General features: G+C 69.9%; 55 protein-coding genes and 1 pseudogene (1 of these 56 only partly in view). 19 read left to right on the forward strand and 37 right to left on the reverse strand.

Annotated elements, in window-relative coordinates:
* The 7 genes and pseudogenes from ABIC63_RS27500 to ABIC63_RS27530 form a co-directional block, all read left to right on the forward strand.
* Positions 1-513 (forward strand): annotated as a pseudogene (locus ABIC63_RS27500) (T6SS effector BTH_I2691 family protein); the annotation flags it as partial.
* A 6-nt stretch (positions 514-519) separates the two neighbouring features.
* Positions 520-1,638: an MFS transporter gene (locus tag ABIC63_RS27505; RefSeq protein ID WP_354322091.1), complete on the forward strand. Its 1,119-nt coding sequence runs from the start codon at positions 520-522 to the stop codon at positions 1,636-1,638.
* Complete coding sequence (locus tag ABIC63_RS27510; protein WP_354322092.1) at positions 1,635-2,408, forward strand: hypothetical protein; 774 nt, start codon at positions 1,635-1,637, stop codon at positions 2,406-2,408. The genes ABIC63_RS27505 and ABIC63_RS27510 overlap by 4 nt, the downstream gene beginning before the upstream one ends.
* 367 nt (positions 2,409-2,775) lie before the next feature.
* A complete protein-coding gene (locus tag ABIC63_RS27515; RefSeq protein ID WP_354322093.1) occupies positions 2,776-3,909 on the forward strand; it encodes an MFS transporter in 1,134 nt (377 codons plus the stop codon).
* A gap of 136 nt (positions 3,910-4,045) precedes the next feature.
* Positions 4,046-4,561 carry a DUF2345 domain-containing protein gene (locus ABIC63_RS27520; RefSeq protein WP_354322094.1) on the forward strand — a complete coding sequence of 172 codons (516 nt, stop codon included), beginning with the start codon at positions 4,046-4,048 and terminating at the stop codon, positions 4,559-4,561.
* Positions 4,534-5,229 (forward strand): hypothetical protein, encoded by a 696-nt coding sequence (locus ABIC63_RS27525; RefSeq protein ID WP_354322095.1) that lies wholly within the window; start codon positions 4,534-4,536, stop codon positions 5,227-5,229. Before ABIC63_RS27520 ends, ABIC63_RS27525 begins: the two co-directional genes overlap by 28 nt.
* Entirely contained in the window at positions 5,216-6,139 is a 924-nt protein-coding gene (locus ABIC63_RS27530) for a hypothetical protein (protein ID WP_294370744.1), read from the forward strand. Before ABIC63_RS27525 ends, ABIC63_RS27530 begins: the two co-directional genes overlap by 14 nt.
* 626 nt (positions 6,140-6,765) lie before the next feature.
* Here the strand turns inward: ABIC63_RS27530 and ABIC63_RS27535 are convergent.
* The 20 genes from ABIC63_RS27535 to ABIC63_RS27630 form a co-directional block, all read right to left on the reverse strand.
* Positions 6,766-8,154, reverse strand: coding sequence for a sigma 54-interacting transcriptional regulator (locus ABIC63_RS27535; protein ID WP_354322096.1), 1,389 nt, complete (start codon positions 8,152-8,154; stop codon positions 6,766-6,768).
* A 5-nt stretch (positions 8,155-8,159) separates the two neighbouring features.
* Positions 8,160-10,304: a TadG family pilus assembly protein gene (locus ABIC63_RS27540; protein ID WP_354322097.1), complete on the reverse strand. Its 2,145-nt coding sequence runs from the start codon at positions 10,302-10,304 to the stop codon at positions 8,160-8,162.
* Between the two features lies 1 nt (position 10,305).
* Positions 10,306-10,704, reverse strand: a complete 399-nt coding sequence (locus tag ABIC63_RS27545) for a TadE/TadG family type IV pilus assembly protein (RefSeq protein ID WP_354322098.1) — start codon at positions 10,702-10,704, stop codon at positions 10,306-10,308.
* Between the two features lie 26 nt (positions 10,705-10,730).
* On the reverse strand, positions 10,731-11,207 hold the full coding sequence (locus tag ABIC63_RS27550; RefSeq protein WP_354322099.1) for a TadE/TadG family type IV pilus assembly protein: 477 nt from the start codon (positions 11,205-11,207) through the stop codon (positions 10,731-10,733).
* A 12-nt stretch (positions 11,208-11,219) separates the two neighbouring features.
* Entirely contained in the window at positions 11,220-11,681 is a 462-nt protein-coding gene (locus tag ABIC63_RS27555; RefSeq protein ID WP_354322100.1) for a DUF3613 domain-containing protein, read from the reverse strand.
* Positions 11,678-12,568, reverse strand: coding sequence for a tetratricopeptide repeat protein (locus ABIC63_RS27560; protein ID WP_294370734.1), 891 nt, complete (start codon positions 12,566-12,568; stop codon positions 11,678-11,680). The genes ABIC63_RS27555 and ABIC63_RS27560 overlap by 4 nt, the downstream gene beginning before the upstream one ends.
* Before the next feature lie 164 nt (positions 12,569-12,732).
* Positions 12,733-13,689, reverse strand: coding sequence for a type II secretion system F family protein (locus tag ABIC63_RS27565; RefSeq protein WP_294370730.1), 957 nt, complete (start codon positions 13,687-13,689; stop codon positions 12,733-12,735).
* Positions 13,689-14,717, reverse strand: coding sequence for a type II secretion system F family protein (locus ABIC63_RS27570; RefSeq protein WP_354322101.1), 1,029 nt, complete (start codon positions 14,715-14,717; stop codon positions 13,689-13,691). The genes ABIC63_RS27565 and ABIC63_RS27570 overlap by 1 nt, the downstream gene beginning before the upstream one ends.
* Positions 14,710-16,035 (reverse strand): TadA family conjugal transfer-associated ATPase, encoded by a 1,326-nt coding sequence (locus tag ABIC63_RS27575; RefSeq protein WP_354322102.1) that lies wholly within the window; start codon positions 16,033-16,035, stop codon positions 14,710-14,712. The genes ABIC63_RS27570 and ABIC63_RS27575 overlap by 8 nt, the downstream gene beginning before the upstream one ends.
* Positions 16,036-16,040: 5 nt before the next feature.
* Positions 16,041-17,360: a CpaE/TadZ family protein gene (locus ABIC63_RS27580; RefSeq protein WP_354322103.1), complete on the reverse strand. Its 1,320-nt coding sequence runs from the start codon at positions 17,358-17,360 to the stop codon at positions 16,041-16,043.
* 7 nt (positions 17,361-17,367) lie between these two features.
* On the reverse strand, positions 17,368-18,738 hold the full coding sequence (locus ABIC63_RS27585; RefSeq protein ID WP_354322104.1) for a type II and III secretion system protein family protein: 1,371 nt from the start codon (positions 18,736-18,738) through the stop codon (positions 17,368-17,370).
* A 7-nt stretch (positions 18,739-18,745) separates the two neighbouring features.
* On the reverse strand, positions 18,746-19,750 hold the full coding sequence (cpaB, locus tag ABIC63_RS27590; protein ID WP_354322105.1) for a Flp pilus assembly protein CpaB: 1,005 nt from the start codon (positions 19,748-19,750) through the stop codon (positions 18,746-18,748).
* A 55-nt stretch (positions 19,751-19,805) separates the two neighbouring features.
* Complete coding sequence (locus ABIC63_RS27595) at positions 19,806-20,297, reverse strand: A24 family peptidase (protein WP_354322106.1); 492 nt, start codon at positions 20,295-20,297, stop codon at positions 19,806-19,808.
* 44 nt (positions 20,298-20,341) lie between these two features.
* Positions 20,342-20,524 carry a Flp family type IVb pilin gene (locus tag ABIC63_RS27600; protein ID WP_017759181.1) on the reverse strand — a complete coding sequence of 61 codons (183 nt, stop codon included), beginning with the start codon at positions 20,522-20,524 and terminating at the stop codon, positions 20,342-20,344.
* A gap of 507 nt (positions 20,525-21,031) precedes the next feature.
* A complete protein-coding gene (locus ABIC63_RS27605; protein ID WP_294370719.1) occupies positions 21,032-22,570 on the reverse strand; it encodes a L,D-transpeptidase family protein in 1,539 nt (512 codons plus the stop codon).
* Positions 22,571-22,598: 28 nt separating this feature from the next.
* On the reverse strand, positions 22,599-23,813 hold the full coding sequence (locus tag ABIC63_RS27610) for a nuclear transport factor 2 family protein (protein WP_354322107.1): 1,215 nt from the start codon (positions 23,811-23,813) through the stop codon (positions 22,599-22,601).
* A 138-nt stretch (positions 23,814-23,951) separates the two neighbouring features.
* Positions 23,952-24,344 (reverse strand): hypothetical protein, encoded by a 393-nt coding sequence (locus ABIC63_RS27615; protein ID WP_017757397.1) that lies wholly within the window; start codon positions 24,342-24,344, stop codon positions 23,952-23,954.
* Between the two features lie 72 nt (positions 24,345-24,416).
* Entirely contained in the window at positions 24,417-24,803 is a 387-nt protein-coding gene (locus ABIC63_RS27620) for a hypothetical protein (RefSeq protein WP_294370714.1), read from the reverse strand.
* 176 nt (positions 24,804-24,979) lie between these two features.
* Positions 24,980-27,559, reverse strand: coding sequence for a cyanophycin synthetase (gene cphA, locus ABIC63_RS27625; RefSeq protein WP_354322108.1), 2,580 nt, complete (start codon positions 27,557-27,559; stop codon positions 24,980-24,982).
* A gap of 14 nt (positions 27,560-27,573) precedes the next feature.
* Entirely contained in the window at positions 27,574-29,823 is a 2,250-nt protein-coding gene (locus ABIC63_RS27630; protein ID WP_354322109.1) for a cyanophycin synthetase, read from the reverse strand.
* A gap of 133 nt (positions 29,824-29,956) precedes the next feature.
* Here ABIC63_RS27630 and ABIC63_RS27635 point away from each other — a divergent pair, with 133 nt between their 5' ends.
* The 5 genes from ABIC63_RS27635 (at position 29,957) to queC (ending at position 34,191) form a co-directional block, all read left to right on the forward strand.
* Complete coding sequence (locus tag ABIC63_RS27635; RefSeq protein WP_354322111.1) at positions 29,957-32,239, forward strand: cyanophycin metabolism-associated ABC transporter; 2,283 nt, start codon at positions 29,957-29,959, stop codon at positions 32,237-32,239.
* Positions 32,239-32,721 carry a cyanophycin metabolism-associated DUF1854 family protein gene (locus ABIC63_RS27640; RefSeq protein WP_354322112.1) on the forward strand — a complete coding sequence of 161 codons (483 nt, stop codon included), beginning with the start codon at positions 32,239-32,241 and terminating at the stop codon, positions 32,719-32,721. The genes ABIC63_RS27635 and ABIC63_RS27640 overlap by 1 nt, the downstream gene beginning before the upstream one ends.
* Positions 32,722-32,786: 65 nt before the next feature.
* Positions 32,787-33,014, forward strand: coding sequence for a hypothetical protein (locus ABIC63_RS27645; protein WP_294370705.1), 228 nt, complete (start codon positions 32,787-32,789; stop codon positions 33,012-33,014).
* Positions 33,011-33,448 (forward strand): TA system VapC family ribonuclease toxin, encoded by a 438-nt coding sequence (locus ABIC63_RS27650; protein WP_294370704.1) that lies wholly within the window; start codon positions 33,011-33,013, stop codon positions 33,446-33,448. Before ABIC63_RS27645 ends, ABIC63_RS27650 begins: the two co-directional genes overlap by 4 nt.
* Positions 33,449-33,465: 17 nt before the next feature.
* Positions 33,466-34,191, forward strand: a complete 726-nt coding sequence (gene queC / locus ABIC63_RS27655) for a 7-cyano-7-deazaguanine synthase QueC (protein ID WP_354322113.1) — start codon at positions 33,466-33,468, stop codon at positions 34,189-34,191.
* On the opposite strand, the gene ABIC63_RS27660 is transcribed toward queC, so the two are convergent.
* The gene (locus tag ABIC63_RS27660) at positions 34,146-35,936 is read right to left on the reverse strand and encodes an ABC transporter ATP-binding protein/permease (protein ID WP_354322114.1); all 1,791 of its coding nucleotides are present in this window, start codon (positions 35,934-35,936) and stop codon (positions 34,146-34,148) included. The genes queC and ABIC63_RS27660 overlap by 46 nt on opposite strands.
* Before the next feature lie 192 nt (positions 35,937-36,128).
* Here ABIC63_RS27660 and ABIC63_RS27665 point away from each other — a divergent pair, with 192 nt between their 5' ends.
* Positions 36,129-36,251, forward strand: coding sequence for a hypothetical protein (locus ABIC63_RS27665; RefSeq protein ID WP_354322115.1), 123 nt, complete (start codon positions 36,129-36,131; stop codon positions 36,249-36,251).
* A gap of 4 nt (positions 36,252-36,255) precedes the next feature.
* Positions 36,256-36,684 carry a DUF1810 domain-containing protein gene (locus tag ABIC63_RS27670; protein WP_354322116.1) on the forward strand — a complete coding sequence of 143 codons (429 nt, stop codon included), beginning with the start codon at positions 36,256-36,258 and terminating at the stop codon, positions 36,682-36,684.
* A gap of 14 nt (positions 36,685-36,698) precedes the next feature.
* Here ABIC63_RS27670 and ABIC63_RS27675 read toward each other — a convergent pair whose 3' ends face one another.
* Positions 36,699-37,616, reverse strand: coding sequence for a 5'-nucleotidase (locus ABIC63_RS27675; RefSeq protein ID WP_354322117.1), 918 nt, complete (start codon positions 37,614-37,616; stop codon positions 36,699-36,701).
* 113 nt (positions 37,617-37,729) lie between these two features.
* Here ABIC63_RS27675 and ABIC63_RS27680 point away from each other — a divergent pair, with 113 nt between their 5' ends.
* Both ABIC63_RS27680 and ABIC63_RS27685 read left to right on the forward strand, forming a co-directional pair.
* Positions 37,730-38,689: a hypothetical protein gene (locus ABIC63_RS27680; protein ID WP_354322118.1), complete on the forward strand. Its 960-nt coding sequence runs from the start codon at positions 37,730-37,732 to the stop codon at positions 38,687-38,689.
* Positions 38,690-38,731: 42 nt separating this feature from the next.
* A complete protein-coding gene (locus tag ABIC63_RS27685) occupies positions 38,732-39,559 on the forward strand; it encodes an enoyl-CoA hydratase-related protein (protein ID WP_294370693.1) in 828 nt (275 codons plus the stop codon).
* A gap of 43 nt (positions 39,560-39,602) precedes the next feature.
* On the opposite strand, the gene ABIC63_RS27690 is transcribed toward ABIC63_RS27685, so the two are convergent.
* Positions 39,603-39,956 carry a hypothetical protein gene (locus ABIC63_RS27690; protein WP_354322119.1) on the reverse strand — a complete coding sequence of 118 codons (354 nt, stop codon included), beginning with the start codon at positions 39,954-39,956 and terminating at the stop codon, positions 39,603-39,605.
* 130 nt (positions 39,957-40,086) lie between these two features.
* Entirely contained in the window at positions 40,087-40,296 is a 210-nt protein-coding gene (locus ABIC63_RS27695) for a LysR family transcriptional regulator (protein WP_354322120.1), read from the reverse strand.
* Between the two features lie 189 nt (positions 40,297-40,485).
* On the opposite strand from ABIC63_RS27695, the gene ABIC63_RS27700 reads away from it, so the two are divergent.
* Together ABIC63_RS27700 and ABIC63_RS27705 are read left to right on the forward strand one after the other, a co-directional pair.
* The gene (locus ABIC63_RS27700) at positions 40,486-41,820 is read left to right on the forward strand and encodes an amidohydrolase (protein WP_354322121.1); all 1,335 of its coding nucleotides are present in this window, start codon (positions 40,486-40,488) and stop codon (positions 41,818-41,820) included.
* A 203-nt stretch (positions 41,821-42,023) separates the two neighbouring features.
* The gene (locus ABIC63_RS27705) at positions 42,024-43,145 is read left to right on the forward strand and encodes a Fic family protein (protein ID WP_354322122.1); all 1,122 of its coding nucleotides are present in this window, start codon (positions 42,024-42,026) and stop codon (positions 43,143-43,145) included.
* 48 nt (positions 43,146-43,193) lie between these two features.
* Here the strand turns inward: ABIC63_RS27705 and gspF are convergent, their stop codons facing one another.
* From gspF to gspG, 12 genes are all read right to left on the reverse strand, one after another.
* On the reverse strand, positions 43,194-44,426 hold the full coding sequence (gene gspF, locus ABIC63_RS27710; protein WP_354322123.1) for a type II secretion system inner membrane protein GspF: 1,233 nt from the start codon (positions 44,424-44,426) through the stop codon (positions 43,194-43,196).
* 23 nt (positions 44,427-44,449) lie between these two features.
* On the reverse strand, positions 44,450-44,926 hold the full coding sequence (locus ABIC63_RS27715) for a hypothetical protein (protein WP_354322124.1): 477 nt from the start codon (positions 44,924-44,926) through the stop codon (positions 44,450-44,452).
* Between the two features lie 20 nt (positions 44,927-44,946).
* Positions 44,947-46,374, reverse strand: coding sequence for a type II secretion system ATPase GspE (gene gspE / locus ABIC63_RS27720; RefSeq protein ID WP_354322126.1), 1,428 nt, complete (start codon positions 46,372-46,374; stop codon positions 44,947-44,949).
* Complete coding sequence (gene gspD, locus ABIC63_RS27725; RefSeq protein WP_354322127.1) at positions 46,374-48,710, reverse strand: type II secretion system secretin GspD; 2,337 nt, start codon at positions 48,708-48,710, stop codon at positions 46,374-46,376. Before gspD ends, gspE begins: the two co-directional genes overlap by 1 nt.
* A gap of 2 nt (positions 48,711-48,712) precedes the next feature.
* Positions 48,713-49,519 carry a type II secretion system protein N gene (gspN, locus tag ABIC63_RS27730; RefSeq protein ID WP_354322128.1) on the reverse strand — a complete coding sequence of 269 codons (807 nt, stop codon included), beginning with the start codon at positions 49,517-49,519 and terminating at the stop codon, positions 48,713-48,715.
* Position 49,520: 1 nt separating this feature from the next.
* Positions 49,521-50,078, reverse strand: coding sequence for a type II secretion system protein M (locus ABIC63_RS27735; RefSeq protein WP_354322129.1), 558 nt, complete (start codon positions 50,076-50,078; stop codon positions 49,521-49,523).
* 109 nt (positions 50,079-50,187) lie between these two features.
* Positions 50,188-51,396, reverse strand: a complete 1,209-nt coding sequence (gspL, locus tag ABIC63_RS27740) for a type II secretion system protein GspL (protein WP_294370676.1) — start codon at positions 51,394-51,396, stop codon at positions 50,188-50,190.
* 168 nt (positions 51,397-51,564) lie between these two features.
* The gene (gene gspK, locus ABIC63_RS27745; RefSeq protein WP_354322130.1) at positions 51,565-52,662 is read right to left on the reverse strand and encodes a type II secretion system minor pseudopilin GspK; all 1,098 of its coding nucleotides are present in this window, start codon (positions 52,660-52,662) and stop codon (positions 51,565-51,567) included.
* Entirely contained in the window at positions 52,659-53,339 is a 681-nt protein-coding gene (locus ABIC63_RS27750; protein WP_354322131.1) for a PulJ/GspJ family protein, read from the reverse strand. Before ABIC63_RS27750 ends, gspK begins: the two co-directional genes overlap by 4 nt.
* Complete coding sequence (gspI, locus tag ABIC63_RS27755) at positions 53,339-53,749, reverse strand: type II secretion system minor pseudopilin GspI (RefSeq protein ID WP_354322132.1); 411 nt, start codon at positions 53,747-53,749, stop codon at positions 53,339-53,341. The genes ABIC63_RS27750 and gspI overlap by 1 nt, the downstream gene beginning before the upstream one ends.
* A gap of 20 nt (positions 53,750-53,769) precedes the next feature.
* Positions 53,770-54,252 (reverse strand): prepilin-type N-terminal cleavage/methylation domain-containing protein, encoded by a 483-nt coding sequence (locus ABIC63_RS27760; RefSeq protein WP_354322133.1) that lies wholly within the window; start codon positions 54,250-54,252, stop codon positions 53,770-53,772.
* The gene (gene gspG / locus ABIC63_RS27765; RefSeq protein WP_354322134.1) at positions 54,227-54,670 is read right to left on the reverse strand and encodes a type II secretion system major pseudopilin GspG; all 444 of its coding nucleotides are present in this window, start codon (positions 54,668-54,670) and stop codon (positions 54,227-54,229) included. The genes ABIC63_RS27760 and gspG overlap by 26 nt, the downstream gene beginning before the upstream one ends.
* Positions 54,671-54,731: 61 nt before the next feature.
* Here gspG and ABIC63_RS27770 point away from each other — a divergent pair, with 61 nt between their 5' ends.
* On the forward strand, positions 54,732-55,178 hold the full coding sequence (locus tag ABIC63_RS27770) for a type II secretion system protein N (protein ID WP_502935922.1): 447 nt from the start codon (positions 54,732-54,734) through the stop codon (positions 55,176-55,178).
* A gap of 17 nt (positions 55,179-55,195) precedes the next feature.
* On the opposite strand, the gene ilvA is transcribed toward ABIC63_RS27770, so the two are convergent.
* Positions 55,196-55,272 carry the final stretch of a threonine ammonia-lyase, biosynthetic gene (gene ilvA, locus ABIC63_RS27775; RefSeq protein WP_354322141.1) on the reverse strand. Its footprint extends 1,480 nt past the window's final position, so only the last 77 of its 1,557 coding nucleotides appear in the window; its start codon lies beyond the right edge, outside the window; it ends in the stop codon at positions 55,196-55,198.

Below are 55,272 nucleotides of genomic sequence, written 5' to 3' on the forward strand. Positions count from 1 at the left end.
GGGTGGCGGGCGGACTTCTACGAGAAGAATGTGCTGGAGGAGATCAAGGCGAAGATTCCGGCACACAAATGGTCTGCGGAATTGGGCAAGGCGACGAGTGCGGAGCTTCAGGCGATGAAGATCGGCGCGGCGCATTGGGTGGCTGCGGGGGCTGTGGTGGGGGTCATTTGGGATGCGGTGGATGGAAATAAGGCTCAGAAGGAAGAAAAGAGATTGCTTCAATACGCTTACTACGGTCGAGCTGCGGCTGGTGTCGGAACGATTGGAACCGGTCTAGTCACGGCCTACAACTTGGAGAAAGTGCGCGTCGTCCTATGGTGCTCCCGGATCAACATTGCGATGGGTCTCCTGGTATTTGTCGCAAGTGAAGTGATAGCTCGGCTGAAAGAAGGGGAGTGGGCCGAGTGGCTGCAGGCCGAGCCCTTCCGAAAGAGCGATAGCAGAGCAACCCCGCATCGCACCGAAGCGCTCATGCTCAGCGGTCTTGCCAATGCCATCGCGGACATGGAGTGACGCTGCATGTTCAATTCCGAATCGGGTTACTGGGATGAGAAGCGCAGCCAAAGTCCCAAGCAAGCATTGGAGTATTTCGCGGACATCAACGAGCACACGCGGCTCCTTGGTATTCATGAGGGCCACACGCCTCGCGGCGTGAACGACCCAAAACCCACGCGCAAGGAGAAGCTCAAAGAACAGGAAATTGCACGGCCTTCCCTGTCTATCAGTCGGACGCTGTTTGATTTCAATGAGCATTTCATCGAGTTGAGCAACCTGGGTGAGAACACGCGGTCATTGGGATTTCTCTTGTTGATATTGCTTACGTTACCTGCGCTTTTTTTAGGAAGAGCAACTCTCGTTGATCTAATAAATGACCCTTTTCTTTCGGAAAATTGGCTCATTGCTGCGCTGGCTGGGGGAGGAATTGCTTTTCTCTCTTTCGGATTGCTATTTTTCTTTTGGAGATACTTTTTTTCTCCCGCCTTTTTCACCGCCCTTCGCGCCCGCTACCGCTTCAACCGCACCACCCGCAAGGTCTATGTGCTGCGCCCCAGGAAGTACGGCGGCAACGCCATCCTCGATTGGGACCGTGTCAAAGCCCATGTGCATTGGGCTCCACCCAAGTCCTGGACAGCCGAGCAACTGGCCAGCAGCGAAGAAGCTCGCCGCGAGCGCCGCCTGTCTGCCGGCATCGACAGCAACCTGCTTCTCTACTGGCCTCCCCTCGACCCCGCCGACTCCGAGCGCAAGGGCGAAGACCTGATCTGGGTCGGTCCGGGCGGCAGTGGTGAACCTCTGTGGCAGTACATCCGCACCTTCATGGAAGAAGGCATGGACGCCGTGCCCAAACCGGCGGAATACAACTGGCTGCGCAAAGGCTTCAGCAGCCCCGGCCAGCACATGGAAGAAACCGTGATGCATGGCTCCCTGGTGCGAGACAGGATCGTGGGCGAAGGCACATCGGCTGCCACCGCCACGAACTTCGGGTTGAACGTGTTGTGGGCGCCGTTGCACACCTTGGCCGAACGGTTGTGCTACTGGCCCACCTTCCCCGAAGAGTGGAACAGCGACTGCGGGCAGAGGCGGCGTGAGGATGGCATCGGGCCGGAGGAGCCACTGCGGTGGGAGGAAAAATCATGACATCAAAGCAAGCAGCTGTCCAACTTGCGATTGCGCAACCTGCGTTCGAGTATTTGCTCGACACGGGCTTGATCACGCAATCCGAATATCTGGAAGCAAAGAAAAGTTCCGAATGGAAGCGGCGCCGCGCGTTGCGAACGCCAGGCCAGGTATTCGGCTGGATGCTGTCGCGGCAGTTGATTCCCAGCGACAGCATCGGTCCACGCATCAACGCCTTTGAAGACCGCCCCAGCGAATTGCAAAACGATCTGATGGGCAAAGTGCTCGATGAAGCTTGCGAACTCATTGGTGAAGGGGATGGTTCCATTGAGTTGAGTTTTGATCTTGCAATGTATGTGGCAGGCATGAGTGAAGGCGTAGACGAAGCAGCACTGCGCATCTTGCTCGAGCAAGAGATGATCCAACCAGAAGTTTTCGAGCGCGCTTGTTCAGAGTTGATTGCTCCGCCTGCGGCATTCGCCGCTGCCAGTTCACCGGCAGCGGCACTGGCTTGGCTGGTAGAGAGTGTCGCATTGCTGGAAGAAAAGGAGCTACATGCACTGATCGTTCGCATTCTTTCTGAACCGGAGTCCGCTTTGCAGGCTCAACGGGAATCCATCGTTACTGATGCGGCTCAGTTGGTTGAGTCTTTCAAGGCGCAGTTCTCTGAGGTCACCGGGAGGGCCATGTCTTTGCCAAAAATGGCGGAAGCAGTGTTTCGTGATCGCGTCACAGCTCTGATCTGGATTGGGGCGATTCTCTGGATAGGATGGAAACTGCTTCACCGTTAGCTACGGGGAGCAGGTGTTGCACTTCAGGTTTGAATCCGCCGGCTCAGAAGGAAGAAAAGAGATTGCTTCAATACGCTTACTACGGTCGAGCTGCGGCTGGTGTCGGAACGATTGGAACCGGTCTAGTCACGGCCTACAACTTGGAGAAAGTGCGCGTCGTCCTATGGTGCTCCCGGATCAACATTGCGATGGGTCTCCTGGTATTTGTCGCAAGTGAAGTGATAGCTCGGCTGAAAGAAGGGGAGTGGGCCGAGTGGCTGCAGGCCGAGCCCTTCCGAAAGAGCGATAGCAGAGCAACCCCGCATCGCACCGAAGCGCTCATGCTCAGCGGTCTTGCCAATGCCATCGCAGATATGGACTGAGCGCAATGTTCAATTCAGAAGCCAGCTATTGGGATGAACGGCGCAGCGAGAGTTCGAAGCAGGCGTTGGAGTACTACGCGGATATAAATGAACGCACGAGGCTGTACGACAGTCATGAAGGGGCGCGGCCGCGCAATGTGAATGATCCCAAGCCCATACGAAGGGAAAAGCTCAAAGAACAGGAGATTGCACGGCCTTCCTTGTTCATCAGTCGCGCATTGCTTGATTTCAATGAACACTTCATCGAGCTGAGCAATGCTGGCGAGTACAAGCGGTCATTGACATTCATGATTGCGTTGCTTTTCGGGTCGTCAGTGGCACTACCAGCGTATCCAATCGGTCTGCTTCTTGCTGAGCAGGCGCCACATCCCCAGGATTGGTACATCGCATTGGCCATCCTTTTGGTTGTCTTTGCTTGCGCGACTGGGCTTGTTTGCTTTCTTGTGTGGCCTCACGTTATTGCCCCCGCCTTCTTCACCGCCCTTCGCGCCCGCTACCGCTTCAACCGGACCACCCGCAAGGTATACGTGCTTCGCCCGAAGAAATATGGCGGCAACGCCATCCTCGATTGGGACCGCGTCAAGGCGCATGTGAAATGGGCGCCGCCCAAGTCCTGGACGGTGGAGCAGTTGGCCAGCAGCGAAGAAGCTCGCCGCGAGCGCCGCCTGTCTGCCGGCATCGACAGCAACCTGCTTCTCTACTGGCCTCCCCTCGACCCCGCCGACTCCGAGCGCAAGGGCGAAGACCTGATCTGGGTCGGTCCGGGCGGCAGTGGTGAACCTCTGTGGCAGTACATCCGCACCTTCATGGAAGAAGGCATGGACGCCGTGCCCAAACCGGCGGAATACAACTGGCTGCGCAAAGGCTTTCACACGCCGGGCCAGCATATGGAAGAGACGGTGCTGGGCCCCTCGCGGGTGCTGGACCGCATCGGCGGGCGAGCGCCGGCGCGCGGCAGTTCGCTGATGACCGAAGTGAATTTCCTGACGAACGTGCTGTGGGCGCCCTTGCACTGCCTGAGCGAGCGGCTGTGCAAATGGCCCACCTTCCCCGAGGAATGGAACAGCGACTGCGGCCAGCGCCGGCGGGAGAACGGGATCGGACCGGAAGAGCCGCTGCGGTGGACAGCCCGTCTTTGAACTGTTCGGTCCGGAAGCGGGCGATCATAGAAACCCGGGTCGCCGAACAAGAGCTGTGGCTGCCTACTCTCCAGGTCTGCCCGAGCCGGTGGGCAACGCGATCGCTGGCGTAGGGCTCAAATTTGCAGGGCCGGTGATGGACGACACGGCCGAGCAGATCGAGGCGCAACTCAAGAGCGACCACCAGCACTCCAGCCTGAGCCTGGGCGAGACCGTCGTGCGCCTGAAGGCGGCCACGCGCCAGCACGAGGGCCTGGCCGATGCCGCCAGCATCGCCAAGGCGCAGGAAAGGGGCGCCGACCAGGACGCCGTGGCACAGCGGCTGGCCCGGCAGGCGTCCGACATCCAGGGCGAAGGCCAGGCCGATGCGGCGCAGCGGCGCTTTCCGGAACTGCAGCAGCCGCACCTGGTGCTGGCCAGCGCGGCAGGCCTGGTCGCCACCACGGCGCAGAGCCTGCACCTGCAGGCGGGCGAGCACGTGGCCCTGAGGAGCTTCCGAAGGCGCTCGCCAAAGGAGCGTTCGGCTTGCCGACGGGGGCGATGCCGGACGTCGCAATACCGACCGACAAAGAGGCTCAGGCACTGGGCCTCACGGACTTCGACAACCTGGATCTCAAGGGCGTCATGCTCCCGCAGAAGTGGCTGCTCGTAGGCTACAAGGGTGGGATTCTTTCGATCCTCGCCGCAGCCAACGGCGGTGGCGACGTGGGCGATGCCGTGCGCGAATTCGCCAGCACGATCTACCACGAGGCCCGACACGCGCAGCAGTACTTCTGGATGTCGGCCCTGGTGCAGCAGCATCCGTTCGACTACGTGCATCTGCCCAACATTCACCTCGTCTGGGCCACCTTGATGCCGCCGAAGTACCACGCACTGGCAGCGAAGACCCCGTTACCCAATGAACCCAGCGCGCTGGTGGGCTTGCATCGCATGGTCATTGCCATGTACTACCAGTTGCTCTGCTACTTCGACAGCGCAAACAAGAAAAAGCCGGACCGACCGGGCTACCTGCCCGACGTCCTGCGCACAGAGATTCCCTTGGCAAGAAAGGCAGCCTATGAATTGCTTCAAGACGTGGGGTTGGGCGGCAAGCCCATCGATGTGGATCAGATGGCCATGGCGGAACCGGGCAGCCTCGGCTATCGCATGCGACCCTGGGAGGAGGACAGCTTCGCTTGCGAAGAGGTGGTCAAACACCTTTGGAACGGCGCTCCTGGCGCTGCTCTGCCTCAACCCGGCTTCTGCACAAGATTGTTTGACATCGCCAGCAATTCAGTTCGGCAACCCACCCGAGGAAAAGAAAGTGATGGCACCCGCTGATAAGCAGAAGGCCTGGGAGGACTACCAGGCTCGCCAACGAGCGGCTCAGGCCGTCTACGACAGCTTCCGCTACACCGAGGCTCAGCGCGAACGGCTGATCGACTTCATCGGGGCAGCGATGAAGGTCATCCGTGGGGATGCGCCGTTCGAGGGCTTGGCTCGACTGCTTCCGATTTCGGATCGAAGGCCTGCCATCGTGAGTGGTGAAGCGTACCGCGGCGGCACTACCTTCGACTTTGACGCATGCTTTCTCAACCAGTGGACCGGCATCTACATGCTCGGCACGACGGATGACCAGGGCAAGGTCGAGCCGTATCACTTCCAGATCGAACTCAGTCCGCCGATGGACCTCGACCGGGAGCGTCTTGAGCAACTTTTGAATCTGAAGGTTGCGCCAGGATGGCTGCAGGATGGCGGCAATCTCTATCCCCCCGAAGTGATCATGCATCTGGGCATCGTGCGTCAGCCGGCCACCTTCGAGTACGACATCCTGAAGCCGGCCTACGCACCCTATCTGGTCAAGGTCAAACTCAGCTATATCAACCCTCGGGACAAAGACCCCTACACCGCAACGAGGATGGTCCGCCTCGAAATCCGCCGCAGATATCTCACTCCCGAGCAACTGCGCGAGCGCGATCAGAAGAAGTTCAGCGACATGCCCAGGACCGGCCAGCGGGTTCCCAAGGACGGCCGCTGGCTCGGCTTCTTTGCCGACGACGCACTGAATGCGGCCATCCCCATGCAGCGGCGCATCCACACCCTCGGCGATGACGGATGGTTCCCCGTCCTGAACGGGCAGGACCCTGACACCGGCCGCGTCGTGACACAGCCCGCCTGGTGGCAATGGGTTGGCCCCGATCCCATGGCCGAGGAAATCGAGCGGATGTTCGGCCCGAAGAAGAAGAGCTGACTTCGCTGCCGGCGCTACAGCAAAGCAGCCACCGGCCGAATGCGCATCGATTTGGCCTCGCCTGCAATGGAAAGGCCGCCTATGAATTGCTTCAAGACGTGGGGCTGGGCGGCAAGCCCATCGATGTGGACCCGATGGCCATAGCTGGATCGGGCAGCCTCGGCTACCCGAATGCGGCCCTGGGAAGAAGGCAGCTTCGCTTGCGAAAAGGTGGTCAAGCATCTGTGGAACGGCGCTCCTGGCGCCGCTCTGCCTCAACCCGGCCTCTGCACAAGATTGTTCGACGTCGCCACCACTCCGGTTGGCCGACCGTCAGGAGGAAAGGAAAGTCATGACACCCGCTGAGAAGGCCCAACGGCGTGCGGAAACCGAGGCAGAACTGCGCGGCGCCCAAGCCGTCTAGGACAACTTCCGATATGACGACATGCAGCGGGAGCGGCTGGTCGAATTCACTGCGGCGGCGATGAAGGTCATTCGAGGGGACGCTCCGTTCGAATTGAGCAGGTTAGAAATCCGCCGCGACTACCGCACCCCGACGCAACTGCGCAAGCGCGAGGCCGATCGCCCGTCACCGACGTCCATACGTTGAGCGTGCCCTCCGGTCCGGCCTGCGCGGCCCCTTCGGCTCAGGACGCCTCCGGCGCCTCCGGCACGCCCGGCTCGCCGTCCATGATCTGGTACTTGCGCATCTTCTCCCACAGCACCTTGCGGCTGATGCCCAGGTGCTGGGCGGCGTCCTGGCGGCGCCAGTCGTTCACTTCGAGCGCCGCGATGATGCGGTTGCGCTCCGTCGCGTTCCAGCCGCGGCGCTCCAGCGGGGCGGCGGAGGGCACCTCCACCGGACGGGCCAGCGCCAAAGCACGCTGGATCAGCGTCGGCTCCCAGCTCTTCGTCTGCCGCGCGATCACGCCCACCCGCTCGGCCAGGTTGCGCAGCTGGCGCACGTTGCCCGGGAAGGTGGCCGAGGCGATGGCGTCGGTCAGCCAGTGCGGCGCCTCACCCAGTTCCTGCAGCAGCGGCTCGCCCAGCACGCCGGTCAGCACGGCCTTGAAGAGGGCGATCTTGTCGGCCTCGCCGCGCTCCTCCAGGCTGGGGATGCGCAGCTCGATCACCGCCAGCCGGTAGAACAGGTCGGCGCGGAACTCGCCCGCGGCCACCATCTCGCGCAGGTTGCGGTTGGTGGCCGCCACCAGGCGGAAGTCCACCCGCAGCGGCGTGGCCGAGCCCAGACGGGTGACGGCGCCGTCCTCCAGCACCCGCAGCAGCTTGACCTGCTGGTAGCGCGGCAGGTCGCCGATCTCGTCCAGGAACAGCGTGCCGCCGGTGGCCTGCTCGAAGTAGCCGCGGTGCGCATGCACGGCGCCGGTGAAGGAGCCCTTGGCATGGCCGAAGAACAGCGACTCGAACAGGCCGTCGGGAATGGCGCCGCAGTTGACCGCGACGAAGGCACCCTTGCCATAGGTGGGATGGCCATGGTGCAGCAACTGCGCCACGCGTTCCTTGCCCACGCCGGTCTCGCCCTGCACCAGCACCGAATGGTCGCTGCCCGCGAAGGTGTTCACCTCGGCCAGCAGCGCCTTCATGGGCTCGGACAGGGCCACCAGTTCGCCCGGCGCTGGCGCCTCGGCCGCGCGGGCGCGCAGCTGGCGCACCAGCTTGGCGACCATGGTGCGCAGTTCGGCACAGGTGAAGTCGTAGGGCAGGACGTGCAGGTACTCGGGCGGGTAGTTGCGCGGATCGCGCTCGCGGGTGCTCGCGCCTACCCAGATCACCGGCATGCCCTGCAGCAGTTCGGTGGCATGCGGCAGGCCGCCGCCATCGATGGCGGTGACGCTCATCACGGCCAGCGACGGGCGCAGCGGCTGGTCGCGCTCGGGCAGGCTCATGAAGCGGTCGTCGGCGCGGATCACGTCCACGTCGAAGCTGGACATGCAGCGCGCCACCCGGTCCAGGATGTCGGCCTTGCCCTCCCAGACATAGAGGTCGAGTTCGTCGAAGGCGGGGGAGACGCTCATGCGATTCAGAAGACCAGCTCCGCGCCGCGGCGGCAGCTCAGGCGGGCGCCGACCTCGGTGGTGGCGACGTCGATGCCCAGCGTGTCGAGCAGGAAGTCCAGCAGCGGATCGAGCAGCGGCGACAGCAAGCCGCTGATCACGGTCTGCAGCGAGCCGAGCAGGCCGTTGATCAGACTGATGGTGCCAAACAGCAGGTTGCCCAGCGTGCCGCTGCTGGTGCTGCGATAGGGCTGGATGCTGACGTTGGCCAGCGTGTTCGCCAGGCTGCCCACGATGCCGGTGGAGGAAATGGCCTGGTAGGCAGGCGCGCCGGCATCGATCTCGGGCAGGTTGGATGCGGCTGGGGCGGCGTACTGCAGGGTCTGGATGCTGCCGGCCACCGTGGTGTCGGCGCGCAGGCCCAGCGCCGATTCGAGCGCGAAGTCCGCCTGCTTCGGATCGCTCACCCAGGTGCTGCCTTTCTTCCAGCGCAGGGGGCTGCAGAGTGTGAGCAGGCAGCCGTCCGGCCGGACGGTGCGCCGGCCAAGCTCGAGGATGGAGACGGGGGCCGTCTGCGGAATTTCCGAGGAGGAGAAGAAGGCGCTTTCCGCGGCGGCCGGGGTGGCGCCGAAGCTGCCCACCTGCAGTTCACCCAGTGCCGTGGATGCGGGCACGGTGAGCGTCTTCGCGTCGTTGCCGGTGCAGCTGTAGTCGCTCACGTAGGCACGTCCACCGCCCACGCCGAGGCCCAGGTCGATGCGCGGGCTGGGTGCGATGCGCACCGACAGCGCCTCGGACGAGGGGCAGGTCACCAGTCCGCCACAGAGGATGCCGCCCAGGAAGTTGCCGATGGCCGCTACCAAGTTGAGGTTGAGCACGCCGTTGATGAAACTGGTCAGCGGCGCGAGCTGGCCGGTGACGGTGTCCAGCAGCGAATTCACCGTGCTCAGCAACCCGCCGAGTTCCACCGACACCAGCGTGCGAACTTGCGCCGTGCGCACGAAGATCCGGTTTTCGCCCATGGGGTCGAGCCGCGCCAGCGCCGGGTTGCCGATGGCCGAGATCTGTGCCGGCTCGATGACCTTGGTCTTCACTGAAACGTTGCCCAGACCCGGCAGCGTCAGTGGCACCGATGCGACAACGGCGCTCTTGCTGTTGGCGGCCTGCACCATCGCCTCCACCAGCTGGAAGAGCTGGACCGGCACCTCCAGGCCGGCAGCCGGCGTGCCGCTTTGCACCGAGAGCAGCTCGCCGAGCTGCACGAGGGGAAGCGCCGGCGCGGCCTGGGCTGCGGCCCGGATGGCCTGCAGGGCCGTGATCGCGGAATCGAGCGTGCCCCCATTGCCGCCTGCGCCGTTCTGCAAGGCCGTGATGGCCGCGTCCAGCAGCACGCCCACGGACGCATCGGTGCGCAGCAGGGTGTCGTAGTCGCCGGCCGCGACGTTCAGGTCCACCGCCAGCGCATCGAGAAAGCGCAGCAACTGAACATCGGTCTGCAGCAGCCCGTTCCAGCCGCCCACGCTCAGGTTGAGCGAGCCGCCCAGCAGCCCGCCGACCAGGGCGTTCAACAGCACCGAGCGCGAAGCGTCCACAGTGAGCAGCGTGCTGCGGATGCTCAGCGCCGCCTGCGGTTGCTGACGTGCGGCAATGGCCTCGACCGCCAGCGTGGCCGCGCCGTTGCCGGGCAAGGCCGGCAGGATCACCGCCGGCGTGCGCTGCATGGCCACGCGCACGGCGTTGAAGGGCTGCACGCCGCCCTGGAAGCGCCTGCCCGACGGGTCGGAGGACGTCGTTTCCCAACGGCCGCATTCCACATCGCCGGCCGCCAGGCTGAACTCGCGCGGCAGGTTCCGGTTGGTATCCTGCGTGCCGCTGCCATTGGCATTGGAGAGCGCCGCCTGCTGGGCCGCGGTGCAACTGGTGGGTTGCACCTGCTGCGCGCCGGCCAGCGCAGCCAGGTCGGCGGCCTTCTGCAGGTCGCGCTTGGTCAGCAGCATGTAGCCGAGCTCGGTGCCGAGCAGCCCGATGATCAACACGGCCAGCGCCAGGGTCGCGTTGATGACGACGGAGCCGCGCTGATGGCGTCGGCCGCCGCCTCGCCGAACGAGGCGGCCGGCCAGGGCGCTGCCAGCACCATGGCCCCCGCGGATGTGGACTGGGCGGTGCGTCATGTCAGGATGGCCTCGCCGCGCTGGCGCGCGCCTGCAGCATGTCGGGGATGAAGCGGTCGGCCAGCGGCAGCAGCGGCAGGATCGCGTTGCTGCGATAGGGCAGGCGCACCGTCACCACCACCGGGTCGGCAGCGGCCGTGGCGCTGATCTCCAGGCCGGTCGCGGTGGACAGCGGCACCGCCAGCGAACTGCGCACCACGGCCTGGATCTGCGCTTCGGTGGGCGCGTTGTACATGGCCACGGCACGCGCCCCGTCCTCGGCGGCGCGGGTGATCTGGTGCCGCGTGTAGAACACCGAGCCGAAGGTGGCCAGGCCGTAGAGCACGGTGAAGAGGGCGATGAACACGATGCCGAACTCGATCGCGGCCACGCCCCGCTGGCGCGCGCGTGTCGTGCACATGGCGTGCGCCATGGCCGGGCGCCCCCTCACAGCGACCTCCCGTCGAGCAGCACGCGGGCCTGCGCGGCCACCACGTCCGGCAGCGCAAAGCCGGGAAAGGGCGGCAGCACCGCCTGCAGGCCGGGTGCGCTGACCGTGACCTCGATGCTGCAGCGATTGGCCAGTTGAGCGTCGCAGCTGCTGCCGTTCTCGTACACGACGCGCGAGGCCACGGTGGGTGTGACCGGCAGCCAGCCGGTGGCCTTGCGCGTGGCCTCGGTGCTGGCCGCTGCCTGACGCGCTGCCAGCGTCGTTTGATAGCGCAGCGCGGCCCGCGCCCCATCCTCCGCGGCGTTCTGCAACCCGAAGCGGAAGGTGAACACGATCGCGTAGCACACGATGGTGTAGATGAGCGCAAAGAACAGCAGGAACACCATCGCGTACTCCAGCGAGTACACGCCGCGCTGCACCCGCGCGGCGCGCGGCCGCGTGGCGTGTACGCGAGGGCTGCCCGTTCTCGGCATGTCGGTCGTCGTTCAGTGGGCGCCGCCGGTGGACGTGCCCGTGCCGGTGCCACCCTGGCGCACCGACACAGAGGAGCCGTACCGGTCGGGAATGGGGTGGTTGAAGCTGTTCAGGTAGCGCTCGTAGCTGCGATGTGCCACCTCGCCCGGGATGGGGCGCGGCGTGGCCGAAGCCATCGTGCCGCTACGCTGCAAGGCCAGCAGGCGCTGCGTGGCCGCGCCGACCGGCAGCGCAGGCTGGTCGGTGGCGGCGGCCGTCTCGTCCAGGGCCGCGCCGCTGCCGCCCGAGGGTGCGACCGACGGGGCAGGCACCGGCGCAGCCGCCACCGGCATCGGCGCGACCTGCACGGGCGTCACCTGCCTGCTGTCTGCCGAAGTCGATGCGGCGAGCGGCGCCGCCGAGATCTGGGCCCGGGCCGGTGCGGCCACGAGCAGGCCCAGAAGCAGCAGGGAAAGCGGGGTCGTCTTCGTCATGGCGTCCTTCCGGTGTCGGGGGCGTTGGGGGCGCGCTCGGCGGCGCTCGCGGTGGTGGCCGCGGCGGCCGGTGAAGCCGTCCGCGGCAGGCTGGCGCGGGTGGCGGTGCGCAGGGCCAGGCCGCCGGGCGCGAAGCCGGCCGGCAGGTCGGCGGTGGCCACGGGCGCGCCCCCGCCGGCCAGGTCGCGCCCCGCCTGGCGGATGGCCTCGCGGCTGGCCGGGGGCAGGCGCTGGGCGTCCATCAGCGCGCTCGCCTGATCGGTGCGGCCGCTGGCTTCCAGGTAGAGGGCCAGGTTGGCCTGCACCTGGGCTTGGTCGGGGCGCAGCTGGGCCGCCTGCATCAGCGGAACGCGGGCGGCGTCGATGCGGCCGGCGCGCAGCAGCGCATAGCCCAGGTCGCTCAGCAGCAGGCCGTCGGTGGGCGTACTGCGGCGGGCCTGCTCCATCAGGCGCGCGGCTTCGGCGAAGTCGCCCTTGCCGCCGGCGAGCAGGCCCAGGCCGTGGTAGCCGGCCGCTTCCAACGGCGTGCCCACGAGGCGCCGGTAGGCGGCCGCGCTGGCGGCGTCCTGCCCGGTCTGGCGCAGCGCATCGGCACGCAGGCGGGTCGAGGCCGGCGTCACGCCATGGCGCGCTTCCAGTGCGTCCACATGCGCCAGCGAGGCGAACCACAGGCCGTCCTGCTGCATGCGCTCGACCAGGCGCAGGTAGGTGCCCGCGCTGTCGATGGCGCCTGCGCCTTCGCCGGCCGGCACGGCATCGGCGGCAGCCTGTGCGTTCTGCCGCTCGCGCGCCGCGCCGGCGCCCGGGTAGTCCGACCGCGGCGTGCTGCCGCAGGCCGCGAGGCCCAGGCAGAGAAGGCTGAGGGCGATCACGGAAATCCTGTGCATGGGCGACTCCTTTCTCGTGAGGCGACAACAAGCGCCAGCATTGGCACCTGTCGAAGGGCCGCGGCTCCAAGCCTGCCTGCGCAGGCTTGGACGTGCCCGAAGAGCAGCCGCCTCTGGCGGCCGCCCGGAGCCGCGAAGCGGCACGGGGGGTGTCATCTGGGATGTCATCTCATGCTCCCGACCGAACGGACGATCGCCAGGAAACCGGGGCCTGCGGTGACCACCAGCAGCGCCGGCAGCAGCGTGGTGACCATGATCACGGTCATCTTCACGGTGATGCGGCCGATGCGCTCCTTCATCTCCATGCGGCGGCGCTCGCGCAGCCGCTCGCTGAAGATGCGCAGCGGCTCCTGCACGGCGCCGCCGTGGCGGTCCACCTGCACCAGCAGCATCACCAGGCTGGCCAGGTCCTCGTTGGCATGCAGCGTGGCCAGGCGCTGCAGCGAATGCTCGCGGGTGCGGCCCTGGGCGTACTGCCGGTTGGCGATGCCCAGCTCGAAGCCCAGCACGCGCAGCACATGGTGGAAGTCGGTGGCCATGATCTGCAGGCTCTGGTCCAGACTCAGGCCCACGCCCTGCAGCAGGCGCAGCAGGTCGACGAAGAGCGGCAGCTCCTGCGCCACCTGTTCGCGGCGGTCGGCCGCGCGCCGCGCCAGCAGCCACTTGGGGCCCATGAAGCCGAGCGTGAAGCCGAAGGCCAGCCCAGCCATCGCCCTGGCCGGCGTCTGGCTGCCTGCCCACGCCATGTAGACCACCACGGGCAGCAGCAGCGCCATGCCCAGGCGCAGCAGCAGGAAGATGAGCTGCGCCCGCACGGCCGGAAAGCCGCACTGGTCGATCAGCCGCCGGTCCTCGTCGGCCACCAGCGCGCGGCCCAGGCGCGTGTCCAGCCAGTGCACCGGGAGGTCGCTGGCGCTGGGGGCGGCCAGGGGCGCATGCAGGCTGGGGTCGCCGGCCTGGCTCAGGCTGGCGCCATGGGCCAGGGCGCGGTCCAGCGCGCGTTCGTGGCGCAGCCGGCGCAGTTCGGCACTGATGAGGGCGGCGCCCAGCACCAGCAGGCCCAGGGCGAGCACCGCGACGCTGAGGGCGGCGAGCAGGGTGGGGCTGAGTTGCTGCGGCATCACAGCCTCGCCACCCGGTACAGCAGCACCGCGCCCAGCAGCTGCAGGCCCGCGCCGCCGAAGACCATCATGCGGCCCGTGCCGTCGTGCCACATGCGCAGGAAGTAGTCGGGGTTGTTGGCGACGATCAGCCCGCCCACGATGAGCGGCAGCAGGCCGAGGATCCAGGCCGACAGCCGGGTCTCGGCCGACAGCGCCTGCAGTTCCTGGTCGGCCTGCTCGCGGTCTCGGATGAAGTGCGCCAGCCGCTCCAGCAACAGGTCTGCCCGGCCGCCGTAGCGCACGCCCAGGCCCAGCACGGCAGCCATCAGGTGCAGCTCCTGCACGCGCACGCTCTCGGCCGTCTGCGCCAGGGCCCGGTCCAGGTCCACGCCCGCGTGCACGAGGCTGGCGGTGCGCTCCAGGTAGGCCCGCAGCGGCTCGCGCGCACTCGGAATGGCCAGCTGGAAGGCCGCCTGCGTCGAGTTGCCCACCGTGATGAGCCGCACCATGGCATCGATGAAGCCCGGCAATTGGCCCACCAGGCGGCGGCGGAATTTCTGCACCCGCCACCAGAGGAAGAAGGCCGACAGCGGCAGCAGCACGGCCAGTGCCGCGACCACGCCGGGCGCCGAGGCCAGCAGGCCTGCCAGCGACACCAGGATCACCAGCGCCAGCGCGCCCAGGCCGAGCTGGGGCGCCGACACCGCGCCCTGCAGCCAGGGCGGCAGCAACTCGTCGAGGCGGCCGCGGCCGGACGGGCTGGCCGCGGTAGCCGTCTCGGTCGTCGCGGCCCAGGGGTCGACCAGCGTGCCATCGGCGGGTGCGGCCGCCAGCGGCTGTGCACTGGCGGGCGTCGACAGCGGCGCCGGTCGTGCGCGCGGCACGGCGTCGCTGTCGGCCAGCCCGGCGAGCTGCTCGCCCAGGTGGCGCGCGGCGGCGGCCCGGCCCTGGCCCGAGGTCGCCCACTGCCACAGCAGCAGGCCGGCGGCGGCCAGCATCAGGGCCACGGCCGCCAGCAGCAGGCCGATTCGCGGCGACTCAGCCACGGCGGCCCTCCGCCGCGCCCGGCGCGTTGCGGGCCAGGGTCTGGCGCAGCCGCGCGATCTTGGGCGAATGCGGCGCGATGCCCAGCGACACCCAGCGGTCGCGCTCCTCGCCATCGGGCCCGACCTGCGGCTCGTAGCGGTACAGCTCCTGCATGGCGACCACGTTGTCGTTCACGCCCGTCACCTCCGACAGCGACAGGATGCGCCGCTGCCCGCCCGAGAGCCGGCCGATCTGCACGATGAAGTCGATGGCGCTGGCGATCTGCCGGCGCAGGCTCACCTCGCTGCCCTGGTAGCCCGCGAAGCCCGCGAGCATCTCCAGCCGGTAGATGCATTCGCGCGGCGAGCTGGCGTGGATGGTGCCCATGGAGCCGTCGTGGCCGGTGTTCATGGCCTGCAGCATCTCGATCACCTCGGCGCCGCGCACCTCGCCCACGATGATGCGGTCGGGCCGCATGCGCAGGCTGTTGCGCAGCAGGTCGCGGATGGAGACCAGCCCCGCGCCGTCGAAGCCGCCCTGGCGGCTTTCGAGCCGCACCACATGCGCATTGGCCAGCGACAGCTCGGCCGTGTCCTCGATGGTGATGACGCGCTCGGTCTCGGGGATGAAGGTGGTCAGCGCATTGAGCAGCGATGTCTTGCCCGAGCTGGTGCCGCCCGAGACCAGGATGTTGCAGCGCGCCCGCACCGCCATCTCCAGCACCTGCGACATGCCGGCGTCGAAGGTGCCCAGCTTGACCAGCTCGGCCGGCGTGAGCGGGTCCTTGCGGAACTTGCGGATCGACACCGACATGCCGTCCAGCGCCAATGGCTCGATCACCGCGTTGATGCGGCCGCCGTCGGGCAGGCGTGCGTCGACCATGGGGTTCGACTCGTCCAGCCGCCGGCCCAGCGGCGCCAGGATGCGGCGCACGATGCGCAGCACATGCTCGTCGTCCGAGAAGCGGATCTGCTCGCGCGTGAGGATGCCGCGGCGCGAGACGTAGACGTTCTTGTGGCCGTTGATCAGCACGTCCTCGACGGCCGGGTCGTTCAGCAGGTCCTCCAGCGGGCCAAGGCCGGCCAGCTCCTTGGTGAGCGCATCGGCCACCAGCTGGATCTCGCGCTCGTTGATGGGCACGCGCTGCAGTCGCACGAAGCTGTCGAGCTCCAGCTCCACGAACTGCTGGATCGAGGCACGCGACCAGCGGCCGAACTCGGCGCCCAGCTCCTCGATGCGGGTGAGCAGGTGCTCGTGCGTCCAGTTCTTGATGTCCTGGAACTGCTGGGAGCCGACGAAGGCCTGGTCGTCGTCGGCGAACTGGATGTCGGGGGACATGGCGCTCAACCCTCTTTCTTCCACAGGCTGCCGATCTGCTTGCCCAATGCACGCCAGCGGGCCGGCGACGCGGCGGCGCTGCGCGGTGCGTTGGCGCCCGGGCCACCGCCGGGCAGCGATTCGCGCAGGCTGCGCGCCATCGCGGCCACCGCCTGGGTGTAGGCATCGCTGCGCGCGGTGCGCACCAGCATCTCGCCGCGGCTGGCGGCCGCGTTGAGCGCGGCGGCGCGCGCCGGCACCACATGGGCCAGCGGCAGTTCGAGCCGCGCCGCGATCTCGCGCGCCGAGAGCTCCACATGGCTGTCGAACTTGTTGACCACCAGCGCGAAGCCCTGCAGGTCCACGCCCTTGGCCTTCAGGTCCTTGAGCAGCGCGGCAGTGGAGACGATGGCGCCGATGCTCTGGTCGCACACCACCCACACGTGGTCGGCCTCGCGGGCGGTCTGGGCGATGAAGTCCACCGACGAGAAGCCGCCCAGGTCGGCCACCTGCAGGTCGAAGAAGTCGGCCAGCCGGCGGATCAGCTGGGCCGAGTCGGCATGCGAGATCTCGCGCACCTGCGCCAGGCTGGCGGGCAGCGGCAGCAGGGCCACGCCGCTGTCGTGGTGGGCCAGCGCGGTCTGCAGCAGCGTGGGGTCGATGCGGCGCAGGTTGCGCACGCCGTCCACGAAGCTGAACTCGCTGGGCGTGTCCAGGTAGAGCAGCGCATCGCGCGCCGGCAGGCCCAGGTCGAGCAGGGCGACGCCCCGGCGTTGGGTGGCCGCGGCGTTGCGCGGTGCGGCGCCCGGCGGGCCTCCCAGTTGCTCCTGCAGCAGCAGGGCCAGGCTGGTGGCGAGCGTGGTGGTGCCGACGCCGGCGCGTGCGCCCAGCAAGGCGATCGTGCCGCCGCGCACGGTGCGCTGCGTGGCGGCGCGCCGCTGCATCAGCGCGCGCAGCGTGGCCTGCGCATCCTCGGCGGCGCCGGCCAGGTCGATGAAGTCGTCCACGCCGGCGCGCAGGGCGCCGAGCGTGGCGGCGGGGTCGGTGGCCAGGCCTGCGGCGGCCACCGGCAGCGCGGGCCAGTCCTGGCGCAGGCGCTGCAGCAGGGCGGCCGCGTCATCGGCCCCGCCGCCGCCGAAGTCGATCAGCACGGCCTGCGGCGCCAGCATGCCGATGCGCTCCTCGATGCCCGCGCCCGCGCGCAGGGGCACGACCACGCCCTGGCCCGCCAGCGCGTCGGTCATCCAGGCCACGCGTGCCGGGTCGGCGCACACGAACACATAGGTGGCGGTGCCAGCGTCGGGAAAGCGGTCGCGCGGGGCGTTCATGGCGCTGTCTTCGTTCACGAACGGCTCATCGCGAGAAGCCGGGCAGGCTCGTGCTGCCGGGCACGTTGCCGGTGAAGATCGAGCGCCACACCGGGCCGTCGCGCTGTTCGTTGGCGCCGGGCAGGTAGGGCGACAGGTCGGTGCCGCGGGCGATGGGCCGCACGAGGTGCGGCGTGACCACGATCACCAGCTCCTTCTCGCTCATCTGGTAGCGGTTCTGCTTGAAGAAGGTGCCCAGCACGGGAAGGTCGCCCAGCAGCGGCACCTTGTCGGCGTTGGAGCTGGTGCTGCGGCTGACCAGCCCGCCGATGATGAAGCTTTCGCCGTCGCCCAGCTCCACCGTGGTATCGGCGCGGCGCGTGGTGATGGCCGGCACCGGCACGCCATTGAGGCTCAGGGCGTTGGCATAGTCGAGGTCGCTGGCCTCGGGCGCCACCTTGAGCGCGATGCGGTCGTCGCCCAGCACCGTCGGCGTGAGCGTCAGGCCGATGCCGAAGGGCTTGTATTCGATGGAGGTGGTGCCGAGGCCCTGCGGCACTGGGATGGGCAGTTCGCCGCCCGACAGGAAGCTGGCGCTCTGCCCCGAGAGGGCCACCAGCGTGGGCTCGGCGAGCACCCGCGCCAGGCCGTTGCCTTCGAGGAAGCCCATGTTCACGCCGATGCCGGCGCGGCCGAAGTTGAACAGCAGGTTGAAGGCCTGCGACAGCGGGTTGTTGGCGTCGGTGGTGAGCGAGCCGTCGCTGTTGTAGGTCGTGCTTCTGAGCGAGGTGGGCGTGAACACGCCGAAGCTGAAGCCGTGCGAGTTGGCCCGCGTGCTGAAGATGTTGAGCCCGGCCTGCTTGAGCACGCTACGGTTGAACTCCACCACCTTCACGTCGACCTGCACGGTGTGGCTCCCGACCTGCACGCTGGAGCGGTCGGTCAGCGCGGCCTTTTCGGGGAAGGCGGCGAGGGCGGTCTCACGCGCCTGACGGTGCTCCGGCAGGCTTTCGCTGCGGCCTTCGAGCACGGCGGTGCGACGCTGGACCTCGATGGCGTAGGTGCGGCCGGCAGCTTTGCCCTTCTCCCACACGATCAGCGAGGTGCCTCCTGCGGCCTTGCCGGTGATGACCAGCCGCGCCGCCGGCGAGCCTGGCGTGCGGCGGGCGATGGTGACGCCGGCCACCGACTCGTCGGCAATGGCGATGCGCTCCACCGCGCCGTCGAAGACCAGTTCCTTCTGGGTGCCCATGGTCAGCACCATCCGGGCCGGGTCGGCGGCTGGCGTGAGCGCCAGGGCCGTGGGCGCGGCCGCGGGTGCGAGCAAGGCGACGGCCAGCACGGTGGGGATCGGAAGGCGGCGGGGACGCAGGCGCATGGTCGTGGTCGGTGAGGGGCGGGCGGTGGGCGGGGCCATGGCGCGATCAGTAGCGCACTGTCTCGCGACGGTCGCCGCGGATCACTTCCACCTCCAGGCCGGCCGGGGTGGGGCGTGTGCCGGAAGAGGCCGGGGCGGCGGCCACGGTCCGGCGCGCGGCCCGGTTGCCGCCATTGGCGAGGTCTTCCACGGCGAGGCCGGCCTGGGCGCGGTCGATGCCGTCCAGAGGCGCGCGGGCCTTGTCGCCGCGCGCGGCGGGCAGCGGCTGCACCGCAGGCGGCAAGTCGGCGAACAGGCGCGGATCGGGCTCGGCAGTGTCGGCCGGATTGCGCAGCGCCAGCAGCAGGCGGCCGCTGTTCTCGACCAGCACCAGCCGGTTCACGTCGGCCACGGGCACGGCCAGCACGGCGGTGCGGGCGGCTTCCACGCGCTGGCCGCCGGTGGATGCGCTGGTCGCGCTGTTGACGCGGCCGTTGCCGCCTTCCGCACGGCTGGCGTTGCCGTCGAGGGAGGCCTGCCCGAAGGCCAGCACGCGCAGGCGCGCGAGCAGCAGCCGCGCCTGGCTGCGCTCGATGTCGCGGCCATCGGCCTTGAGGGTGAAGAAGACATCCACGTAGTCGCCGGGCGTCACGCGGTTGCCGACGCCGATGACCTCGTCCACCTTGACGGCCACGGCGCGCTCGCCCTCGGCCAGCTTGAGGGCGAGGCCCGTGCTCAGCTGCGCTTCGAGCACCGGCGTGCCGGCACCCAGGTCCAGCACCGGCACGCGGCCGGCCACGTCGGCCGTGGTGCGGAAGGCGCCGGCGGGGTCGATGGGCAACTGCGCCAGCTGCAGCGCGTCGGCGGGGATCGGCTGGCCGGCCGGCACGGCCTTGCTCGTCACCACCACCGCATAGGTGGCGGCGGGCGCGGCGGTGGCCGGGGCGCTGGCGGCGGGTGCCGCCGCCGTGCGGACGGGCGCCGGGTTGCGGCTCAGCAGCCACGCATACACCGCCAGCGCCACGGCCAGCAGCACGAGGAGAACGGCCAGGATCTTGGAGAAGCGGAGCATGGCGGGCGGGCGGTTCAGTTCGGGAAGAGGGCGGCGCGGCCGGCGTGCATCCGGCTCATTGCGGCACCCGCCATACCAGCCATCCGAGGGTGGCCAGCGCCAGGTAGGCGGCGTAGGGAATCGGCCGCCGAGCGGAAGGCGATGCCGTGCCGTCCGCCTCGCGGCCGGAGAGCGCCAGCATCAGCCGGGGAAAGAGGGGCCAGCGCCGAAGCACGAGCACGGCCATCGCATGGGCGAAGGCGAGCAGGCTGCCGACGATGGCGATCGGCGCCAGCGGCGCCAGACCCACCCACAGGCCGAGCGCGGCGGCGAACTTGACGTCGCCGGCGCCCATGAGGCGCAGGGCGTAGAAGGGAAGCAGGACGGCGAAGGCCGCGCCCGAGCCCACGAGTGCCGCAGGCCAGTCCAGGCCCGGCAACGCGGCGCCGAACGCCAGCGAGAGCAAGGCGCCCACCACGCCGGCCAGGACCAGCAGGTTGGGCACCTTGCGCCAGCGGAGGTCGCAGAAGACCGCACCGGCGAGCCACAGCAGGAGGAGGGGCTGCATGGGCGAGGCGACGCGTTCTTGAGCAGCGGACCCTTCCAGGAGGCTCACGCGCCCGTTGTGGCGACAGTCTTGACCTTGGTGAAGATGGCTTCCAGCGTGGTCTGGACGGCGCCGTCGGTGCCGAAGATGGCGACCAGCATCAGGGCCATCAGGCCCGCGATGATCCCGTACTCGATGGCGGTGGCGCCTTCTTCATCACGCAGAAAACGAACGATTGCAGCTTTCATGGTTGACCTCGCAAAGTGGTAGCAGAACGACAGGGGCCCGAAGGCGAGTTCATGCTAGGTTCCGGTAACTTCCTGTATCAATAAGATGGAAGTATTCACATTTGCGAGGCCGTCCGAAGCCGTCACTGCGGGGGCCTCAGCCATCCGCCATCGGCTGCATCAGCCAAACGGATGAGGGCTGATTTTCAAGTTGTTGAAATCAAAAGAAAAATTTTCCCTGAATTGCAGCTGAATAGGATGCACCGAAAAGGTGCATTCCGGAAATCGCCCAGTTACGGCCGTGTCACGCGAGGCGTTACGTAACGCGCTTTTTGACATTCAGGCCACAAAGCAAGGGAAAACGTTGAATAGTTCACGCCCACGCCGTAGGGGTATTGGGCGTGGTCAGCTGCTGCTGGAAGGGTGGACACAGCCGGTCGATGCAGACGGAACGCCGTGCGCCGAGCGCGGCGGGCGCATCGCGCCGCGGTGGGAGCGCCTGTGACCAGCCCTCGCGGGCCGCGGCGGTCAGCCCAGGATGTCTTCGTGGAAGAGCTTCCAGCTGTCCGGGGTGCGCACCCAGTACTGGCGGCGGGTGCGGCCGGTGCGTTCGCCGGCGACCACTTCGCCGAAGGTGGCGACCACCGTGTCGCGCTTGTCGTGCCACATCAGCACCGACGTGTCCTTGAGCTGGATGCTGCGGCCCTGGGCGGTGGCCAGTTCCTGGCGAAGCACGTTGTCGATGGGGACAGTGACCGGGCCTCGGCGACCGGCGCGCTGGTATTCGGTGGCGTAGAAGCTGCGCAGCCGCTCCTCGTTGCCGCCGCTGCGGGCCTGCAGCCAGGCGCTCAGCGCCGTCTCGAAGGGCTCGGCCAGCGTGCGCACCTTGGGCGGCGCCACCCAGTCCAGGCTGCGGGCGATCACGACCGGCGTGGCGCCCACCTGCACCTTGCGCAGGATCTGCTTGAGGTCGGGGTTGGACAGCACCACGCAGCCGTCGCTGGCCTGGGGTGGCCGCGAGAACTGCTCGGGCGGCGTGCCGTGCAGCCAGATGCCGCTCCCCGTGCGCCCCAGCATGTTGTCGTAGGGGTTCGGGTAGTTGATGGGCAGGGCGCCGGCGCCGTAGAAGTCCTTCAGCGTGCGCGGATCGAGGTTGCTGGTGACGTAGTACACGCCCAGCGGCGTGCGGGCGTCGCCTTCGACGAGCTTGTCCGTGCCGGCCTTGCCCACCGAGATGTAGTAGTCCGCGGCCAGTTGCAGGCCGTTGGCCGTGTTCTCCAGCAGGTACAGCCGCGAGCGGGAGGCGTCCACGGCAATGGCATAGCGGCTGCGTTGCGACAGCGCCAGGAACTGCGAGGGGACGGTGCCCGGCGGTGGCCGGTCGCGCAGGGCCTGCAGGCGGCGCCGCGATTCCTCGTGCAGCTCGGTCAGGGCAGGGTTGCCGCGCAGCCGGGCCAGGCTGGCCGCGTCCGCCAGGGCGGCGTTGGGCGGCACGCGGGTGGCCAGCAGGTCGCCGTACACCAGTTGCGCGAGCTGGAAGTTGGGGTAGGTCTTGACCAGCGCGCGGGCCTTGTCCAGCGCCTGCTGCGTTTCGCCGCGGCCGAATAGCTGGTAGACCTCGATCAGTTGGGCCTCTGCCGCACCCCCCGCCTGCAGGATGGGACCGGCGTCGTTGGGCGCGCTCGGCACCGCGGACGCGTTGGCGGGCTGTACCGTGCCCATGGCGGGCGGATGGGCCACCACGCGGCTGGTGGCGGCGGCAGTGGCCACCGTGGCCGCAGCGGCCGGAACAGCGGCGCGGGCTGCCGCCCGCACGGGCGTGCGCTCCGTGCGGCGAAGCGCCGTACGTCCTGCGGGGGCGGCTGCCGCGGCGCGGGAAGGCGCGGCGCGCGCAGCTTCCTTCTTGGAACGGGCGGCGGGCGCCGCGACGGACTTGGCGGGTGCCTTGCCCCGGGCGTGGCGCTCCGCGGGAGCGGCCTGTGCCGCCATCGGCAGGGATGCTGCGAGCAGGCCCGCGGCCCACAGCCAGGCCGTGGAGGGCTTCAGGGAACTGGAGCGGTCCGCCAAGATCGGGCGCCGTTGCGTGTCGCCGGCCTCAGCCGCCGACGGTTTCCTTCACGATGCGCCACTTGCCGTGCACACGCTGCATCTCCAGCGTCTTGCGGCTGCTGACGTTCAGGCGGTCGGCGCGATAGCGCTGGCGGAACTTGGCGGTGGCCTTGTCACCCTGTACCTCCACGTTCAGGCCTTCGACCTGGACGGTGATGCTGCTCTTGCCCACGATGCGGGCACGGCGCTCCTTTTCCCAGGCGGCGCGGCTGGCGCCGTCGGCTGGATCGAAGTTGGGGGCATAGGCGGCCAGGTAGCCGTCCATGTCCTGCTTGGACCAGGCGCTGGCCCAGGCATTGACGGCCGAGGCCACCTCGGTCTGGGCGGCGCTGCTGGCATCCGGCTTGGCGGCGGGCGAGGGTTCGGCGGGCTTGGGCGCCGGGGCGGCAGCGGGCACAGGCGCCGGTGCCGGTGCCGGCACTGCCGCAGGAGCCGGCGCGGGCGTCGGTGCCGCAACCGGTGGCTTGGCGGGTGCGGGTGCCGGAGGCGCGGGGGCCGGCTCTGGGGCCTTGGCGATCACCGTGGGAGCCGGCGCGGGCGGTGCCTTCGCCACGACCGCCGGTGCAGGGGCGGGCGTCGGAGCGGCCGCGGGCGCTGCGGCCGGTGCCTTGGCCACCGTCGTCGGTGCGCCCTTGCCGGCCAGAAGGGCCGCGCTCGGCGTGGTGAACAGCGTGCGGATCACGGCCAGCTTGGGCTGCACGGCGGCGTTGCTCTTGTCGAGCTGCAGCGCCTTGCCATAGGCCTCGCTGGCGAGCCGGGCGTACACGTCGCCCAGGTTCTCGTAGGCCGTCGCGTAGCTGGAGTTGGTGCGGATGGCCCGCTCGAGCACGCCGCGGGCCTTGTCGAAGTCGCCCTGGCCGGCGTAGATCACGGCCAGATTGTTGTACGGCTCGGGCAGGTTGGGCGCGTCTCGGGTGAGCTGCTCGAAGATGGCGATGGCCTCGGGGCGGCGCCCGGCCTCGAGATTGGCCACGCCCTTGAGGAAGCGCATCTGCAGGTCCTGGGGCTTCTCGCGCAGGAACTTGTCGGCCTGGGCGAGGCCTTCGTCGAACTTGCGCTGCTGGATGAGCTGTTCGACGTTGTCGTACTCGTCCGCCCAGGCGGCCGCGAAGGGCAGGGCGCAGGCCAGCGCAACGGCCAGCAGACGCGACGGGATGCGGGAAGCGGATCGAGGCGGCTGGGCGGCTGCGGTCTTGGACATGCGGGCAGGGGCTCTATCGGAACCGGCGGATTGTAGTGTCGCCCTTCCACGCATTGTTTACTTTTATCCACACATGAACGCCCCTTTCCTGTTGCCATCCGCAACGGAAAAGGGGCGTCGTGAGGAAGGCGGGCCCGATCAGCGGGGCATGCGGGTCGGCGGCAGGGTGGTCACGGTCTCGCGGATGAGTCCGCCGCCGAGCACGCTGCCGTCGATGGTGGTGTCGCCCTGGCCGGTGACGCGCGCCTCGCAGGCCGCGCGGTCCACGCTGGTCTGGTGCAGTTGGCAGCGGGCCAGGGCGTTGCGGCGGTAGGTGTCGGCGTTGGCGCTGCTCAGGTTGCCCTGGCGGGCGGCCTGTGCGGCGGCGCCCGCCTCGCGGATGCAGGCGGCGCGGTCCTGCTGAATGTGGCCGCACATCGCGCGCTCCTGGCTGTACGTGCCGCTGTCGGCGGCTTGAGCGAAGGGGCTTGCGAACAGGGCCCCGGTGGCGAGGGCCAGTGCGAAGCCGGCGTGACGAAGGGTCTTCTTCATGGCGTTGCTCCTGGTGAGTGTTGACAGGAAAGGAATGGAATCAGCGTGCTGCGGAAGACGCCTTGACGGGAATCAGGGTCGGGGCGTGGCAGGCGCCGCGGGGATGGGCGTGACGGTTTCGCGGATGATCCCGCCGCCCATCACGCTGCCTTCGGTGGTGGTCGTTCCCGCACCGCTGCCGCGCACCCGCGCTTCGCAATCCGCGCGGTCGGCCGCGGGCTGAAGCTGGCAGCGCGCCATCGCGTTGGCACCGGCGTTGCCTTCCACAGGGGTGGTCAGTCCGCCGCGGCGGGCTTCCTCGCGCGCCGCGCCGGCCTCGCGGCGGCAGGCGGCGGAATCCTGGCGGCTGTCGCAGTCGGGAGCGGGCTGTGCCCAGGCCGTCCAGGCCGAGGCGGCCAGGACGACGGCGAGGCCGCCACGGAGCGCGGATTGGCGCCAGGCACGGGTGGAAAAGGTCATGGGCACATCCAGTCGCCCTGTGAGGGGCGTCGTTGTTCGATGCCCTGGACTATCGGCAGGCCCTCCGTCGCCCGGCTGTGGGACGCGGCTGCGAGCCCATTCGCGCCGACGGCGACCGCCGGTGTCGGACAGGTCGCACGCCGCCCCCGACCGTCTGCACGGCCGGAGGTTGCCCCTCAGTCGGCTTCCGCGATGCGCTGCGCCAGATGCGCCAGCGCCTCTTCGACCTGGTCGACGAGGATCAGGGACAGGTCGCCCGGCGCCAGCCGCTCCAGCGCCGCGTCGATGGCCAGGAACTCGCCGCGGATCTCTTCCACATGCGCGGTGCGGCGGGCGCCCTGCAGGCCCTGTCGCAGCAGCGCGATCACCTCGCCGTCGGCCCGGCCGCGCTGGGCGGCGTCCTGATAGAGGATGACGTCGTCGAAGGCCTCGCCGAGGATGGCCGTCTGGTCGCGGATGTCCTCGTCGCGGCGGTCGCCGGCGCCGCTGATCACCACCGAACGGCGCTTGGCCGGCAGGGTCTCGATGGCCGCCACCAGCGCCTTCATGGCGTCGGTGTTGTGGCCGTAGTCGGCGATCACCGTCGCGCCCTTGTAGTCCATCACGTTGAAGCGGCCCGGCACGCCGGCCGCATCGTTCTTGAAGCTGGCCAGGCCGCGGCGGATGGTGTCCCAGTCCAGGCCCACGGCCCAGGCCGCGGCCACGGCAGCCATCACGTTCTCGACCTGGAAGGGCAGGGTGCCGCCGCGGGTGATCGGCACGTCGCGCAGAGCGACGCGCTCGCGCCAGGCCCCTTCGGCGGCGATCAGCGTGTCGCGGTCGACATAGACCGTGCGCTTGCCCTGGGCCCGGTGCGTGGCCATGACCGGGTGCTGACGGTCTGCCGCGAAGTAGATGACATGGCCGGGACAGGCGCCGGCCATGGCCGCCACATGGGGGTCGGCGGCATTGAGCACGCCCCAGCCGCTGGGCGCCACGTTGCGCACGATCACCCGTTTGACCGCCGCCAGGTCGTCCACGGTGTGGATGTAGTTCATGCCCAGGTGGTCGCCGCTGCCCACGTTGGTCACCACGGCCACGCTGCAGCGGTCGAAGCCCAGCCCCTCGCGCAGGATGCCGCCGCGTGCCACCTCGAAGACAGCCGCCTCGACCTCGGGATGCAGCAGCACGTTGCGGGCGCTCTTGGGGCCGCTGCAGTCGCCGCTGTCGGTCTGGCGGCCGTTGACGTACACGCCATCGGTGTTGGTCATGCCGGTGACCATGCCGCTGGCGGCCAGCAGGTGGTTGATCAGGCGGGTGGTGGTGGTCTTGCCGTTGGTGCCGGTGACTGCGATGACCGGCACGCGCCCGTCGTCGCCGTCGGCGTAGAGCTGGTCCACGATGGCCTCGCCCACCGGCCGGCCGCGGCCGAAGGAGGGGCTGATGTGCATGCGCAGGCCGGGCGCGGCATTGACCTCGACGATGCCGCCGTGCTGCTCCTCCAGCGGGCGGATCACGTTCTCGCAGACCATGTCCACGCCGCAGATGTGCAGGCCCACCATCTGCCCCGCGTCGACCGCGCGGGCGGCGATCTCGGGATGGACGGTGTCGGTCACGTCGGTGGCCGTACCGCCGGTGGAGAGGTTGGCGTTGTTGCGCAGCACCACGCGCTGGCCCAGGGCCGGCACGCTGTCGGGCGTGAGGCCCTGCGCCTCCAGCCGGCCCAGGGCGATGTCGTCCAGCCGGATCTTGGTGAGCGAGGTGGCATGGCCTTCGCCGCGGCGCGGATCCTGGTTGACCACGTCGACCAGCTGGCGCACGGTGCTGTGGCCGTCGCCGATCACCTGCGGCGGATCGCGCCGGGCGGCGGCGATCAGCCGGTCGCCCACCACCAGCAGGCGGTAGTCGAAGCCGGGCAGGAACTTCTCGACCAGCACCTCGCCGTAATGCGCGGCCGAGGCATAGGCGGCGTCGAACTGCTCGCGGGTGGCGATGTTGACCGTCACGCCCTTGCCCTGGTTGCCGTCCTGCGGCTTGGCGACCACGGGCAGGCCGATCTCCAGCGCGGCGGCCCAGCCGTCGTCCGCGCTGCTCACCGGCCGGCCCAGCGGCACCGGCACGCCGGCCGAATGCAGCAGCTGCTTGGTGAGTTCCTTGTCCTGCGCGATGGATTCGGCGATGCCGGAGGTGGCGTCCACCTCGGCGGCCTGGATGCGGCGCTGGCGCACGCCCCACCCGAACTGCACCAGGCTGCCGGTGGTCAGGCGCTGGTACGGAATGCCGCGCGCCACGGCCGCATCGACGATGGAACCGGTGCTGGGGCCCAGGCGCTCGTCCTCGTCCAGCTCGCGCAGCTCGGCGATGGCGGCGGCGGAGTCGAAGCTGCCGCTGCCGTGCGGATCGAGGGCGGCAGCGAGGAGTTGCGTGGCCATCTCGACCGCGCGGCGGCCGACGGCCTCCTCGGTGTACTGTACGGCCACCAGGAAGATGCCTTCCTCGCGGGCCCGCGTGGTGCGGCCGAAGATCACCTCGCAGCCGGCCTGGGCCTGCAGCGCCACGGCGGCGTTCTCCAGCACATGGGCGGCGCTCAGGGGCTGGCCCAGCACCACCGGGTGCAGCTCGCCGATGGTGGGGAAGAGGGCGCGCAGCCGCGGCTCGAAGCCGGGGATCTGCTCGACGGCCTGCTCGACGGCGCTGCACGAGACGACCAGCTCGATGCAGGTGTGGCGGCTCCAGAGGTTGGGGCCGCGCAGGGCGCGGGTACGGATGATGTCCATGGGGCGATCTCGTCTCAGGCGAGTTGCAGCGAAGCGGCGGGCTGGCTCTGGTCGAGCTGCAGCGAAGCGGTGGCCAGTTGAAGATCGGCCTCGAAAGCCTCGATGCCGGCACCGATCAGGTTCAGCGGAATGGCCATGGCCCAGGCGGCGGCCACGGCGGCCAGCACGCTCTCGATGCCGACGCCGGCATGGTGGGCGCTCCACACGGTCAACCGGCCCAGGCCGGGCAGGAAGGATTCGCTGGTGCCGTGGGCGAGCACGATGCGGTCCTGCCGCACGGTGACCACCTTGCCGCCCGCAGCCATGTGCGCGGCGAGGGGCGCGGCGTGCGGATCGGCGGCGTACAGGATCACGTCGCCATCACACAGCGGCGCCATGCCGGCCACGCGCGCATCGGCGGCGTTGAGTACGGCGGTGCCGTAGTCCAGCACCACATCGACCTGGGTGCGCAGCACCTTCACCATCTGGTCGCTCTCGGCGATGTCCTCGTGGGCGAGCTGTTCGGCGCCCTCCAGGTCGGTCACGATGCCGATCTCGCAGCGGTCGTAGGGCAGGCCATCGGCCAGGATGGTGGCGGCGCCGTTCTCGATCACCACCGCCTCGACCTGCCGGTTGACCAGCAAGCGGCGGCCGGCGGCCCAGTGGGCGCTGTCGCGGGTGTCGACGCGCCGGCGGTCCAGGAACAGGCCGTCGCGGCAGGCCAGGCCCACATGGCGGCCCGAAAGCCCCACCAGCCAGGCCACCAGGCGGGCCAGCACCGCGTTCTCGCGCGAGCCGGCCACGCCGACCACGGGAATGCGGCCGGGCCGCTCGTCGTCGGATTCGGGGAACAGGTGATCGCAGATGGCGCGGCCCACCGGTCGCGGCGAGCCGACGGCGGGCTTGAGGTGCATCAGCAGGCCGGGGCCGGCGTTGACCTCGACGATGGCGCCGCCCTGCGACTGCAGGGGCCGGCCGACGTCCAGGCAGACCAGGTCGATGCCGGCGATGTCCAGGCCCACGGCACGTGCGGCCAGGGTGGCCGCGTAGGCGACTTCGGGGTGGACCTGGTCGGTGCAGTCCACGCCCAGGTTGCCGTTGCGCTGGATGATGACCTCGCGGCCTGCCTCCGGCACCGACTCGCCCGTGAGGCCCTGCCGCTGCAGTTCCAGCTGCAGCTTGGCGTCGGTGGCCAGCACGATGAGGTCGAGCGGGAATTCCTCTTCCGCGCCGCGGCGCGGGTCGCTGTTGAGCTGGCTCTCGATCAACTCGGCCACGGTGGCGCGGCCATCGCCGGTCACGGTGATGATCTCGCCCCGCGCGGCGGCGACGACCTCGCCGCCCACCACGAGCAGCCGGTGCTCCTGCCCGCGGACGAAGCGCTCCACCATCACGCCGCTGCCCTCGGGCTCGGCCACGGCGAAGGCGGCCAGCACCTCGTCGCGGGTGCGCAGGTCCAGCGAGACGCCGCGGCCATGGTTGGCATCCACGGGCTTGACGGCCACGGGCAGGCCGATGTCCTCGGCGGCCTCCCAGGCCTCTTCGGCCGAGCCGACTTCCTGGCCTTCGGGCACCGGCACGCCGCAGCTGGCCAGGAGCGACTTGGTCAGCTGCTTGTCGCTGGCGATGGATTCGCCGATGGCACTGGTGTGGTCGGTCTCGGCGGTCCAGATGCGCTGCTGGCGGGCGCCATGGCCCAACTGCACCAGGTTGCCGCTGTTCAGTCGCAGCGAAGGAATGCCGCGGTCGACGGCGGCGGCCACGATGGCGGCCGTGCTCGGGCCCAGGTAGCACTCGTCCACCTTGGCCTTGACGGCGGCGACGGCCTTCTGCACCTCGGCGGCGTCGTAGGCATCGGCGTTGATGGCGGCCATCAGCAGCCGGTGGCCTTCGTGCAGGGCGGTGCGGGCGACCTGCTCCTCCCGCGCACGGAACACCATGCGGTAGACGCCGTGCTTCGACGTGCTGCGCGTCTGGCCGAAGCCGGTGGGCATGCCGGCCAGGTTGAGCAGCTCGATCACCACATGCTCCAGCACATGGCCGGCCCAGGTGCCTTCGGTCAGCCGCTGCAGGAAGCCGCCGCGCTCGCCGACGCCGCAGTGGTGCTCGATCAGCGCCGGCAGCAGGGCCGTCAGCCGCTCGGGAAAACCCTCGATCTTGTTGGAGGGAAAGTCTTCCAGCGGGCCAAGGTCCAGCCAGGTCTCCAGCACGGGGCGATAGGTCCAGACGTTGGGGCCACGCAGGTAGCGGATGCGCAGCAGGCGGATGTCGTCGAAACGGGGCATGGATGCGTTGATAGGCGTTCGATGGAAGCGGGCAGGGGCGCCGTGCGGCGTGCCCGGGTCAGTGGAGAGAATCGGCGCCCGACCGGCGCGCGGGTGGGACCTGCCACAGGTCCTCGACCATCCAACACAACGAATGACAAATCACGATTCAGTCGGTGCCCCAGGGGGCGAATCGGCCTCGGCGGCACGCGTCCCTGCTGTCGGAGAAAGCCGCGTGCCGGTGTCGGACAACGTTCTGGTCAGCCTTTTGGTTGACCTGGACGAGACGCTGCGCTTCGCTCAGGAGACCCAGCTGCACCTGACGCCGACCCAGTTGCGCGAGGTTTCGCCCGATGGCCGCGCGCGGGTCTGGCCGCTGGCGGCGCCGGGCCTGCAGTTGCGTCTGGCCGAGCATGCTGGCGTCGCGACGCTGGATCTGCTGGGCCCCCAGGGCCTGTTGGCCCGCTGGCGCTTCACCCTGGTCGGGCAGGCGGCGGCCGTGCGGCTGGTGCGGTTGTTCGAGCAACTGCGCGGCGGCGGCGTGCAGCCCGAGGCGGCCGATGCCGAGGAGGTGGTCGACACCGAGCTGCAGTCCGCCCCCTCCACCTGGGTGCTGCTGCGGCTGTGGCGCTTTGCCCATCCCTATCGCCTGCAGCTGTTCTGGGGGTTTGCCCTGACGCTGCTGGCCACCGGCGCCACGCTGGTGCCGCCCTACCTGACCATCCCGCTGATGGACGACATCCTGATCCCCTACCAGAACGGCAAGCCCATCGCCCCCGGCGAAGTGGCGCTGTATCTGAGCGGGCTGCTGGGCGCCGCGCTGGTGGGCTGGGGCCTGGGTTGGGCGCGCACCTACCTGCTGGCGCTGGTCAGCGAACGCATCGGCGCCGACCTGCGCACCACCACCTACGAGCACCTGCTGACCCTGCCGCTGGACTACTTCGGCGGCAAGCGCACCGGCGACCTGATGGCGCGCATCGGCTCCGAGACCGACCGCATCAACGTCTTCCTCTCGCTGCATGCGCTCGATTTCCTCACCGACCTGATCATGATCGGCATGACGGCGGTGATCCTGGTGTCGATCAACCCGCTGCTGGCCGTGGTCACGCTGGTGCCGCTGCCCATCATTGCCTGGATGATCCATGTGGTGCGCGACAAGCTGCGCACGGGCTTCGAGAAGATCGACCGGGTCTGGAGCGAGGTCACCAATGTGCTGGCCGACACGATTCCGGGCATCCGCGTGGTCAAGGCCTTCGCGCAGGAGAAGCGCGAGGCCGAGCGCTTCCGCGCCGCCAACACCCACAACCTGCAGGCCAACGACCGGCTCAACCGCACCTGGAGCCTGTTCACGCCCACCGTCACGCTGATGACCGAGATCGGCCTGCTGGTGGTGTGGGCCTTCGGTGTCTGGCAGGTGGCGCGCGACCACATCACGGTGGGCGTGCTCACGGCCTTCATCGCCTACATCGGCCGCTTCTACACGCGGCTCGATTCGATGAGCCGCATCGTCTCGGTGACGCAGAAGGCGGCGGCCGGCGCCAAGCGCATCTTCGACATCCTCGACCACGTGAGCACCGTGCCCGACCCCGTGCAGCCCGTGCGCCTGCCACAGGTGCAGGGCGCCATCGAGCTGCGCGGCGTGGGCTTCCGCTACGGCGCGCGCTCGGTGATCCGCGACCTCAACCTGCAGATCCGCCCGGGCGAGATGATCGGCTTGGCCGGCCACAGCGGCTCGGGCAAGAGCACGCTGGTCAACCTGATCTGCCGCTTCCACGACGTGAGCGAGGGCGCGATCCTGGTCGACGGCCAGGACGTGCGCCGCTTCGCCGTGGCCGACTTCCGGCGGCATGTGGGGCTGGTGCTGCAGGAGCCCTTCCTCTTCTTCGGCACCATCGCGCAGAACATCGCCTATGGCCGGCCCGATGCCAGCCGCGACGAGATCGTGGCCGCCGCCCGCGCCGCCCATGCGCACGACTTCATCCTGCGCCTGCCGCAGGGCTACGACTCGCTGGTGGGCGAGCGCGGCCAGGGCCTGTCGGGTGGCGAGCGCCAGCGCATCAGCATCGCCCGTGCGCTCCTGATCGACCCGCGCATCCTGATCCTGGACGAAGCCACCTCGGCCGTGGACACCGAGACCGAGAAGGAGATCCAGAAGGCGCTGGACAACCTGGTCAAGGGCCGCACGACCATCGCCATCGCGCACCGCCTGTCGACGCTGCGAAAGGCCGACCGGCTGGTGGTGATGGACCGCGGCGAGATCGTCGAGGTCGGGCCGCACGACGAGCTTATGGCCCGCCAGGGCGCCTACTGGCGGCTCTATCAGGCGCAGCAGCGCCAGGCCGATGACGAGGAGAAGGCCGAGGCCGATGTGGCCGAGATCGCCTCCGTGGCCGTGGCGCTCGACACCCATGCCGCCCATCCTGCCGGAGATGCCTGATGTCCGTTGACGCTCATGACGACGCCACCTTGCCGCTGCGGCGCGATGCCCTCGGCGCCTTGCTTTGGACGGGCCCCACGGGCCGCGCCGAGCCCGTCGTGCCGGTGCGGGCCTTTCCCCTGAGCGCGCCCGGCGAAGGCGTGTCACTGGTGGGCGCCGACGGCCGCGAGCGCTGCTGGATCGCCCGCACCGATGCGCTGCCGCCCGCCACGCGCGCCCTGCTCGACGAGGCGCTCGCGCCACGCGACTTCGCGCCCGAACTGCAGCAGCTGATGGGCGTCTCCACGTTCGCCGTGCCCAGCACCTGGACCGTGCGCACCGACCGGGGCGACACCCGCTTCGTGCTGCGCGCCGAAGAGGACATCCGCCGGCTCGAAGACGGCGGCCTGCTCATCACCAGCGCCCACGGCGTGCACTTCCGCATCTCCCGCCCGATGGCGCTGGACCGCGCCTCTCGCAAGCTGCTGGAGCGCTTTCTCTGAGGCAGGACCGGGATGCATCAGTTTCGATAGACTGCATCAAGTCCAGTTTTCTGCATCATTCCGCCATGCGAACCACCGTGACGATCGACGACGACGCATTCGGCACCGCCCAGGCCTATGCGCAGGCGCGCGGGTTGAAGTTGGGCGAGGCCCTGTCCGAGCTGATCCGGCGGGGCAGCAGCGAGCGCCTGGCGCTGCGCAAGTCGGGCGAGGTCTGGGTGTTCGACCTGCCGCCGGACACGCCGCGCGTCAGTGCCCGGCAGGTGCGCGACCTGCTGGACGAAGCGCCGTGAGCCACCTGCTGGATGCCAATGCGCTGATCGCCCTGTGCTGGCCGGCGCACGAGCACCACGAGCGCATGCTGGCCTGGTTCCGCACGCATGCGCGGCAGGGCTGGGCCACCAGCGTGCTCACGCAGTCCGCGCTGGTGCGCATCGTCTGCCAGCCGGCCTTTGCCGGCCGGGCGGTCTCGGTGCAGGAGGCGGGCGAGCTGCTGCTGCGCAACACCGCACATCCGCGGCATCGGCTGCTGCCCTTGGATTTCGGCTTTGCCGAGGTACTCGGGCATTGCACCGGCGGGCTGTTCGGCCATCGGCAGATCACCGACGCCTGGCTGCTCACCCAGGCGATCCGATCGGGTGTCCGGTTGCTCAGCTTCGACAGCGGCATCGACAGGCTGCTTGCATCGCCCGCCGAACGGGCCCGGCACATCGCGCGTCCTGCTTGAACACCTGAGAGTCTTCCATGCACACCACCGCCCTCGTCCTCTTCTCTGGCGGGCAGGATTCCACCACCTGCCTCGCCCATGCCCTGAACCGCTACGAGCGGGTGGAGACGCTGGGCTTCGACTACGGCCAGCGCCACCGCATCGAGCTGGAGGCCCGCACCCACGTGCTGGCCCGGCTGCGTCGGCGCTTTCCGGGCTGGTCGCGGCGCCTGGGCGAGGACCACCTGCTCAAGCTCGACGTGCTCGGCCAGATCGGCGGCTCCTCGCTCACCGAGGACATCGCCTTCGCCATGCAGGCCAATGGCCTGCCCAATACCTTCGTGCCCGGGCGCAACCTGCTGTTCCTGACGCTGGCCGGCGCGCTGGCCTACCGCCGCGGGCTGCAGGTGATCGTCACCGGCGTTTGCGAGACCGACTACTCCGGCTACCCCGACTGCCGCGACGACACCATGAAGGCCATGCAGCTGGCGCTGTCGCTGGGGCTGGACCAGCGGCTGCTGATCGAGACGCCGCTGATGTGGATCGACAAGGCCCAGACCTGGCAACTGGCCGAATCGCTCGGCGGCCAGGGCCTGGTGGACCTGATCGTCGAAGACACCCACACCTGCTACGAAGGCGACCGCACGCACCGCCACGACTGGGGCTGGGGCTGCGGCCACTGCCCCGCCTGCGAACTGCGGGCGCAGGGCTGGGCGGGCTACGTCGAGGGCGACGCCGCCAGCGGCGCATCCTCCACCGCATAGGCGGCTTCGCCGTCGCGCCGGGGGCGCAGCGTCCAACGCCGCGCATGGTGCTCCTTGAGCGTGGACCGGTGGGCGATGGAGACGATGGCACCGTGCGCCTGCTTCACCATGGCCGTGAGCCGACCGTAGACGGTGGCTTCGGCATCCTCGTCCAGCGCGCTGGTGGCTTCGTCGGCCAGCACCCAGGCCGGCTTCTTCAGCAGCACGCGGGCGATGGCCAGGCGCTGGCGCTCGCCGCCGGAGAGCTTCTGGCTCCAGGCGTCCTCGCGGTCCAGCTGGTCGGCCAGTTGCGGCAGCAGGGCGTCGACCAGGGCCTGGCGCAGGGCCTCGTCGCCGTAGTCGGAGGCCGGGGCCGGGTAGGCCAGCGCATCGCGCAGCCGGCCGTCCGGAAAGTAGGGCTGCTGCGGGATGAACATGGTGTCCTTCGGCATCGCGACCGCGCCCTGCGCATGCGGCCAGATGCCGGCCAGCGTGCGCAGCAGGCTGGACTTGCCGCTGCCCGAGGGGCCGTGCACCAGCACCGTGTCGCCGGGTGCCACGCGCAGGTCGGCACCGCGCAGCAGTGCCTGGCCGCCGGGCAGGCCCACGGTCAGGCCATGGGCCTCGATGTCGGCCGCCGCAGTGTCGCGGGACAGAGCGTCGTTCTCGCGCGACTGGGCCGTGAGGCTGTCCTCGAAGCCGGCCAGACGGTCGGTGGTGGCCTTCCAGGCCGCCAGCGACATGTAGTTGTCCACCAGCCAGGACAGCGAGTCCTGCACCCGGCCGAAGGCCGAGTTGATCTGCATGAGCTGGCCCAGCTGGATGGCGCCGCTGAAGTAGCGCGGCGCCGCCACGATCAGCGGGAAGATGATGGCCGCCTGGCCGAAGAAGCTGCTGAACCAGGTCAGGCTCTTCTGATTGCGGATCAGCGCCAGGTAGTTGCCCATCACGTCGGTGAAGCGCAGGTCGAGGTGGCGGCGCTCGACGGCCTCGCCGCCGTCCAGCGCGATGGCCTCGCTGTACTCGCGCACGCGGATCATGTGGTGGCGGAAGTTGGCCTCCAGCATCTGCTGCTGGAAGTTGAGCTGCACCTGCGGCCTGCCGATCCAGTGCGCGATGGCGCTGCCCACGGCGCAGTACAGCACCGCCGCCCACACCATGTAGCCGGCGATCTCCCAATGCCCGCCGCCCGGCAGCGGCACCGTGAGCGAGCCGCTGAGCGTCCAGAGGATGCCCACGAAGCTGAAGAGGGTGACCAGCGCGTTGAGGATGCCCATCGACAGCGTCACCGTGTAGGTGGTGAACAGGTTCAGGTCTTCCTGGATGCGCTGGTCGGGGTTGTCCGGATGGCTGCCGTTGCCGGTGTAGCGGGCCAGCTCCAGCCGGTAGAAGGCCTTGTGCGACAGCCACCGGCCCATGTAGTGGTCGGTCATCCACACGCGCCAGCGCAGCTGGAGGATCTGCGTGAGGTAGAACTTGTAGACAGCAATCACGATGTAGATCAGCGCCAGCCAGCTGAAGCGGCCGATCTGCTGCCAGAACACGGCCTGGTCCTTGTTCTGCAGCGCGTCGTAGAAGACGCGGTACCACTCGTTGATCTGCACCAGCATGTAGACCGCGCCCAGGTTGAGCGCCACGATGGCCGCGAGCAGCCCACGGGCCTTCCATTTCTGGTCGGAGTTGAAGTAGGGCGTGGTCAGCGACGCGATGCGGCGCAGCGTCTGGCCCAGTCCGGGGCGTGGGGGGTGTGTGGGGGCGGTGCTCATCGTGGATGGAGGCGAAGCAGGGATCGGGCCGCCAGCGCCTTGGAGGCGCCGACGCGTGCCCGATCCTAGCGACGCGGCCTGGGCTCTGCCTTAAACCGGACTGAAGTGGCCGCGAAGAGGCTTCCCGCGTCGGCGGGCGGGACATGCGGCCTGCATTTGGCGGCCGTGGCGCGCCGCCCTAGGATGAGCCGCATGAAGCCCTGTCTTGCACTCCTGGCCGGTCTGGCCTTCCTGCTCGCCGCCTGTGGCGACAAGCCCAAGCCCGGCGGTCCCGTGCCCAAGGCCGCGGTGACCTCACGCGCCGCCGTGGCTTGACCTCATGGCGGCCGAAGCCTTCGACCTGGTGCGCTTCGTCGACGCGCAGGCGCCGGTGTATGCGCAGGTGCAGGCCGAACTGGCCGCCGGCCGCAAACGCACGCACTGGATGTGGTTCGTCTTTCCGCAGCTGGCGGGCCTGGGCCGCAGCGCGATGGCGCAGCGCTATGCCATCGGCTCGCGCGGGGAAGCCGTCGCCTACCTCGCCCATCCGCTGCTGGGCGCGCGCCTGCGCGAGTGCAGCGCGCTGGTGCTGTCGGCGCGGGGGCCGGCCATCGACGACATCCTCGGCGCGCCGGACGACCTCAAGTTCCAATCCTGCATGACCTTGTTCGATGCCGTGGCCCCGGCCGGCGAGACCTTGTTCGCGCAGTGCCTGCAGCGTTTCTTTGGCGGCGAGCGCGATGCGGCGACCCTGTCGCGCCTGGGTTGAAGCGGTCGCCGGGCTCAGCCCTGGGGTTCAGCGCGCGGCAGGTTGCTGATGCCGCTGGCCACGTGCCCGGCCGGCACATGCCGGGCGGCCGAGCGCACATGGCCGGTCTGGTCGTCGAAGAAGAAGTCGGGCTCGAACTCGCGCAGGAAGCCGCCCTTGTCCAGCCCGGCCAGGAACATCGCCTCGTCCACGCGGATGTTCCAGCTCATCAGCGTCTGGATGGCGCGGCGGTGTGCCGGCGCGCCGCGGGCCGTGACCAGCGCCGTGCGGATGCGCATGCCGGTGCTGGCGGCCTGCTGCAGCCGGTGCAGCGCCACCAGAAATGGCGCCAGCGGTCCGGCACCCAGCGGCACGGCGGCCTTGTCCGCCTCGTGCGCCTGGAAGGCGGCCAGGCCCTGCTGCTGGTAGATGCGCTCGGCCTCGTCGGAGAACAGCACCGCGTCGCCGTCGAAGGCGATGCGCACTTCGTCCGGATGCTGGTTGCCGGCCAGCGCCGATTCCACGCTCACATGCGCCGCGGCAAAGCCCGCGCCCAGCGCCTCGCGCACGTCCTCGGCGTTGGCCGAGAGGAACAGGTCGGCCCTCAGCGGTGTGAGATAGCGGAAGGGCGGCCGGCCCTGGGTGAACACCCCGCGCTCGATGGCCAACTCCGCCGCCGCGCCGGAGTTGAAGATGCGCATGCCCGAGACCGGGTCGTTGCGCGACAGGATCACCACCTCCACCCGCTGCACGCCGTCGGCGTTGAAGCGCAGCAGCTTGCGCACCAGTGAGTAGGCGATGCCGGGCTGCGCCGGCACGTCCAGCCGCTCCAGCTGCAGCCGCATGTAGGCGGCCGGGTCGCCGGCATCGAACAGGCGGTTCTCTTCCTCCAGGTTGAACAGGGCACGCGAGGAGATCGCGACCACGAGCTTGTCGTCCAGGGTGACCGGCATGGGATGGGAACGGAGGGCGGGAGGCGGAGCGGGCATTGTGCGGCAGCGCCGCCGGCCGCCCCCAGTGACGCAGGTGACAGCCGCCGTCCCCGGCTTGCGCCACCATCGCGGCCATGAGCCTGCCCACTGCCGCCACCCCTTTCGCCACGCCGCTCGCCCTTTCCGGTCCTCTGCGCCAGCCGCGCCAGATGCTGGCCGATCAGACCTACGACGGCCACAAGTCCATCCACGACGACGCCATGGCCGAGGGCCTGGGCCTGCGCGCCGGGCCCATCGAAGGGCCCACGCACTTCAGCCAGTTCGATCCGCTCCTCGTTCGGCTCTTCGGCACGCAGTGGTTCGAGACCGGCACCATCAGCGCCCACTACCAGACCATGGTGGTGGAGGGCGAATCGGTGCGCGCCTTCGTCGACCTGCCCGAGCCCGGCGCCACGCTCGTGCGCATCCGCGCCGAGAAGGCCGACGGCACGCCGGTGCTCACCGGCACGGCCTCGGTCGGCGAGCCCGACCAGCCGCACGAGCTGGAACAGCGCATGGCCCGGCTGCGCCCCGCTACCGGCCTGGTCATCAACCGCGACCTCCAGGTCGGTCAGCGCGGTGCCGTGCCCGAGACGATCCGCATGGGCTTCGACCAGCACATGGGCGACCACTATCCCTTCACGCTGCGCGACAAGCTGGCGGCCATCACCGAGCCCTGCGACTGGTACACGCCCGAAGGCGGCGCCCGCTCGCCGTGGGGCCGGCCCATCATCCCGATGGAGATGATCAGCGTGCTGCTGGGCAGCACCATCGCCGACGCGCAGCTGGGTGGGCGCAAGCCGGCCGTGGGCCTCTTCGCGGGCCAGCAGATCCGCCTCATCCGCGGGCCGCTCTTCGTCGACCAGGACTATGCGCTGGAGCGCGAGATCGTTGCCCTGAGCGAAAGCGCCCGCACCGAGTCCACCTGGGTGCGCACCCGCGTGTTCGAGCTGCCCAGCCGCACGCTGGTGGCCGAGATGATCCTCAACGGGGCGGTGATGAAGGCCTCGTACCCGCACTACGAGCACGAGGCGCGCGAACTCGGCCTCGCCTGAGAGCCAGCACCATCCCCTTCCATGACAACGACGGAGACTTCCATGACCGCATCCACGATCGACACCGGAACACCGGACCTGCAGGCGCAGCTCGACGCCGGAGTGCTGACCCTGATCCTCAACCGTCCGCAGGCGCGCAATGCCATGACGCGGGCCATGAACGAGGCCCTGGCCCGCGAACTGGCGCGCGCCGAGCTGGACCCCGAGGTCCGCTGCGTGGTGCTGACCGGCGCGGGCGGCGCCTTCTGTGCCGGCGGCGACGTGAAGAACATGGCGGCCTCGGGCGATGGCACCGTCGGCGCGCTCACCATCGACCAGGCCATCCATCGCCAACGCGTCAACCAGCGCGAGACGGCGGGCCGCCTGTTCAAGATGCCCAAGCCCACGCTGGCCGTGCTGCCCGGCCCCGCGGCGGGTGCCGGCCTGGCGCTGGCCCTCGCCTGCGACCTGCGCCTGATGGCCAGCAACGCCATCATGACGACCGCCTTTGCGCGCGTGGGCTTCTCGGGCGACTACGGCGGCAGCTACTTCATGACCCAGCTGGTGGGCGCCGCCAAGGCGCGCGAGCTGTATCTGCTGTCCGATCGCGTCTCGGCGGAGGAGGCACTGCGTCTCGGGCTGGCCAACTGGGTGTGCCCGTCCGAGCAACTGGCCGGCCGCGCCCACGAGATCGCCACCCGCCTGGCGAATGGCCCGGCCGTGGCCTACCGCTACATGAAGGAAAACCTCAACCGCGCGATGGCCGGCGAGGTGGACGAATGCCTGGATCTGGAGGCCACGCATCACATCCACTGCGGCCAGACCGAGGACCACCGCGAGGCGGCCAAGGCTTTCGTGGAGAAGCGCGAGCCCGTGTTCAAGGGGCGCTGAGGCCCGCCCGCGCCTCGCGCCGGCGCTCCGGCGTGCGGCGCATTCAGTCGTGCAGATGGGCGGCGATGACCTCACGCAGCAAGGGCAGAGCGGGCGCCTGCTGCCGCCGAGCCTGGGTCACGAGCCCGAATCGGGCACCGCCCTCGATCTGCGGCCGAACTGACAACTCGACCAGGTCGGGGGCCGCAGCGCGGATCGCCAGGAGCACGGCATCGCTGTGACGGGTGAGCTCGATCAGCCGCGTCAGCTCGTTGCAGCGCAGGCGCACGCACACATCCGGATGCGCCTGAGGTCCATAGGCCGCCACCATGCCGCGGCCCACGTGATCGCCCAGCGGCGTGGAGGCGATGGGGTACTTCTGCAGATCGTCGAAGCCCAGCCTGGGTGTCGGCCTCACTGGCGCGCAGCAGCAGCGGTGTGCTCAACAAGGCACCGGGGCCGGAGCCCAGTCCCACCCGCAGTGTCGAGGCATGGCCCGCACGAAGCCGTTCGCCGGTGAGCGCCAGTTGGTCCGCGTCGTGCACCAGTTATCGGGCCTGCTCCAACAGCTCGCGGCCGAAGTGCGTGAGTTCGCTGCGGCGGCCCACGCGGTCGAACAGAGGGCCGCCCAGCGTGGCCTCGAGCGCACGGATGCTGCGGCTGAGGGCTGGCTGGGTCAGATGCAAAGCCTGTGCCGAACGCGTGAAGGAGCCCGTGTCCGCCAGCGAAAGAAAGTGGCGCAACTGGACCAGTGTCATGGAATCTGGCGCGTCATCGTGCGCGGCTTTGCATGAGTCGAATGCATGCCAAAGCACAAAACAATGCATTGGACGCCTGACAGCACATTGCCTAGATTGCGCGGGTCGCGCCGGCCCGGAGGGGACGCGCGGCCGGGCCGCCGCGCCCGCCATGCCCACGCCCATGCCCACGCAACACTGCGCCACACCATGATTTCGTCGCTCTCGATTCGCCAGCTCTCACTCGCCGTCCTGGCTGCCTGCGCCATCGCGCCTGCCAGCGCGCAGACCGTTTCGCCCGAGAAGATTCAGCCGCTCGTCAACGGCATGTACGGCCAGCTCGATGCGCTCTACAAAGACCTGCACGCCAACCCGGAGCTGGGATTTCAGGAAGTGCGCACGGCCGGCAAGCTCGCCGCCGAGCTGCGTGCCCTGGGCTTCGAAGTGACCGAGAAGGTGGGTCGAACCGGGCTGGTGGCGCTGTACCGCAACGGCGCCGGCCCGACGGTGATGGTGCGCACCGAGCTCGACGCCCTGCCGATGGAAGAAAAGACCGGCCTGCCCTACGCCAGCCGCGCCAAGGCCCAATGGAACGGCCGCGAGACCTTCGTCGCCCACAGCTGCGGCCACGACATCCACATGGCCAGCTGGGTGGGCACGGCCCGCACGCTGCTGGCCCTCAAGGACCAGTGGAAGGGCACGCTGATGTTCATCGCCCAGCCTTCCGAAGAGACGGTGAGCGGTGCCAAGGCCATGGTGGACGACGGCCTGTTCACGCGCTTCCCCAAGCCGGACTTCGCCTTCGCGCTGCACACCAGCCCCTCGCCCTACGGATTCGTCGGCTACCGCGCAGGGCCGGTCACTTCGGCCTCGGACAGTCTGGAGATCACCTTCAAGGGCCGCGGCGGCCACGGCTCGGCGCCGCACGCCACCATCGATCCGATCACCATGGGCGCGCATTTCGTCAGCGATGTGCAGACGGTGGTCAGCCGCGAAAAGGACCCGGGGGAATTCGGCGTCGTCACCATCGGCGCCTTCCAGGCGGGCACGGCGGGCAACATCATCCCGGATACGGCGAAGCTCAGCGGCACCATCCGCAGCTACAAGCCGCAGGTGCGCGAGAAGCTGCTCGATGGCATCCGCCGCACCGCGCTGGCATCGGCCGCCATGGCCGGCGCGCCCGAGCCCGAGGTGCGCCTGGGCGCAGACAGCAGCACCGGCGCCGTGGTCAACGACCAGGCGGTGGTCGACCGCACCGTCGCCGCCCTGCGCAGCCAGTTCGGTGAGGCGCGCGTGGTGCAGGTCATGCCCATCACCGCCAGCGAGGACTTCTCCGTCTTCACCGACGCCGGCATTCCGTCGATGTTCTTCTTCGTCGGGGTGACCGACCCCAAGGACGTGGCCGAGTCGATGAAGAAGGGCGGCAAGCCGCTGCCCTTCAACCATTCGCCCTTCTTCGCACCGGTACCCGAGCCGTCGATCAAGATCGGCGTGCAGGCGATGACCTCGGCGGTGCTGACGGCGATGAACACGGCCGGGCGTTGAGCCGCTGTCCTGAGCCCCATTCCGCACGCCCTGCACCCTCATCCCGTTGCCCTGAGCCTGTCCTAGGGCGGAACGGCGCGCAGGGCCTTTTCCGGTGCGGGCCAGGGCAGTCCTCCAGAACTGCGGCGGATACGTTGGTCATTCGCCGCAAAAAGTGCGGCGAATGACTTGCGCATTCGCCGCGTCCCCCGTTTAATCGCCGCATGGAAAGCGGTGAATATCTCTACATCTGGCAGTCGCCCGATTGGCCGGCCTGGCGCTACGACCTTGCTGCGCTGGCCCAACCACTGGAAGACGTCAGCCGCGCCCAGGGCCTCCTGCTTGGCCGGCTGGCCGACGTGGGCCTGGAACTGCGGGACCGCGCCAGCCTGGCCGCGCTCACAGACGACGTGCTCAAGACCAGCGAGATCGAGGGCGAACTGCTGAACCCGGCCTCCGTGCGCTCCTCCATCGCCCGCCGGCTGGGGCTGGACATCGGCGCTCTCGCGCCGGCCGATCGGCACGTGGACGGCGTGGTGGAAATGGTGCTCGACGCCACCGGCCGCAGCGCCGAGCCGCTCACGGCCGAGCGCCTGTTCGGCTGGCATGCGGCGCTGTTCCCGACCGGCTACTCGGGCCTGTCCCGCATCGCCGTCGGCCGCTGGCGCGACGATGCCACCGGGCCGATGCAGGTGGTCTCGGGCCCGGTGCACCGGCGCAATGTGCACTTCGAGGCACCGCCGGCCAATCGACTGGCGGCGGAAATGGCGCGCTTCCTGGCCTGGGCGGAGGCCGAGGGCAGCCCCGTGCCGGCGCTGGTCAAGGCCGGCCTGGCGCATCTGTGGTTCGTCACCGTCCATCCTTTCGACGATGGCAACGGCCGCATCGCCCGCGCCGTGGGCGACCTCTTCCTGGCGCGCGCCGATGGCGCCGGGCAGCGCTTCTACAGCCTGTCGGCGCAGATCCAGCGGGAGCGCAATGCCTATTACGACATCTTGGAGCGCACGCAGAAGGGCTCTCTGGACGTGACGGCCTGGCTGGCTTGGTTCCTGGCCGCGCTTGGGCGTGCGCTGGAGAGCGCGCAGACCGCGTTGAGCGCCGTGCTGGCCAAGGCACGCTTCTGGCAACACTGGGCGGGCACCGCCTTCAACGAACGGCAGGCCAAGCTGATCAATCGCCTGCTCGACGGCTTCGAGGGCAAGCTCACCAGCAGCAAATGGGCGGCCATCGCCAAATGCTCGGCCGACACGGCCCTGCGCGACATCACGGCGCTGCTCGAACTGGGCGTGTTGCGCAAGGCGCCCGGCGGTGGGCGTAGCAGCGCCTACAAATTGGTGATGCCCTGACTGACAAAGCACGCGCGAACCCGCCAGGCCCACGCGCGCCCCGCGACCCTACTTCACGAACTGGTTGAGCTGGATGATCGGCAGCAGCACCGCCAGCACGATCAGCATCACCACGCCGCCCATGCCCACGATCAGCAGCGGCTCCAGGATGGTGGCCAGGTGCATGGCGCGGCGCTGCACCTCGGCCGACAGCTGCTTGGCGGCACGCTGCAGCATCACCGGCAGCTCGCCGGTCTGCTCGCCGAGGCGGGCGAACATGGGCACGATGCCCGGAAAGCGCTTCTTCTGCGCCAGGGCCGAGGCCAGCGGCGCGCCCTCGCGCACCAGCGTCAGCGCATCCAGCGCGTCGGCGCGCATGGCGCGGTTGTTGAGCGTCTCGGCCGCAGCCTGAAGCGCCCGCAGGATGGGCACGCCCGCTGCCGCGAGCATGGCCAGCGTGCCGGCGAAGCGCGCGGCGTTGTAGCCCCGCGCGAGCTTGCCCACCAGCGGCAGGCGCAGCCAGAAGGCATCGAAGCGCTCGCGCAGCGCATCGCGCGCCAGCGCCGCCTTGGCGCCGACGACGGCTACCGCGAGTACGCCCAGCATCAGCCAGCCCCAGCCGCGCACGAAGGCCGACAGGCCCAGCATGGCCTGCGTCAGCAGCGGCAACGCCCGCTTGGTGCCGACGAACACGCTGGCCACCTGCGGCACCACGTAGCTCACCAGGAAGATCACGATCACCACCGCGATCACGGTGACGATGGCCGGGTAGAGCGTGGCGCCGATCAGCTTCTGGCGCAGCGCCTGCTGCTCTTCGAGGTCGTCGGCCAGGCGCTCCAGCACGAGGCCGAGCTGGCCGCTGTGCTCGCCGGCGCCGATGACGGCGGTGTAGATGGACGAGAACTCGCGCGGATGTTGCGCCAGTGCGCGCGCAAAGCTGCTGCCGCCATTGACCTCGGAGCGCAGCGAGGCCACCAGCTGGCGCTGCGGCTCGCTCTCGGCCTCGTCGGTCAGCGCGGTGAGGGCGCGCTCCAGCGGCAGGCCCGAGGCCACCAGGCCGGCGAGCTGGCGCGTCCAGACGCCCAGCGCGGTGGAATTGAACACGCGCCCACCGATGCGTCGGCGCCAGAGCGGCGTGGCGGCGCCGCCCGCATCCGTTCCGCCGGCCACACCCTCGACGGACAGCGGGATGAGCGCCTGCGCGCGCAGCATGCTGCGCGCGGCGCGGGCGGTGTCGGCCTCCAGCACGCCCTTGCGGGGGCGTCCGTCGGCGTCGATGGCTTCGAAGGCGTAGGCGGGCATGCGGTGGTTCGGGAAGAAGGCAGTCAGCGCTGCAGGATGCCGGAGATCTCGTTGCCGTCGGACTTCACGGCCGCCGCGGCACTGCGCAGCCGCAGCGAGGCATGGCCGTGCGCCTCACTGGTCAGCAGCCGGCCTTCGTAGCGGCCGTTGACGCGCGGGTCGCTGCAGGTGTCGACCTGCAGGGCCAGCTGGGCGTGGGCATTGCTGCGGAAGGGCATGGCCTGCCCTTGGACGGTGCAGCTCGCCCGCGGCATCTGGCCCGACACCTGGCCGTCGCTGCCGATGCGCAGCCACAGGTCGGAGGTCAGCCGCCGGCCGACCTGGAAGCCGTCGGCGCCCAGCTCGAAGACCATCACGCTGCCGCGCCAGTCGCCATGGAAGTCGGTGTAGCCCTGCGCGCTGGCCAGGCCCGGCGACAGCAGCGCGCCCATGCCGAGCAGGGCGGCGCGGCAGGCGGGAGAGGCCGCGCGGCGGGTGGGCATGGCGTGGCAGGCGGGCATGGGCGGCAGGATGCTGGCGCTCAGTCCCGCGTCACGCGCAGCAGCTCGGCACGCGAGGTGATGCCGGCCGCCACCAGCCGCTCGCCATCGGCGCGCATGGAGCGCAGGCCGCCCTGCGCACCGGCCGCCAGCAGCTCGCTCTCGGGCGCGCGGTTGTGCACCAGCGCACGCACGGCATCGTCGGCCACCAGCAGCTCGAAGATGCCGGTGCGGCCCTGGTAGCCGGTGTGGCCGCAGGCCTCGCAGCCCACCGGCTGCATCTGGCCATCGGGGCCGGGCGCGGCGCAGTGCGTGCACAGCCGGCGCACCAGCCGCTGGGCCAGCACGCCCAGCAGCGAGCTGGACAGCAGGAAGGGCTCGACGCCCATGTCGGTGAGGCGGGTGACGGCGCTCACGGCGTCGTTGGTATGCAGCGTGGCCAGCACCAGGTGGCCGGTGAGCGAGGCCTGGATGGCGATCTGCGCGGTCTCGAAGTCGCGGATCTCGCCGATCATGATCACGTCCGGGTCCTGACGCAGGATGGCGCGCAGGGCCTTGGCGAAGGTGAGCTCGATGCGGGCGTTGACCTGCGTCTGGCCGACGCCGGGCAGCTCGTACTCGATCGGGTCTTCCACCGTCATGATGTTGCTGCTGCCGGCATCGAGCCGCGACAGCGCCGCATACAGCGTGGTGGTCTTGCCCGAGCCGGTCGGGCCGGTCACCAGGATGATGCCATGCGGCTGCTGGATCAGGCCTTCGAAGCGCTTCAGCGTGTCGCCCAGCATGCCCACCGATTCGAGGCTGAGCTTGCTCTCGCTCTTGTCCAGAAGGCGCAGCACCGCCCGCTCGCCATGGGCCGAGGGCAGGGTGGAGACGCGCACGTCCACCGCCCGCGTGCCGATGCGCAGCGAGATGCGGCCGTCCTGCGGCAGCCGCTTCTCGGCAATGTCGAGGTCGGCCATGATCTTCAGGCGCGAGATCAGCGCCGCGTGCAGGGCGCGGTTGGGTTGCACCACCTCGCGCAAGGTGCCGTCGATGCGAAAGCGCACGGCCGAGGTGCGCTCGTAGGGCTCGATGTGGATGTCGCTGGCGCCGTCGCGCGCGGCCTGCGTGAGCAGCGCGTTGAGCATGCGGATGATGGGCGCGTCGCCGGCGGACTCCAGCAGGTCCTCCACCGCGGGCAGCTCCTGCATCATGCGCGAGAGGTCGGCGTCGGTCTCGACCTCGCTAACGATGGCGGCGGCATTGGATTCGCCCTGTGCATAGGCGGCGCTGATGCGCTGTGCCAGCTGGTCGGCCGGCAGCAGGTCGACCAGCGCGGCCGGGTACTTCCGCAACACCTCGCCCACCGCACTGGCGGGGGCGCCCACCGGCATCCACAGCGTCAGCCGGCCGGCGTCGTCCTCTTCCAGCAGCAGTTGCTGGCTGCGCGCGAAGCCGTAGGGCAGGGGATGGCGCAGGGCCGGCATCAGGGCATCTCGCGGCGCGAGGCCGGGTCGTCGGTGGGCGGCAGGGCGCCCTTGAGCGGCGCGCGGCTCAGCGAGTCGGGCGACAGCGGCCCCGGTACCGCCGGCGGCATGGGCGGCGGGATCAGGCGCGTGCCGTCGATGCGGCGGCTGTCGTCGCCCACGCCCTGAATGGCCGGCAGCGGCGGCAGCACGAAGGAATCGCGCACGTTGTTGAGCATCGGGTTGTCGGTGGGCGGCTGGCTGGCCTGCTGCAGGGCGCGCAGCGTGTCGTAGCGGTCGGCCGTGATGGCGTCGCTGGAGAGCTGGTCGCGCACGATGGTCGGGCGCAGGAAGACCATCAGGTTGGTCTTGTTGCGGCGGCGTGTCTCGCTCTTGAACAGGTTGCCCATGATGGGCACGTCGCCCAGGCCCGGCACCTTTTCCTGCGAGGCGGAATACTCGTCCGACAGCAGGCCGCCCAGCAGCACGATGCCGCCCTGGTCGACCAGCACGCTGGACTCGATCGCGCGCTTGCTGGTGGTCGGGCCATTGACGTTGTTGACCGACGAGGCCACCACCGCCGAGACCTCCTGGAAGATGGTCATCTTGACGGTGCCGGTCTCGCTGATCTGCGGCCGCACCCGCAACGTCAGGCCCACGTCCTTGCGCTCGATGGTCTGGAAGGGGTTGACCTGCGTGGTGGCGCTGCCGGTGTTGGTGTACTGGCCGGTGACGAAGGGCACGTTCTGGCCGACGACGATTCTTGCTTCCTCGTTGTCCAGCGTCAGCAGGTTGGGCGTGGACAGCACGTTGCCCTCGCCGTTGGAGGCCAGGAAGCGCGCCAGGAAGCCCAGCACGTAGTTGTCGCCGTACTTGTGGCCGATGCCGAAATTGAAGCCCGTCGAGGGCAGCGTGGTGGCGCTCTTGGTGGCCAGGCCGACGGCGAGGTTGATGATGTTGGCGCCAGCCAGGCTGGAGTTGGTGCCGATCACGCCGACGTTGCTGCTGCCGCTGTTGCCCAGGGCGCTTTGCCACTGCACGCCGAATTCGGCCGCCTTGTCGGCATTGACCTCGACGATCAGCGTCTCGATCAGCACCTGGGCGCGGCGGCTGTCCAGCTTTTCGATTACCGCACGCAGCTGGCGGTACTGCGGCTCCGGCGCCGTGATGATGAGCGAGTTGGTGGACGGGTCGGCCTGGATCTGCCCGCCGGTGGAGGGCTGGTTGGCGTTGTTGACCGGCGTGCTGGCGGCGCTGCTGGTCAGGCTCGACAGGCCGGCCTGCAGCGTGTTGGGCATGGCCTGCGGGACGGCCGAGGCGGCGCTGGCGCCGCCTTGGGCCGCGCCAGCGCCGGCCGCACCGTTGCTGTTGGCCTGACCGGCCGCCATGGCGGCACGCAGCGTGGCCGCCAGGCGCACCGCGTCGGCGTTCTTGAGGTAGACGACGTAGATGTTGCCGGCCGCGCCGTTGCCCGTGTCCGCGGCCGGGCGGTCGAGCTTGTCGACCAGCGAGCGGATCAGCTGCAGCCGTGCCGGCGTGGCGGCCCGCACGATCAGCGCATTGCTGCGCGGGTCGGCCAGCAGCGCGGTGCGGAAGCCCGCTTCACCGCCACCCGTGGGCGCCCCGCCCGCCGCGACGCCGGCGATTCCACCGCCGCCCCCGCCGCCGTCGATCAGGCGCTGCACCAGCGGCACCATGTCCGAGGCGATGGAGTAGCGCAGCGGGATCACCTCGATGTCCGAGGCGCTGGGCACGTCCAGCGCCGCGATGATGCGGGCCAGCCGGCGCATGTTGTCCGCGTAGTCGGTGATGACCAGCGAGTTGTTGCCCGGGTTGGCGTTGATCGTGTTGTTGGGCGGAATCAGCGGCCGCAGTACCGGCAGCAGGTTGTTGGCCGACTCGTGGTTGAGCCGGAACACCTGCGTGATCATCTGACTGCCGCTCACGCCGCCGGCGCCGCCCACCGAGGTGGTGACCGTGCCGCTCTGCAGCTTGGCATCGGCCTCGGGCAGCACCTTGAACAGGCCGTCCGACTGCACGATCGAGAAGCCCTGCAGCCGCAGCGCGGCGGCAAACTGGTCGAAGGCCGCTGCGGGCGGCAGCGGCCGGTCGGTCTGCAGCGTGATCGTGCCCTTGACGCGCGGATCGACCACCACGTCGCGGCCGGTGATCACGCCCATGGTGCGGGCCACGGCCTCGATGTCGGCGTTGGCGAAGTTGAGCGTGATGGGCTCGCCGCGGCGCGCGGCCGGGCTGGCGGCATCCTGGGCCATCGCGGCGGGAGCGATCGCCTGCAGCGCGAGCACGGCAAGCAGGGCACGGGCGGCGCGGGCGCCCAGGGTGAGGGAAGGCTTCATGGTCAACCGAGATTGATGATGGAGCGTGCGCCTTCGCGCCGCCCCATGATGTTCAGGAGATTGGCGAGGGCGTCCTCGCTGCCGGGCGCGGCGCTGGCCTCGCCCCCGAAACGCATGGTGTTGCCGCTCCAGCGGCCGCTGCCCGACAGGCGCAGCGCGCCCTGGGTGGTGGTCAGCAGCAGGCTGGGCGAGGGGCCGCCGTCCAGCACCAGGCGGTAGCTGCCCATGGGGCGCAGCGTGCTGAGGCTGGAGCTGAGGTCGGTCGCATCGAGCACGGCGCGGCCGTCCAGGGCCAGGCGGCCCTGCGACCAGCGCAGCGCGAGGGCCTCGGTGCGCAGGTCGAGTGCGCCGTCGAGCCGCAGGGTGTTCCAGGGGGCGCCCAGGCCGGCCAGCATGGCCGCAGGCCAACGGCTGCGGCCGTCGTCCCAGGCCAGGCGGAAGCCGGCGCTGCCAGCAGAGCCGGCCGCAAAGCCCAGCGGGCCCTGCGTGCAGCAGCCGAGTTCGAGCTGGCCGCGCACGCCCAGCCAGGCGGGGCGCAGCTGCCATTGCATGCGGCCCGGCAGCGCGATCCGGTCGACGCCGCCCGCGCTGCTGGCCAGCACGACGGCGGCACTGCCTTGCCAGACGGTGCCGCGCGCATCGCGCAGCTGCAACTGGCCGCCAGTGGCCGATTCCAGGCCCTGCGCCAGCCAGCGGGCCGGCGCCCACTGCACGGCAGCCACCAGCGCACCGAACAGGGCGCCGGCCACGGCCCAGCGCCAGGGCGCGCGTGGCTCCCGTCGGACGGCGGCGGCAGTGCGCAGAGCCATGTCAGCGGGAGGCGGGCAGGCCCATGACCAGCGTGCCCTGCCAGGACGGCTGCACCACGCCCGGCGCGGCCGTCGCATTGGCGGCACCGGGGCCGCTCGGGGCTGAGGCCTGCGCGCGGGTGAGGTGCGCCTCGCGCGGCACGGCGCGGGCGTTGGCGCGGGCCTGGGACAGCCACTCCGCCAACTGGGCCGCCGGCACGCTGCGCAGGCCGACGGCCACGGCATCGCCCCCTGCGGCGCGTACCTGCGCTTCCGGCCCGAGACCCTGGCGTGCGGCGGTCTCGAGACCGCGCAGGGCGTCTTCCCGGCTCGGCCGGGGCTGGCCCTGCAGGGCCCGGGCCTGGGCCTGCAAGGACGCCATCTGCTGCAGCTGGGCGTCCAGCGCGGCATGGGCGGCCGGTGCCGCCGACAGGGTGCGCAGGGCGGGTGCCAGCGCCACCCACCACAGGAGCGCCACGCCCACGAGCGCGGCGGCGATGGCGGCCAGGCGCCGCTCGCGCGGGGCCAGCGTGGCCCACCAGGTCTGCAGGCGGGCCTTGGAGGCGGGGCGGCGGTTCACGGAAGAGCCTTCTCGGTCGGGGTTGCCGGGGCGGCGGCCGGTGCCGTCCGAGCCATGGGGCAAAGGTGGGCGGTGCGCATGCCGCACGCACGCACGGGAGTCGGGGCGCTCATCGTGCGGCCTCCGCCTGCACCAGCAGCAGGTCGCCCTCACCCCGCGCGTTGTAGCCGCGGCTGCGCAGGCCGGCCTGCACGGATTCCATCTCTGCCGGCGACAGCGTCACACCGCGCAGGCGCAACTGGCTGCCGCTGTAGTCGATGGCCGAGGGCACGCGGCCGGCCGGCAGGCTGCCGGCCAGGGCGGCGAGCATCGGCTCGAGATCGGCCGCCGTGAGTCCGCCGGTGGCCGCCTGCAGTGCCGCCACCTCGCGCGACATCTGCAGCGGCGCATCGAGCACGACCGACACATGCGGAAAGGTCTGCGTGAGCACCTGGCGCACCTGCTGGCGCTTGGCCTCCAGGGCGCGGCGCTCCTTGAAGGCCCAGGCATTGAGGCCGACCAGTTGCAGCACGACGAGCAGGGCCGCGCCCCAGCGTGCGGCCCGCCAGCGGGGCGCGCGCCACACCGCCGCCATCAGCGCGCCGGCCTGCTTGCGGGCGCGGGCGCTGCCGGTGGTGGCGAACTCGAACTGGGCCAGGTCCCAGCCCGACTGGCTGGCCTGCAGCCAGCGTTCGGCGGTCGGCAGCAGGGGCAGGGCGCGGCCGAGCAACTGCTCGGCCACGGCGGCGACCGCCGGCTCGGCCATGGCTTCGCCGGCTTCCGACTGGGCCACCGCGAGTGCCGCGGTGCTGGCCGACAGGGGCAGCCGCAGCACGCCCTGCGCGTCGCAGAGGGTCAGCCATGGCGCCTCGGCATCGCCGGTGACGAAGACGGTGGGGCGCTGGCCTTCGGCCTGGGGCGCGAATTCAGGGACCAGCCGGCTGACGCGCCGCCCCGTGGCCTCGATGGCCTGGAGCGTGGTCTGCAGCCAGTCGCGGCGGCAGGTGGCCACCCACGCAGGCGCACCCGCCTGCGCGCCGGGGGCGAGGGCAAAGTGCAACTGTTCCGGATCGTCGAGCAGCCGGTCTTCCAGAAGGCCCGACAGCACGCTGCGCAGCCGCGCCGCGTTCTGCAGGCTGCCCGGTGGCAGGGCGACGGCGTGCCACGACAGGGCGGAGGCCGGCACGATCAGCACCAGTTCGTGCTGGCCCGGCAGCAGGGAGACGGGCGATTCGCCCTGGCCCACCAGCTGGCGGCCGTCGGAAGACCAATGCGCCCAGGCCACGGAGCCGAGGCCAGGCGCGGACGGAGGCGGCGGCTGGACAAGGATCAGGGCCATGGCGCGTGTCGCGGAAAGTTTTTCATTCTAGGCAGCGGGGTCGTGCACCCGGCCTCCGCTGAACAGCGGAGGCGGCATTGTGGAGGGGGCGCAAGACAGATCCATGACGGCGTTTCGGGAGGCTCGGCGGTGGGGCAGGGCGCAAGAGACGGAAAGATTTTCCGATGTTCAGCCCGATCCGCCAGTCGGTTGAACCCCGGCATTGCGCTGGCGCCAGATGATGCTGACCGTGGTGCCCGTGCGGTGCAGCAGCGAGGCCTCCTCGACCCAGTAGCGGTCCATGCGCAGCCGGCCGCGTACTTCGAAATAGCTGGTCGAGATGCCGACCTGACCGGGCGTGAGCTGCACGTCCGTGGCCGAACTCAGCTGCTGCGATGCCTCGGCCAGGTCGGAGAAGAACTTGCGTCGGCGCACTTCGACCAGCTTGCGGGCGCCCGCCATGTCGATCTGATCGACGGCGGCGAAGATCACCTCGGCGCTCGCCGTGTTGAGGTTGACCGGCGTGCTCGCCGGCAACAGCGTCACGTAGGGCGCAATGGCCGCCACGGTGTCGGCCGGCAGGCCCAGCCACCCGAGTTGCTCCACCCGCTGGGGCATGAGCGGTGCGCCCTCGGATGCGCCGGCGTCATCGGTCGAGGACGTCGACGCCTGCGCCTCGCTGGGGGTGGACGCTGTGGCAGAACCGGCGGTGGCCGTGCCGTCCGTGCCGGTCGTGGTGGATTGGGTCTGTGTCACGCCGCCACCGGCCAGCAGGGCGCGGCGCATCTGCTGCACCAGCGTGTCCACCTGGCCGGGCGGCAGGTCGAGCAGATCGAAGAGCTTGCGCGTGGCGGCCACGGCGCGCAGCACCGGACGGCCGCTGGCATCGACAAGGTTGCGCAGGTTGAGCCGCGACTGCGCGTCGGTGATCGAGCCCGACAGGAAGGCATCGGGCAGGCCTTCCAGCGCGTCGCTGGCCACGTTCTTGTCGGCGGCCAGGAAGCTGGTGAGCTTGGCCTCGGCCAGCGGCACGGCCCAGGGCTCGGCGAGGTGGTCGGCGCCGCCGGTGCGCCCGTCCTCGGCCAGGATGAGCCGCGACCAGTCCAGCGCGCCGGCGAGCACCAGCGAGGCCTGGAGGCGGGAGCGTTCGGCGGCTTCCACCTCGGTGGCACGCCACTGGCGCCACAACGCCGCCGCCGCCAGCGTCGCCACCAGGGTGACGGTGATCAGCGCCGTGAGCAGGGCGGCGCCTCGCTGCCGCCGAAGGGGGACGGGTGGGACGGTCATGAGGTCTTGGCGCCGGCCCAGGTGGGGCGCAGCCAGTCGCGCGTGATCAGTCCCGACAGTCCGGGCCCGGGTGGCAACTGCAGTTGCAGCCGGACGCCGTCGGGCAGCGTGGCCGTGCCCAGCGCCTGTGCCTGGACCGCCACGCTCCAGGCGCCATTGCGGAAGTAGCCCACGTTCCAGCTGGTCGCGGGCAGGACGCGCGTGGCGGCCGCGTCGGCACCGGGCAGGGCGGACTCGGCCCACGCCGCGGCCGTGCCCCAGGCCTGGGTCCAGTCGGCACGGCTGGCCAGCGGCGGTGACTGCCAGCGCAGCCAGCTGCTGCTGCCGTCGGCGGTGGCGCCCACCGTCCAGGCGATCACCCGCGCGGCGGGGCTGCCCTGGGCGTCTACGGCCTGTCGGGTGATGCGCAGCACGCGGCCGTTCCAGTCCAGCGCGGGCGTGTTGCCGAAATTCGTGGCGCCGTCCAGGTCGGCGCCCCATTGGGCGAGCGCCGTCTGCAGCACCAGCACGGCTTCGTCCCGCGCGCCGTGCTGCGACTGGGCGCGGGCCATGCTGTCCAGCCCTCGCCAGCTGATCAGCGCCAGCAGCGCCATCGCCGCCAGCGCGACCAGCAGTTCGACCAGCGTGAAGCCGCGCAGGCGGACGGCGGCCCCGGGGGCCCTGCGGTGCCTCGTCATCAGTAGCGACCGATCACGGTGGACAGACGCAGCAGCGGCCAGCGCTGCGCATCGCGCACCTGCACGTCGATGCGGTTGAAGTTGGGGTTGAGGGTGGGGGTGGTGGACACCTCCACATCCAGCTGCACGCCGGCCTGCTCGCAGCCCTGGCTGCTCTCGCCCACCGGCGGCATCTGCGGCGACAGGCGCAGCTGGACCAGCTGGTTCTCGGCGCACAGCTGGGCCAGCACCATGTCGGACTGGCGCTGTGCATTGCGGGTGAGCGCGTTAGTGGCCTGCGCCCCGGCCGCCAGGGCGATGGCGACGATCGCCAGGGCAACCAGCACCTCGACCAGCGTGAAGCCCTGGTGACGGGGCAGGGCCGGCCTCCTGGCCGCAGCGTCCGCTCCACCGGAACGGCAAGAGCGCATCGGGGCGGTCCTGCCTGCCTTCATGGCGACACCGGATCGACCACGGAGAAGGGGCGAAGTCCGTCGGTGGCCAATCGCAGTACCTGCACAGGCGGGCCTTCGCCGCGGATCAGCACCTGCTGCGCGCCGATGATGGGCTCCGGTCCCAGCAGCAGCGACGCCACGGGGCGGCCGGCCGCATCGAGGGGCTGGGCGCTCACGCCCGCCATCTGCCAATCCTGGGGAAGGGCGCCGGGCGGCACACCATCGAAGACGAAGCCTTGCTGCGTGACACGCCAGCGCACCGATGCCCCGCTGGCGCGGGCCTGGGCACGGCCGGCTTCGAGCAGGGCGACGAGGCGCTCGGCCTCGCGGTCCAGGCTGGCGCGCGCCGTGTCGCGCAATGCGAAGCCGACGCCAGCGGTCGCGAAGGCGATGATCGCGACCACCACCAGCAGCTCGATCAGCGTGAAGCCGGCGGCAGGGCGGCGCAGGTGGCTACTGCCAACTGCCGATGTCGGCATCGTTGCCCTCGCCCCCGGGCTGGCCGTCGGCGCCGAGCGAAAGCACATCCACCTCGCCCTTGATGCCCGGATTCACGTACTGGTAAGGGCGGCCCCAGGGATCGTTGGGCAGCTTGTCGACGTAGGGCTTCCAGTTGGGCGCGGCGGGGCCGGTGGTTGGCCGCGTGACCAGGGCCTGCAGGCCTTGTTCGCTCGTCGGGTAGCGCTGGTTGTCCAGACGGTACATCTTGAGCGCGTTCATCAGGTTGTTGACGTCCGTGCGGGCCGCGGTCACCCGCGCGTCTTCCGCGCGGCCGATCACATTGGGCACGATCAGGGCGGCGAGCACGCCGATGATCACCAGCACGACCATCAGTTCGATGAGCGTGAAGCCGCGCTGGAGATGGCTCTGCCGGTTGCGTTTGTAGGAAGCTGTCATGGGCGGCGCATGATAATGCCCGCATATGACGAGTGCGTTGCCCGTACCTTCCCGATGGCCCGTGGCCTTGATCACTGCCGCGCTCTGGGCGGGCGCCGCTGCGAGCGCGGTCTATTGGGGGCTACGACTCGCCTCGCCGGCCGGGTCCATGCTGCCGCCGCCGGTGGCTGGGCCGGTGCTGAGCGTGGAGACCGCGGAGGTGGCTCGCGCCTTCGGTGCATTGAAGGTGGCGGCCAGCGCGCCGGTCGCTCCGGACGTGGCCAGCCGATTCAGGCTGCTGGGCGTGGCGGCCGACCGCGAAGGCGGTGGCGCCGCGCTCATCGCGATCGATGGCAAGCCGCCGCGTTCCTATCGCACTGGTGCGGCCTTCGACGGTCAGCTGGTGCTGCAGTCCATCGATACCGCGGGGGTGCACATCGGACCGGCGACCGGTGGCACCGGCTTTCGTTTGATGGTGCCGTCGCGTCCCCTGGCCGTGAACGGACCGCCGCGGGCGACCACGCCTTGATCTGAGCCTGCGGTTGTTCAGGCCTGGAGGAAGAGGCGGTAGGCGGGGTTGGCGGTCTCTTCGATGAAGGGATAGCCCAGTTCGTCCAGGAAGG

The organism is Pseudacidovorax sp. 1753 (assembly GCF_040544975.1).
Taxonomy (GTDB): domain Bacteria; phylum Pseudomonadota; class Gammaproteobacteria; order Burkholderiales; family Burkholderiaceae_C; genus Xenophilus.

Bases quoted from the DNA above. Each gene is read 5' to 3' on its own strand.
- ABIC63_RS27675 (WP_354322117.1), bottom strand. From the start codon at position 37,616: ATGCCGGTCACCCTGGACGACAAGCTCGTGGTCGCGATCTCCTCGCGT.
- ABIC63_RS27535 (WP_354322096.1), bottom strand. From the start codon at position 8,154: ATGAGCGTCTCCCCCGCCTTCGACGAACTCGACCTCTATGTCTGGGAG.
- ABIC63_RS27600 (WP_017759181.1), bottom strand. From the start codon at position 20,524: ATGAAAGCTGCAATCGTTCGTTTTCTGCGTGATGAAGAAGGCGCCACC.
- cpaB (WP_354322105.1), bottom strand. From the start codon at position 19,750: ATGCTCCGCTTCTCCAAGATCCTGGCCGTTCTCCTCGTGCTGCTGGCC.
- gspD (WP_354322127.1), bottom strand. From the start codon at position 48,710: ATGAAGCCTTCCCTCACCCTGGGCGCCCGCGCCGCCCGTGCCCTGCTT.
- ABIC63_RS27610 (WP_354322107.1), bottom strand. From the start codon at position 23,813: ATGTCCAAGACCGCAGCCGCCCAGCCGCCTCGATCCGCTTCCCGCATC.
- queC (WP_354322113.1), top strand. From the start codon at position 33,466: ATGCACACCACCGCCCTCGTCCTCTTCTCTGGCGGGCAGGATTCCACC.
- ABIC63_RS27760 (WP_354322133.1), bottom strand. From the start codon at position 54,252: ATGCCGACATCGGCAGTTGGCAGTAGCCACCTGCGCCGCCCTGCCGCC.
- ABIC63_RS27700 (WP_354322121.1), top strand. From the start codon at position 40,486: ATGATTTCGTCGCTCTCGATTCGCCAGCTCTCACTCGCCGTCCTGGCT.
- ABIC63_RS27670 (WP_354322116.1), top strand. From the start codon at position 36,256: ATGGCGGCCGAAGCCTTCGACCTGGTGCGCTTCGTCGACGCGCAGGCG.
- ABIC63_RS27680 (WP_354322118.1), top strand. From the start codon at position 37,730: ATGAGCCTGCCCACTGCCGCCACCCCTTTCGCCACGCCGCTCGCCCTT.
- ABIC63_RS27695 (WP_354322120.1), bottom strand. From the start codon at position 40,296: ATGACACTGGTCCAGTTGCGCCACTTTCTTTCGCTGGCGGACACGGGC.
- ABIC63_RS27595 (WP_354322106.1), bottom strand. From the start codon at position 20,297: ATGCAGCCCCTCCTCCTGCTGTGGCTCGCCGGTGCGGTCTTCTGCGAC.
- gspG (WP_354322134.1), bottom strand. From the start codon at position 54,670: ATGACAGCTTCCTACAAACGCAACCGGCAGAGCCATCTCCAGCGCGGC.
- ABIC63_RS27575 (WP_354322102.1), bottom strand. From the start codon at position 16,035: ATGTCCCCCGACATCCAGTTCGCCGACGACGACCAGGCCTTCGTCGGC.
- ABIC63_RS27665 (WP_354322115.1), top strand. From the start codon at position 36,129: ATGAAGCCCTGTCTTGCACTCCTGGCCGGTCTGGCCTTCCTGCTCGCC.
- ABIC63_RS27505 (WP_354322091.1), top strand. From the start codon at position 520: ATGTTCAATTCCGAATCGGGTTACTGGGATGAGAAGCGCAGCCAAAGT.
- ABIC63_RS27540 (WP_354322097.1), bottom strand. From the start codon at position 10,304: ATGACGCACCGCCCAGTCCACATCCGCGGGGGCCATGGTGCTGGCAGC.
- ABIC63_RS27525 (WP_354322095.1), top strand. From the start codon at position 4,534: ATGCTCCCGCAGAAGTGGCTGCTCGTAGGCTACAAGGGTGGGATTCTT.
- gspL (WP_294370676.1), bottom strand. From the start codon at position 51,396: ATGGCCCTGATCCTTGTCCAGCCGCCGCCTCCGTCCGCGCCTGGCCTC.
- ABIC63_RS27520 (WP_354322094.1), top strand. From the start codon at position 4,046: ATGGACGACACGGCCGAGCAGATCGAGGCGCAACTCAAGAGCGACCAC.
- ABIC63_RS27630 (WP_354322109.1), bottom strand. From the start codon at position 29,823: ATGCCCCGTTTCGACGACATCCGCCTGCTGCGCATCCGCTACCTGCGT.
- ABIC63_RS27645 (WP_294370705.1), top strand. From the start codon at position 32,787: ATGCGAACCACCGTGACGATCGACGACGACGCATTCGGCACCGCCCAG.
- gspN (WP_354322128.1), bottom strand. From the start codon at position 49,519: ATGGCTCTGCGCACTGCCGCCGCCGTCCGACGGGAGCCACGCGCGCCC.
- gspK (WP_354322130.1), bottom strand. From the start codon at position 52,662: ATGACCGTCCCACCCGTCCCCCTTCGGCGGCAGCGAGGCGCCGCCCTG.
- cphA (WP_354322108.1), bottom strand. From the start codon at position 27,559: ATGGACATCATCCGTACCCGCGCCCTGCGCGGCCCCAACCTCTGGAGC.
- gspF (WP_354322123.1), bottom strand. From the start codon at position 44,426: ATGCCCGCCTACGCCTTCGAAGCCATCGACGCCGACGGACGCCCCCGC.
- ABIC63_RS27660 (WP_354322114.1), bottom strand. From the start codon at position 35,936: ATGAGCACCGCCCCCACACACCCCCCACGCCCCGGACTGGGCCAGACG.
- ABIC63_RS27640 (WP_354322112.1), top strand. From the start codon at position 32,239: ATGTCCGTTGACGCTCATGACGACGCCACCTTGCCGCTGCGGCGCGAT.
- ABIC63_RS27620 (WP_294370714.1), bottom strand. From the start codon at position 24,803: ATGACCTTTTCCACCCGTGCCTGGCGCCAATCCGCGCTCCGTGGCGGC.
- ABIC63_RS27585 (WP_354322104.1), bottom strand. From the start codon at position 18,738: ATGGCCCCGCCCACCGCCCGCCCCTCACCGACCACGACCATGCGCCTG.
- ABIC63_RS27560 (WP_294370734.1), bottom strand. From the start codon at position 12,568: ATGCACAGGATTTCCGTGATCGCCCTCAGCCTTCTCTGCCTGGGCCTC.
- ABIC63_RS27530 (WP_294370744.1), top strand. From the start codon at position 5,216: ATGGCACCCGCTGATAAGCAGAAGGCCTGGGAGGACTACCAGGCTCGC.
- ABIC63_RS27510 (WP_354322092.1), top strand. From the start codon at position 1,635: ATGACATCAAAGCAAGCAGCTGTCCAACTTGCGATTGCGCAACCTGCG.
- ABIC63_RS27750 (WP_354322131.1), bottom strand. From the start codon at position 53,339: ATGACGAGGCACCGCAGGGCCCCCGGGGCCGCCGTCCGCCTGCGCGGC.
- ABIC63_RS27685 (WP_294370693.1), top strand. From the start codon at position 38,732: ATGACCGCATCCACGATCGACACCGGAACACCGGACCTGCAGGCGCAG.
- gspI (WP_354322132.1), bottom strand. From the start codon at position 53,749: ATGCGCTCTTGCCGTTCCGGTGGAGCGGACGCTGCGGCCAGGAGGCCG.
- ABIC63_RS27555 (WP_354322100.1), bottom strand. From the start codon at position 11,681: ATGACGAAGACGACCCCGCTTTCCCTGCTGCTTCTGGGCCTGCTCGTG.
- ABIC63_RS27545 (WP_354322098.1), bottom strand. From the start codon at position 10,704: ATGTGCACGACACGCGCGCGCCAGCGGGGCGTGGCCGCGATCGAGTTC.
- ABIC63_RS27550 (WP_354322099.1), bottom strand. From the start codon at position 11,207: ATGCCGAGAACGGGCAGCCCTCGCGTACACGCCACGCGGCCGCGCGCC.
- ABIC63_RS27615 (WP_017757397.1), bottom strand. From the start codon at position 24,344: ATGAAGAAGACCCTTCGTCACGCCGGCTTCGCACTGGCCCTCGCCACC.
- ABIC63_RS27715 (WP_354322124.1), bottom strand. From the start codon at position 44,926: ATGCCCGCCTGCCACGCCATGCCCACCCGCCGCGCGGCCTCTCCCGCC.
- gspE (WP_354322126.1), bottom strand. From the start codon at position 46,374: ATGCCGGCCCTGCGCCATCCCCTGCCCTACGGCTTCGCGCGCAGCCAG.
- ABIC63_RS27515 (WP_354322093.1), top strand. From the start codon at position 2,776: ATGTTCAATTCAGAAGCCAGCTATTGGGATGAACGGCGCAGCGAGAGT.
- ABIC63_RS27635 (WP_354322111.1), top strand. From the start codon at position 29,957: ATGACAAATCACGATTCAGTCGGTGCCCCAGGGGGCGAATCGGCCTCG.
- ABIC63_RS27565 (WP_294370730.1), bottom strand. From the start codon at position 13,689: ATGCCGCAGCAACTCAGCCCCACCCTGCTCGCCGCCCTCAGCGTCGCG.
- ABIC63_RS27705 (WP_354322122.1), top strand. From the start codon at position 42,024: ATGGAAAGCGGTGAATATCTCTACATCTGGCAGTCGCCCGATTGGCCG.